Origin of the sequence: Hymenobacter sp. UYP22 (genome assembly GCF_040547285.1) — a bacterium.
In the GTDB taxonomy this organism is placed as follows: domain Bacteria; phylum Bacteroidota; class Bacteroidia; order Cytophagales; family Hymenobacteraceae; genus Hymenobacter.
This window is the reverse complement of sequence record NZ_JBEPPK010000008.1, coordinates 1-57,671: the sequence shown is the minus strand read 5'-3', so window position 1 is coordinate 57,671 and position 57,671 is coordinate 1. Positions and strand designations below refer to the sequence as shown.

Below are 57,671 nucleotides of genomic sequence, written 5' to 3'. Positions count from 1 at the left end.
GCCGGAATGAAGCCCTGGGCTTTCACCGCTTTCAGCCCGAACTCGTCGCGCATGGCGGTGGCTTTAACGGCCTCGTAGGCCAAGTTGGCATCGAAGCCTTTGAAACCCTTCAGGTAGGCATCGGCCACCACGGGCACGGCGCTGTAGCCCACCATGCAGTTGGTTTCGTTGCCCATCAGATGCCACACGGGCAGTTTGCCTTGCTGCTGGTAAATGGCCAGCATGCTGCTCACCATATCATTCACCCGCTCGGGCTGCAGAATGGTGAACAGCGGGTGCGCAGCCCGGTAGGTGTCCCAGAGCGAGAAGGTGGTGAGGTTGGTGAAACCGGGGTTGCGGTGCACCTGCTTGTCGGTGCCCCGGTAGTCGCCGTTGTGGTCGTTAAACACCGAGGGCGCAATCATGGTATGGTAGAGGGCCGTGTAGAAGGTTCTAAGGCGGGTTTCATTGGTCTGCACCTGCACCTTCTGCAGCTCCCGATTCCAGACAGCATCGGCCTGCGCCACCACTTTAGCGAAGTTCCAGTGCGGAATTTCGGCTCGGATATTCGCCAAAGCGCCTTCGGTACTGACGGGAGAAATGCCTACTTTCAGCTTCACCTGCTCCCCGGCCTGGGTGGCGAAGGTGAGCACGCCCTTGATGCGGTTGCCGGTAGCGGCGGGCTTGGTGTTGCCTAGTGTATCGAGCACCTGCACGCTGCTGAAGCTGCGGATGGGCTTGGAAACAATGGCCGCGAAGTACACGCGCTGATCCTCGGCCCAGCCTTTAGAGTTGCGGTAGCCGATGAGCGTGCTATCGTTGAGCTGCTCGATGTGGGTGTCGGTGGCCAAATCCCAGCCGATGCCCTGCTGCAAATCGAACACCAGGTGGGAGGCGTCGGACTTGGGGAAGGTGTACTGGTGGAAGCCCACCCGCTCGGTGGCCGTCAGCTCGGCCCGGATGTCGTAGCGCTTCAGGCGCACGGCGTAGTACCCGGGCCGGGCCTCTTCCTCCTTATGCGAGAAAAACGACAACAGGCCCCGCTCCGGGTTTTTCGCCCGGCCTTCCGTCACGCGCACCGGCCCTGTGGTCGGCATCACCGTCACGTCGCCCAGGTCGCCGATGCCGGTGCCGCTGAGGTGGGTGTGCGCGAAGCCCACAATGGTCGAATCGGAGTAGTGGTAGCCCGAGCACCAGTCCCAGCCCTCGGTTACGTTCACCGGCCCCAGCTGCACCGCCCCAAACGGCACATTCGCCCCCAGAAACACGTGCCCGTGCCCGCCCGTGCCAATGTAGAGGTCGACGTAGCGTGTGAGGCTGGCTTCGGGGGCTTTGGTTGTTGCCGTCGGCGTACTGGCCGGTTGGGTTCGGGTGCAGGCTACTGTGGCGGCTACACCGGCTACGGCCGTGGCGGGAATAAGGGCTGAACGAAGAAAACCGAGCATAAAATGACGTTCTAATAGTATTCAGTAACCCGCCTACTTGACGGCCACGGGCACCAGCTGCTTCACCACGTTCCAGCCTTCCACTGCCACCACCGGCGCGGGCACGTCAGAGGTCGGCGTGTAATCCAGCAGCACGGTTTTCAGCTCGCCCGGCAGCACCGACACGTAATTATCGGAGTAGAACACGGGCAGAATGCGCTTTTGGGTGGCGGGGTTCAGGAGGGCCAGGCGGTTGAAGAAGGCTACCGGCGCGCCGGTCGGGTTGGTCAGCACCACTTCCACCTTGCCCGTTCCTACCGACTTCGCAACCACTTGCGGGGCTGCCTTGGGCATGGTTTTCAGGCCGGAGTATTCGCCCTTGCTATCGGGCAGCCAATAGAGGTTCTGGCTGACGGGCTGCTTGCTGAGATTGAGGAGCTGCAACGACAGGAACATTCCTTTATCCTTCGCTAGCTGCCGCACCACACCGTTAATGGGCAGGTACTTCTTGGACATCGATGGGTTGATTTCCACGATGACCTGGGTGATGCTCGTCTTCTTGCCCGCCATATCGTAGGCATCCACCACCAGCATCAGGTCGCGCTGCGCCTCGAAGCTGTTGTTGGTCAGCATCACCACGCTGTCCACGGGGTTGTACTGCACGTGCACGGGCTCACTGCCGGTGCGCAGGCCGTAGAGGCAGGCGTTGGGGTCGAGGTAGTAGTCGTACATCTGCCCGCGTAAGGCGGTCCAGGGGTTCTGGGTTTTCCAAATGATGCTACCCGTGTACCAGTCCCACATGTGGGCGCTGAAGCCCTCCATCAGGGCCCGGTACTGCTCGTAGTTTACCAGTTGGGCTTTGCGGCCGAAGTCGCGGGCATCGGTGGGCGCGCCGTAGGGCAGCAGGTAGTTTTCGTAGCCGATGTACTTGTGGTAGTCCCACACCGAATCAACTTTCTCTGCGGGCCTGGCCGGGGTGCCCGTAAACTGCGGCGGCACCAGGTTGGCGGCCGGCAAAAACCGCTCCAGCGACTCCAAGTCGCCCACGCCTACCGAGCCCACTTCCGAGTTGAACGGATACGTGCGCTGGCTCCAGAAGCGGCTGATTGGCTGGATGGTGTAGGGTCCGTCGCCGCCCCCACCCAGGGTGTTCATCGACATGCTGTCGGCGTTGGAGTAGGGCACAAACCAGCGAGTGCCATCCAGCTGGGGCAGAATGGAATCCTGCAGGGCCGTGAGGATGTCGCGGGGCGGGGTGATTTCGTTGCCCCCACACCAGATGGCCAGGGAGGCGTGGTTGCGTACCATCTTCACCTGGTCGGCGGCGGAGCGCAGGAACAGGCGGTGGTCTTGGGGATACTGGCGGCGGGCGTACTGGTCGTCCAGCTTCAGCGGGTCTACCCAGCGGCCGTTGGCGTCGCCCGTCATCCAGAAGTCCTGCATCACCAGCAGCCCGTACTGGTCGCAGGCCCGGTAGAACTCGGGCCGCTCCACCAGCGCCCCGCCCCACACCCGAATCAGATTCAGATTCATGTCCCGGTGGAAGCGGATTTCGGCATCATAGCGGGCCTCCGAGAAGCGCAGCATGGCATCAGAAATAATCCAGTTGCCGCCCTTGATGAAGATGCGCTGCCCGTTCACCAGCACCTGCATACTCTGGGTACGGGCGTTCCACTCAGGCCGAATTTCACGCACGCCCACCGTCACCTCCTCCACATCCGACACGGTTTTACTCACCATAAACTGCAGCTGTGAGGAATACAGATGCTGCGCGCCATAGCCGTTCGGCCACCACAGTTTGGGATTAGAAAGCGTGAGCTGGGGCAGGCGTACCAGTTGGGTAGAGCGGGCCGGCACCGTTACTTTCTGCCGCACCGTTTGGCCCTCGATGGTGTACTGCAGCGTACCCGTCACCTTTTTGTCGGTTGGGTTTTCCAGTTCGGCCGTCACGTCGAGCTGAGCTGGCTGCTGGGGGCCGTTGGGTTTGCGCAGGCCCGTTACGCGGGTGATGATGTGCGGATTCTTGAGGTTGACGGGGCCGGTTTTTTCAATCGTCACCTTATCCCAGATGCCCGTATTCCGGTCCCGGATGGGCTGAATCCAGTCCCAGCCGGCCACGTACTGATGGGCCACGTTGCGGGCAATGGTACCGTCGCCGGCCTGGCCGCCGTTGGGGTTGCCCACGGGGGCGGGTGGGTACACCAGCACGGCCAGGCGGTTGCGGCCGTCCCGGGCCAGATGGGGCGTGATGTTGTAGCTCTGGCGCAGAAACATGCCGCGGTGGGTTTGCTGGTTGAGCTTTTGCCCGTTCAGAAACACCTCACAGCTGTAGTTCACGCCCCGCAGGTGCAGCCACACCTGGCCGTTACTTGCGGCCGGCGCTTCCTGAAAATCCTTGACAAACCAGTAGGTGTAATAGTCCGGCCCGGTGCGGTAGATGTCAGGAATGCGCTGGTTGTTCATCCCAAAAAACGGGTCGGGCACCTGCTTGTTGGCCAGCTGGGTGGTGAGCACCGTGCCCGGCACCACGGCCGGCAGCCAGCCCGTGAGCGGGTAGGTAGGTTGCGAGACTTGCGGCCCTTCCGCCTGCACTTTGGCAATGGGTTGGGCCAGCCAGCCCGAATTCAGCTCATAGCGCTGCTGGGCGGCCAGCGGCAAAGCTATTGCCAAAGTCAGCAGCAGCACGAATAGACGTTTCTTCATTCGAAGGTGTTCAGATAATGCAGTATCGACAGTGACCCAATCTTGTCGTAGTCAAAGCCATCATGCAGAGCGCAGCGAAGCATCTCGCGTGCTGATGTAGGTAGTAGCCCCGACGTCAGCACGCGAGATGCTTCGCTGCGCTCTGCATGACGTGCTGATAGCATATGCTCTACACGGTCTAAACTCGTCCGCATACTACTGCACTACAATTTCGTCGGCGAACAGCCAGGTGTCAGGCTTGGCGGCGCCGGGAGCCTGGGCATTTTTGGCCGTTACCCGGACGAACCGGGCCGTCGTCTTTTTCAGATCGGCCCGCACCTCACTAACGGTGGGCTTCACTTGCGCGGTCTGCACCGGAACGGGAGCCGAGTAAACGGTTTTGTAGGTTTTGCCATCCTCCGAAACGGCCACTTCCACGCTGGCGGGCAGCTGAATGCCGGAGCCCACGGCCCGCAGAAAAGTAGTTCTGACGGCGCTGATATCGGTGGCTTGTTGCAAGTCCAGGGTGGCTACCAAATCGTAGCCGTAGAAACCCAGCCACTGGCCGTCGGTGTGGTTGGGGGTGCCCTTCTGACCATCTACCAACGTGAGAGGGCCGATGCCCTTATAGCTTTTGCTGGGCTCGTTGGTCAGGGTGAGTGGGTCGGCAAAGGCTTGGTGCATGAGTAGCTCCCGGGTCGTGACTTTGCTCATCAGCTTGCCCCCTTCGACCGTAGCAGCCTTCACTACGGCTGATTTGGCTAGCGTGAACGGCTGGGTGTACATCGGCGAGCTGGCCGTGGGCGCCGAGCCATCCAGGGTATATACAATTTGCGGGCCGGCGGCGTCCATCTGCAGCGTAACCACGGTGGTGCGCTGGGCGGGGTCGAGGGTGAGCTGCGGGCGCACGTTGAAGGCGCTGCGGGCGTAGTTAGCGCCCCAAGCTTCGTAGCGGCGGTATTGCTGCCGCATGCGCTGCTGGAAATCGGGCCAGTTGCGCAGCCGCGCCGGCGTCCAGAGGGCCTCGGCCAGCGCCGACATCCGCGGAAACGCCATGTACTCCACCTGCTGCTCGGTGGGAATGTACTCCGTCCAGATGTTGGCCTGCCCGCCCAGAATGTACTGCTGCTCGGTGGCCGTCAGCTCCTTGGGCGTGGGCTCAAAGGTGTACACCTTCGACAGCGGCAAATAGCCGCCAAAGGCCAGCGGCTCCAGCTCGGGCAGGCCCTGGTAATGGTCGAAGTAGGAGTGGGAGCCGGGCGTCATTACCACGTTGTGCTTTTGCCGGGCCGCCGTGGTGCCGCCCTCCTGCCCGCGCCACGACATCACCGCCGCGTTGGGGGCCAAGCCGCCTTCCAGAATCTCATCCCAGCCGATGATGCTTTTGCCCTTGGAGTTGACGAATTTCTCCATGCGCTGCACAAAATAGCTCTGCAGCTCGTGCTCGTCCTTCAGCCCTTCCGCCTTCATACGAGCCTGACACTTGGGGCAATTGTGCCAGCGGGTTTTGGGGGCTTCGTCGCCGCCGATGTGGACGATTTTGCCCGGGAACAGCGGCATCACCTCCGTTAGTACATCCTGCAGAAAGGTGAACGTCTGCTCGTTACCGGCGCAGAAAATATCATCAAACACGCCCCACAGCCCCTCCACCTTGAACGGCCCGCCCGTGCACGACAGCTCCGGGTACGCCGCCAGCGCCGCCACGGCGTGGCCGGGCATCTCAATTTCCGGCACCACCGTGATGTACCGCTCCTGAGCGTACCGCACCACTTCCTTGATTTGCTCCTGGGTGTAGAAGCCGCCGTAGCGCACGTTGTCGAACTGGTGGGGCTGGTCGGTGTAGTGGCCGATGAGCGTGCCGTCGCGCCAGCCGCCCACCGAGGTCAGCTTGGGATACTTCTTAATTTCGATGCGCCAACCCTGGTCGTCGGTGAGATGCCAGTGAAAGGTGTTCATCTTGTGCAGGGCCAGATAGTCGATGTACTTCTTCACGAACTCCACCCCGAAGAAATGCCGGCTGACATCCAGGTGCATGCCGCGCCACTGGTAGCGGGGCTTGTCGGCTACCTCCACCGCCGGCAGGTTCAGGGCCGGGGTGCGCTGGGTGGGCAGCAACTGCCGGATGGTCTGCAAACCCCGAAATACGCCCTGGGCATTACTGGCGGCCAACACTACCTGCGTGGGCTGCACGCTGAGCGTGTATCCTTCCGCACCCAGCGTATCCAGAGCCGGCCGCAGCGTTAGCCGGATGCCGCCCGCGCCGGCTTTAGCTGGCGTGGCTATTACCTGGGGCTGCACGCCCGAAGTCCGCTGGATATCCCGGCTCAGCACCTCGCCAATGCGGCGCAGCTCCTCGTTTTTGGGGTCGACGTAGATTCTGGTGGCCGCCGTAACAGCAAAGCTCCCACGGCCTGCCGTGAGGAGCACCGGCTGCGGAATGATGGAGGTGGCGGCTGGGCTTGCGGTTGGTTGCTGGGCGGAAACGGCTCCGGACAGGCCGAGGAATGCGGCCAGAGGCAGCCAGATTTTCTTTCTCACAGGGAAGGCACGGTAGAAGGATGGGAAGGTAGCTCCTGCTTAAGGTGGCACAAGGCCGCGGCACCCAGGACGGCCGCATTATCGAGGGTGGAAGGCGCAATCACCAGCTGCTCCACCACCTTCGGAAAAGGGAATTCCCGCAGTGTTTCCTGCAAGCCACCCCGGAAATACTCGAAGCACTTACTGACGGAGCCACCCAGGAAAACGGCCTGCGGGGCCACCGTGAACAGCATAGTTTTAATCAGGTGGCCCAGGTGCCGGCCGTACTCCGTGAGCACTGCCAACGCGGCCGGGTCGCCTTGGCGGGCTAGGGCGTGCCACTCCGCGCCTGGGCGGCCGGTGTGGAGGGTGAAGAACTTGCCGCTGCAGTATTCTTCGAAGGTTTTATCCCGGTAAGGCAGGCAGCCAAACTCTCCGGCGCTGGACAGCACCCCGGCGTGCACATCGTGGTTGAGGATGAGGCCCGCCCCCACGCCGGTACCCAGCACCAGCCCTACCAGATGGGCAAACGGCTGGCCCTGCCCGTACATTTTCTCGCCCACGGCAAAGGCGTTGGCATCGTTGGTGATGTACACGGGCTTGCCGAAGCGTCCCGCGAGGAACTGCTTGAGCGGTACCTGCTGCCAGGACGGAATATTTTGCACGTTGTAGATGATGCCGTTGGCCTCATCCACCAGCCCCGGCGTACCGATGCCGATACCGGCCACCTCCGCGTCCAGCAGTGCTTCGAGGTGGCTCGCCAGCTCTTCCAGAATCTGCGCCTGCGGGGCCGTAGCGGCTGTTTCAAACCGCTTCTCCTGCACCACCACTCCATTCTGCACCACACCGATGTGCATTTTGGTGCCGCCAATGTCGATGCCGATATACTTGGTGGAAGGCATGTTCGTAGAGTCGGTGTAGTTTCAGTTGGTAAGGCTTTGCGCTTCAAATTACTGATAAGCCCGTGCGCTCAAGCAAACTATTTACAAAAGCGCGGAGAAGCAGGCAAAAAGCACATAGAGTTTACATTCGGCCCATCCGCACTTACTGTATCTGAACGCTATACCATAGCTAAACGCCCCAAATTTATCCGTCATGCAGAGCTGCAGGCGAAGTATCTCGCGTGCTGACGTCCGACTTACCGTTGTAACATCAGCACGCGAGATGCTTCGCCTGCAGCTCTGCATGACGTTCTGGGGCCAGCACCATAGCCTGTTCACCTCTGCTGCGCGGTGGTCGATACGGTAATGGCTTTGGTCACGTTGAATTGCGTTTGCAAGCGAATATCATCCGAAGCCGCGCCCACCATTACCGTGAAAGCGCCGGGCTCCACGGCCCACTCCAGGCGCTGGTTGAGCAGCATTAGGTCCTCAGCTGTTAGCGTAAACTGCACCTCTTTCTGCTCACCAGCTTTCAGGTTGAATCGTTGGAATTTTCGGAGCTGCTGGCCGGGCGTTACCACGGAGCTGACCTCGTCGCGGAGGTAAAGTTGGGCCACTTCGTCGCCGGCGCGGGCGCTGGTATTCCTGACGGTGAAGCGCACCGCTACGCTTACCGCGCCGTTGCTCTCGGTGGTGGTTGCGCGCAGGTCTGAATACGCGAATTGAGAGTAGCTGAGGCCGTAGCCGAAGCTGTAGAGCGGCTTTGCAGCCATTTCCACGTAGTTCTGGCGGGTGGGGCGCGGGGCGTTGTAGTACACCGGCAGCTGGCCCACGTGCCGGGGCACCGAAATGGGCAGGCGGCCGGCCGGGTTGTAGTCGCCAAACAGCACGTCGGCCACGGCATTACCGCCTTCCTGCCCGGGATACCAGGCGTCGAGCACGGCCGGCACGTGGGCCGCCAGCCAGTTCAAGTTCAGCGGCCGGCCTTTGATGAGCACTACTACGACCGGCGTGCCAGTGGCCACCACGGCCTCCAGCAATTCCTGCTGCTTGCCCAGTAGCTCTAGGGTGGCACGGTCGTACCCTTCACCGCTTTCCATGTCGCTGAGGGCCTGGGGGCCGGTGGCTACGGTGGCCGCGCCGGTACTCTGGTACTCGGTTTTGAAGTCGCGGGCACTGGAGCCGCCGAGCACCATTACGGCCACCTGGGCCTGGCGGGCGGCGGCTACGGCCGCGGCAATATCAGCCGTAGCGGTGTCCCGAATGGCGCAGCCCTTCACGTACGTTACCTGCGTTGCCGCCGGTACTTTGCTCCGGATGCCTTCCAGCACCGTCACGATGTTGCTTTCGGGCTGGGGCGCGGTGTAATCACCGAGCTGGTTGTAGAGGTTGTCGGCATTGGGGCCGATGACGGCAATGCGTTGCAGGGACTTGGACAGCGGCAACAGGTTTTGCTCGTTTTTCAGCAGCACCAACGACTCCTGGGCTACCTGCCGGGCCAGCTGCACGTGCGCCGGGTTGTTTACCTGCCGGGCCGCTTGGCGCACATCTACGTACGGATTCTCGAACAGGCCCATGTCAAACTTCAGGCGTAGCACCCGCCCCACGGCTTGGTTCAGCGTTTCGGTTGAAACGAGCTTCTGGTTGATGGCGTCCAGCAGGGCCTTGTCGTAGCCGTAGCCGCTCAGGTCGTCGTCGAGGCCGGCGTTGATAGCCTGGGCCGCCGCCTCGGCCGGAGTGGCGGCCACGTGGTGGCTGGTCATGATGCCGCTGATGCTGCCCAGGTCAGATACGGTGAAGCCCTGGAAGCCCCATTGCCGGCGCAGCACATCCGTCAGCAGGAACTCACTGGCCGAGCACGGCACCCCATCAATGGAATTATAGGAAGTCATAATGGACTGCACCCCGGCTTTCACCGCGGCGTGCACCGGCGGCAGAAAACTCTGGTACAATTCCCGAACTCCCGTGCTGATGCTGCCGCCGTTGTGGCCGCCTTCCGGCACCCCGTAGGCGGCAAAGTGCTTGAGCGTGGAAATGACGTTGCGGCCGCTCTTCAGGCTGGGGCCCTGCATGCCCTGCACCACGGCCACGCCCAGCTGGCTGGTGAGCACCGGGTCCTCACCGTAGGTTTCCTCCACCCGCGACCAGCGCGGCTCCCGGGCCAAGTCCAGTACCGGCCCGTAGCCGATATGCCCACCTTGCACTCGCACTTCGGTGGCAATGGCCGCCGCCATGCGTTGCAGCAGCGCAGGGTTCCAGGTGCTGCCCTGGCCTATGGCCGTGGGGAATACGGTGGTGCCAATAGCCATGTGGCCGTGGGGGCATTCTTCGGCCAGAAACAGCGGGATACCCAGCCGGGTGTGCTCCACGGCATACTTCTGCAAAGCGTTGGTGGCCTGAACTGCCTGGGTGGGGTTCAGGCCGGTGGTCAGGGTTTTACGGGTCCAGGGGTCGGCGCGCAGCGTGGCCCACAGGCCGCCGATGTGGCGTTCATCCACCGCTTTTCGGTAGGCTGCACTGGTACCAACCCGCGTGCCTTGCTTCTGGTACATTTCCCAACCCAGCACCGTGGAAAGCTGGCCCACCTTCTCCTCCACCGTCATGCGCCCGAGCAAATCCTGCACCCGCGCTTCTGTCGGCGCTTTGCTATTCTTGTACAGCGACTGGGCCGGTTGGGCGTGAGCCGCCGTACTGAGAAAGTATAACCCGAGGAGTAAGAGTTTACGCATTCGTAAATAGGGAGTAAGGCTTGCCCAAAAACCGTCATGCTCTGCATGACGTTCTGGCTTGCATCATGTGGGTGCTACATCTCAGAAAGGCACATAGCCGCAGCGCCTACTTTTCGGGCGTGAAGGCAAATGCCAGAGCCGGATATGCCCCGGCTTGTTTGGCCAGCGTTGCGGGCAGTGTTACCCGCACTTTGTCGCCTTGCCGGGTCCAGGTTACAGATTTGCCGATTTGCAGCAGCGTCAGCCGGCTGCCTTTTCTCGGAATGTTGCCCGTCCATTCAATGCTGGCGGGCGTGGGCTTATCCTCGGGCAAACAGGCAATGGCGTAGCGCGTGCCCGTTTTGCTCTGGGTGAAATAAGTGCGGCCATCCTGATAGTGCGCAGTGGGGCGGGTGTTATAGATGGCGGGTCCGTTCACGTCCAACCACTGACCAATTTTCTGGAGGCGGGTTACGGCTTCGTCGGCTAAGGTACCGTCGGGTTTCGGGCCCACGCCCAGCAGCAGGCTGCCGCCTTTGGCCACCACTTCTACCAGGGAGTGAATGATGCGGGTGGGCGACTTGTACTGGTCATTGGGCACGTAGCCCCAGTTGTTGGCCAGCGTCAGGCAACTCTCCCAGGGGTTGTCGATTTTGTGGTCGGGTACGCGCTGCTCGGGCGTCTGGTAGTTTTCGTAGGGGCCGTGCACGGTGCGGTCTACCATGAGCAGGCCGGGCTGGGCCTGGCGGGCCATGGCGGCAATGCGGGGCATGTTTACCTCCTGGCTGAACTCGGGAATGGGCGCACCCCAGGCCCGCACTTCGGCATTCACGGTTTCGCGGGGCCGCACCCAGCCCCCATCCAGCCACAGAATATCCAGGGAGCCGTAGTCGTGCATCAACTCACTGATCTGGTTGTAGGTAAACTGCTGGTACTGCTGCCAGCGCCAGGGGTACTTCCGGATGTCGTAGTTCACGTTGCGGTCGGGCGTGGCGTACTTGGGCCACCAGAAGTTTGGGGAGTGCCAGTCGGGCTTGGAGAAGTAGGCCCCCAGCATGAAACCTTCCTTCCGAAATGCCTCGAACACGTGCTTGGCCACGTTGGCGCGCGGGTTACTCCGGAACGGCCCCTGGGTGATGCTGAAATCCGACTGCTTGGTGTCGAACATGGCAAAACCATCGTGGTGCTTGGTAGTGAACACCAAGTAGCGCATGCCCGCCTGCTTGGCCACGCGGGCCCACTGCTCAGGGTTGAAGTTGGTGGGGTTGAACTGTTGGCTCAGGCCCCAGTACCGCTTTTTGTAGTCCTCGTACGCCACGGTGCTGTCCCGCTCAATCCAGCTTTCCGAGCACAGCTCCCACGACTCAATACTGCCCGGCACGGCGTACAGGCCCCAATGCAGAATCAGCCCGAATTTTTGGTCCTGCCACTTCTCCAGCTTCTGTTGAACCAGCGGGTCGGTGGGCGCTTCGTACTGGCTGGACTGCTGATGCACGCCTTGATTTTGGGCCCGCAAGGGCAGGCCGGTAGCGGCGGTGAGCAGGGCAAGGGTGAGAGTAGCTTTACGGAACTTCATACGCCGTTAAAATAGTGGTACGCCAGCCGTTTGCCGCCAGCAGCTCCCAGACTTCCGCCGGGCGGAGGCCTTATGCACAAAGGATAAGACGGGCAATGACATTGCTTAAGCAGCCTCCAGACGCGCCACCAGTTCCCGTACAATGGTGGCATCGGTTTCCCAGCGCGGCGCGTCAAACTCCGTGCCTTTAGCTGCGGGCGGAGGCGGGAGCAGCCGTTTGGCGCTGGCATGAAACTCCCGGGCCCCGGTGTGCCGCACCAGTTCCTGAAGCGTGGCGGGCGTAACCCCCGAGCCGGGCATGATGCTGATCCGCCCCGCAGCTTGCTGCACCAACGCGGCGAGCTGCTGCTGCCCGTGCGGCGCAGTGGGCTGCCCCCCGGAAGTCAGAAGGCGGTGGCAACCCAGGCTGATGATATCTTCGAGGGCTTGGCGCTGGTCGGGGCAGGCATCAAAGGCACGGTGAAACGTTACCGGCAGAGGCCCCGCCGCTTCCATGAGCATTTGGCAAGCCGCAAAATCTACTCGCCCCGCTGTATCCAACACCCCCAGCACCACACCTGCGCAACCCAAAGCGCGGCACTGCCGGATATCAGCCGCCATAATAGCCAGCTCCTCCGCATCGTACACAAAATTGCCCGGCCGGGGCCGAATCAGCACGAATACGGGGATGGTAAGCTGGGCTAATACCTGCTGAATGGTGCCGTAAGAGGGCGTGATACCGCCCTGCTCCAGGCTCTGGCACAGCTCTATGCGGTGCGCGCCCCCCGCCTGCGCCGCCACGGCCGACTGCACCGAGCCCGCGCAGATTTCCAGGGTCAGGCTCATTTCAGCAGGTACTCGGCCTGGATGAGCTGCTGCTGATTCTGGGCGTCGCAGACGGCGTAGCTGAAGCCTTTTTGCAGGGCAAAGGCGCCGTGTTGGCCCTGGGCACTAATGGCAATAAAGCACACCTGAATATCCTTGGCCTTGTCGCCCTTGATTTTGGCTACTCGCTCAATGGCCGCTTTGCAGGCCGCTTTTGGGCTCATTCCCTGGCGCATCAGCTCCACTACCGTGTGTGCCCCGGCTATGCGAATCACATCTTCGCCCTGGCCCGTAGCGGCAGCAGCGCCCACGGCATTATCCACAAACAAACCGGAGCCAATAAGGGGAGAGTCGCCGAGGCGGCCGCGCATTTTAAAACCCATGCCGCTGGTGGTGCAGCTGCCGCTCAGGCGCCCCTGGGCATCCTGGGCCAGCATGGCAATGGTATCGTGGTTGTTGGCCCCGCCTACCGGGCCCGTACCTTTCTTGCTGCCCGAGTTTTCGATATTGACCACGGGCTTGTACTGGCTGGTTTTGAGCCATTCCTTGTACGCCTTTTCCGCATCGGGGCTAAGCTTTTGGGCCTCCAGCGGGAAGCCCTGGGCCACGGCAAACTGCTGGGCGCCTTCGCCCACCAGCATCACGTGCGGGGTACGCTCCATTATGCGCCGCGCTACACTAATGGGGTGCTTGATGCGCTCTAGGGCCGCCACGCTGCCGCAGTTGAACTGGTCGTCCATGATGCAGGCGTCCAGGGTCACGATGCCTTCCCGGTCGGGGTTGCCACCCAGGCCCACGCAGCAGTTCTGGGAGGCTTCCGTTACCATCACACCGGCCTCCACCGCATCCAGGGCCCGGCCACCTTTGCTGAGTACCTGCCAAGCCCCCTGGTTGGCCGACAAGCCAGTGTCCCAGGTGGAAATTACCAGCGGTTTGCCAGCTACGGGTAGTGGAGGCAGGCTCAGGGCTTCGGCGGAGGGACTGGCGGCCAGCGCAGCCAAGCCAGCGGCTGAGGAGGAAAGAAACTTACGGCGAGTAGGCATGGAGTGAGGAAGTCGAATTGAGCTCCCTCAAAGAAACTGATTTTCAAGTGATGTTCCGCAGCAGTTATGCCGGGTAGCACTAGAGTTATTGCATGAACAATGTACGCACGCTGTAGAGACGCGATACTGCGCAAGCGGGGCGCTAACATACTGCAGGATATGGACACCACGGACGGGCTACCATTGAGCCGAGGAAGCGGAGCCTAACGCCAGCGGATACAACAGTAACCGGAGAGGGAATCTGCTTGCCGCCCCTACGGGTAGGTGGAGTTGTTGATACACCCCTCCCGCTTGGTGGCCCGGCGGCGCTGCGTGCGGTTGTGGCAGCAGTAGTTTGTCTAGGCTGCGTGGACAGTAACGCTTCTTACTACCAACCGGAACGTCATGCAGAACATGTGGCGCCTTAAGCCAGTGACGAAGCATCTCGCATGCTGACGTTGCAAGGGCAAGCATACATCAGCACGCGAGATGCTTCGCCTCTGGCTCTGCAGGACGTGGCGTTATGTAGACTTGCTTACTGTCCACACAGTCTAGCTCAACCAGACGCTCCTTGATGCTTGCTGTTCCGGCTTTCGGGCTTAACCACTGCGCTGGCGTGCCGGCCCGCGTCGGGCCCGAAGTAACCTTGCCTGCCGCGGTTAGTAAAGCTCAGAAAATAAACCGCTACTTTTCCCGCGGTTTTGGGCCGCAGCGCCCGGCTGCTCTATCCCGTGCCTGGCTCCTGGCCCGACCCCGCTGAAACCGAGCTACGAAGCATCAGGGCGCTCCGCTGCCCTGCCCCTTCCCTGCGCGCAAGGTACTCAAGGGCGAAGTCACGTATGCTATGCGCGGGAGTACTGGAGCAGCCTCGGGCTGCGGCGCTGTATTCCTTTCGCTCTGCGGGCTCTGCCCCGCTCTACCTGCTTGCTATGACTGACTTTGCTTTTGCCTACACCCAGGCATCAACCCTACCCCCAGGCCGAAGGCAACACGCTGCCGCTGGCCGCCCATGCAGAAAATGCCCACTCCCAGTGGTGTAACCTGCTTTTGCGGGGCTAGCTGCGTAACCCCTGGCTACCCGCCCGGGGCCTAACTATTCTGGCCAAGGTGGTGGCCGCGCTTCGGACCGCAGATTACTGCCCTGCGCACCTCTTGTGCTGGCTGGTACTGGGCAGTTGCGTTTCGAGGCCTTTCCCTCCTGCAAATTGTGCTGATGTGCGGACCCAGGAGCAGAAGGCTCTGATTGCCTTTCCTGCTCCAACCGCTACCCTAGCCAAATCCGCGGCTGCGTGAGCATACCAGCCTGAGTACCGGTGCGGGTGCACTCTCACCTATTCGCCCAAAAGCCGCTCCAACTCTCTTTTCCCTATCAATCTACCTTTCTTCCGTTCGTTATGCCTCTACTCACCATTCTCGATGAAACCGCCAGCGGCAGCATTTTGCGCCGCCTGGAAATGGAAGTTGCCCAGGAAACCCTCACCGTGCGGGAGCTGATAACCCAGCGCGTGCACGAGGAAGTAACGGCCTATAACGAGCAGCAGAGCGGCACCTTTCAGGGGCTGGTGCAGCCCACCGAGTCGGAGCGCACCCTCAACGGCTTCCATCTGCGCCCCCACCGGCTCATTGATGCCGAAAAGCAGGTGTACCGCGCCCTCGAAGCTTTCCAGCAGAACAGCTTTTTTGTACTGGTAAATGAGCGGCAGGCCGAAAGCCTGGAGGAGCAGGTATGGCTGGGAGACGGGGCCACGGCCAGCTTTGTCAAGCTCACGCCACTGGTGGGCGGCTGAGCCCGCCTGTGTACTGATCTGGTTCCTGACGCAAGCTGTTTTCTGTCCCCATGCCCACACAACGAAAAGAAGAATTCAACCCGGCCATTTTTGAGGATAACAGCCCCGAAGCTGTTGAGATGAAACCCGTACTGCTGGCCCTGCTGCCCCAGTTGCTGGAAAAAGACTACTACACCAAGCTCAACGACTTACCCGCCTACCAGGCTATCCGAGGCCAGAACGTAGCCTACCAGAGCCGGGTGGTACTAGCTCTGACGGCGGCCATTAACCGTGTGGATCGGGAGGAAAACTACCGTGTCCGGTGGAGCCTGGCCGAGGCCCTAACGGCCCTGATGCGCACAACCCTCAGCTTGTCGGAGGCGCAGTACCTGCGGCTGTTTGCTGATTACGGCCTTGATTTCGCCAACCCGGACGAGGTATCCGTAAACTTCTACCCTTTCCCGGTGCTCCTGACGCTAAACCAGGTGGCCAAGATAACCAAGCGCGGGCCTTTGGGAGAGGAAATGCTGACGTTTCTGCGCCAGCTGCGCGACCTCACGGCCGGACAAACCGGCGACCAGCTGAAAGTGCACCTCAAAACCCAGGAAATGTTGGGGCAGGCCACGGGTGAGCACACCCTGCCCACCGTCGTTTTTGCCGAGGGCGATGCGCTGGGCCGGAGCCTCACCCAGTTTGTGGCTGCCCTTGACCGTAGCACCCCGCCTACCGCCGCCTGGCTGGGCTTGCTGCAGCGCTGGCAGAAAGCCACCGGCTCCCAGCCCACCGCCAAACTGCGTCAGGAGCTGGATACCGCAACGGCAGCCATCGGGCCCGATGAGGTGCGCGCGCAGGGCCGCACCTGGCTGCAGCTGCTGATTGACCTTCCGGTGAAGGAGCAGCTGCACACCTACGAATACGCCAGCGGCTCCACCCACACCTATTCCTCCTGGGAGTTTCTCACGGAAGTTAACGCCACCGTGGCCAAGGGCCTGATCTGGACGCTGCAACCCCTGTGCGACGCGGGCCTGCTAGAGCAGCTGACTGCCTTGGCAGCCAAGTGCTTCCGCAAGATTCCGGGGAAAGGCCCACTGGCGGCGGGTCTGGGCAACGCCTGCCTGTTGGCCCTGTCCCAGAACGGCCTGCCCGGCGTGGCAGCCCTGGCCCGGGTGCGCTCCAAAATTCGCCAGACCAACACTCAGGAACTCATTGCCCGCTACATTGCCCAGGAGTCGGCGAAGCTGGGCGTGAGTCCGGCCGAAATTGAGGACATGGCCGTGCCGGATTTTGGGCTGGAAGATGGCCGCCTGCAAGAGGATGTTGCCGACTATACCGCCACGCTTACCCTGCGCGAGGGCAAGGCCGAGGTGCAGTGGCTCAAGGCCGATAAAGCCCTGAAAAGCGCCCCCGCAGCCCTCAAAGCCACCCACCCCGACGAGCTGAAAGAGCTGAAAGCCGCCCAGACCCAGGCCCAGCAAACCTACACCACCCAGCGCGACCGGCTCGACCGTAGCTTCGTGGATCAGCGCCGTATTCCCTGGCCCTGGTTTGAGCAGTATTACTTCCGGCACGGCCTGCTGAGTCTGTTGGCCCGCCCGCTCATCTGGCGCCTGCACCGCCCTGATGGCGCATTTCAGGATGCCATTTTTCAGCAAGATGCCTGGCAGGACGCCCTAGGCCAACCCGTACCCACCCCTACTCCCGACACGAAACTGCAGCTCTGGCACCCCGTGCTGACTTCAGCGGATGAGGTGCTGGCATGGCGGCGGGTGCTGGACACCAGGCAGATACGACAGCCGCTCAAGCAGGCTTTTCGGGAGGTGTATCTACTCACGCCCCCCGAGGAGCGCACCCGCACTTACTCCAACCGCATGGCGGCCCACATTCTCAAGCAGCACCAGTTCAACAGCCTGGCCAAGCTGCGCGGCTGGCGCTACCGCCTGCTGGGGGCTTACGACAAAGGCTACGACTCCGAAACGGCGAGCTTACCCCTGCCCATACATGACCTGACGGCCGAGTTTTGGGTGAGCGAAGTGTACGCCGACGGAGAATGGAACGACACGGGCATTTACAACTACGTGAGCACCGACCAGGTGCGCTTCACCCGGGCCAACGAGCCGGTGCCGCTGCCGGAAGTACCGGCCCTGGTTTTCTCGGAGGTGATGCGCGATGTGGACCTGTTTGTGGGGGTAGCCTCGGTGGGCAACGACCCGCAGTGGCGCGACAACGGCGGGCTGGCCCAGTTCCGTACTTACTGGGAAAGCTACTCCTTTGGTGACTTGAGTGAGGTGGCCAAAACCCGCAAGCTGGCCCTGGAGCGGCTGGTTCCCCGCCTGAAAATTGGTAGGGTGAGCGAAATCAAAGGCAACTTTCTGGTAGTGAAGGGCCACCGCCACGTCTACAAGATCCACCTGGGCTCGGGCAACATCCTCATGGAACCCAACGACCAGTACCTGTGCATTGTGCCAGACCGCTCCAGTAAGCAGCTCGGCTCCACCGACGTGTTTCTGCCCTTCGAGGGCGACGCCGTGCTGTCCATCATCCTGAGCAAGGCGCTGTTGCTGATGGACGACGATGAAATAACCGATGAAACCATTCTGCGGCAGCTATAGCACGGCTCCTGTTTTCGCTATGTCACTACTGCGCCTATGCATGCTGGGCTGGTGGGTGCTGGGGCTGCTCAGTGGCTGCCAGTCGGAGCCAGAGGCGGAGGGCCCGGCTCCAGCTGGCATCACCGCCGACAACTACCTGACGGCCATTCCTGACCCCAAAACCCTGGGAGAGACCTACGTGAGCGACCCGGACCAGGTGTTGCAGCCGGGTACCGTAGCCGCCCTCAACGCCCGCCTCGATAGCCTGGACCGGAGCCGGCGGGCCCACATCGACGTGGTAGTAGTGCGCAGCATTGGCGAGGCCGTGCCCAAAACGGCGGCCACAGCGCTGTTCAACCGCTGGAAAATTGGGGAGCAGGCCACCAACAACGGGCTGCTCATGCTCCTAGTGCTCGATCAGCGCCGGGTGGAGTTTGAAACCGGCTATGGCCTGGAAGCCGACCTGCCCGACATCATCTGTTTTCGCATTCAGCAGCGCTACATGCTGGAGCCTGCCCGCGCCGGCAACTACGACCAGGCCGTGCAGCTTGGCGTCGCGGCCCTTATCCGGCGGCTCAACCCTGCGCCCCCATTGCCCAGGCCGGTGCTGCGCACTGCCCAGGACTCGAGCCGGTATTACGTGGACAGCCTGCAGCATGCCCTTAAAGCACAACACGGGTTGCTCGATACCCACGACCCGCTGGATACGGCCTCGCCCGGGGAGAATTTGGCCGACAGCCACTCCGCGCTGGAATCATCCACTCCAATTGGTATCCTGGTAGTAGCTTTTCTGACGCTGATTCTTTACCTGGTGCTGTGGTACTGCACCACCCGGGGGCTGCCCGGCCGTGGCTGGCTGATAGTAGTGCCCTTTGCACTGGTTGCGGGCCTGTTGGTGCTGGCGTTCAACTATGGCGTAGCGGATTCCACGTGGGCTTTTCTGCTGCTGGCTTACAGCCTGCCTCTGCTGTATCTGCACGGCTACTTTGGCTGGCAATATCACCGGGCCCCAAGTAGCGTACCACCCCTGGAGCGCCCCCAGGCCTACAAGCAGCGGCAGGTGGCCCACCGGGGACTCGCCTTCACGGCTTATCTGTTTCCGCTGGGGCTGATGCTGTATTGGCCGTGGTACCGCCGCCATTTGGCTACGCTTCGCACAGCGCCCTTCGCCTGCCCCACGTGCGGCCAGCCCATGCAGCTGCTTAAAGGCAAGGCAGAAAAAAGCCACCTACTTCCCGGCCACCAAGTCGAAGAAGCCATCCGGACGATTGATTATGACGTGTGGGAATGCGCCAACGGGCATACAATCTCTCTGGCCTACCCCAACCCCGACAGCGAAGTCCGGGAGTGCCCGGCCTGCAAGCACCGCACCCTCAAGCCGGGGCGGCTGCGGGTAGAACAGGCGGCTACTACCAAAGCAGCAGGCTGGGGCTGGCAGATAGAAACGTGTCATTTCTGCAAGCACGAAGAGAAAACCAGGGAAGTAATTCCGCGCCTCCCCGACCCATCCACCCGCACTTCCTCCAGCTCCTCCTACTCTGGCAGCAGTAGCTCGAGTAGCAGCAGCTCCAGCAGTAGCAGCAGTGGGGGCTCCTCGGGTGGTGGCGGGGCGGGCAGCAGCTGGTAAGCCAGGGCGTAGCCCAGGCCGCCACAAACCTCGCCTCGATGTCGCCTACGCTGCCGCTCCCAACCAGTTACGCTTCCCACGGCACAGCAGCCTCAACTAGGCGGCTCCAACCCCAGACCGGTACTTGAACGGCTTGGATTTACCTGTACAGCCACACGCCAACTGTGGCCTAACTAGGGGTGCCGCTAGCGGAAGAAGCAAGAACAGCACGGAGGGAATCTTACCCCCCTCCCGTGGGACCAGCTCAAAAACAGCCGTGTTCTAGGGTCTGTAGATAGTAACTCCAAAAGGCATTTTGATGCTATACAGACCGTCCTGCTGAGCGCAGCCGAAGCATCTCTACCGCTCTAGTAGAACAACCGCAACGAAGCAATAGAGATGCTTCGACCAGCTCAGCAGGATGGCCTTTCTGCTTACTGTCCACACAGCCTAGGGCAGCGCCACCCTGCCAACACCTAATACAGTGGCTTCAGCCGGGATTTTCTGTGCCCACACTCGTGCTACTTTTACTACTACCTACGTCCGGGTTTCTCCGCGTGAATGGGGGAAAACCCGGACGTAATAGCAGGTATGCACTACTACCTTTTGAGCCGGTATTCTGCCCCTGCCCGTATCTGCTAGCCTAATTATTTACCCTGAATCTTTACCGGCTGCTTGCTGACGCTGGCTCCGGCCTATGCACGCCGAACCGGAACTAGCGCCCCATCTGTCCCGCGCCTACCACAGCGCTACGTCGGCCGCTTTCCGTCCTCAGTTCAAGATGCCGGGCAGCGGGCCGAAAAGTAGTAAGCACCCACTTGGTCAAAGTCCGGCAAGAGCTCTAAATAGCGTCCAACCCAGGCAAGCCAAGCAGACCAGCGGTGCGCCGAGCCACACTGGTAACACTAGCCACATCCGGGCCGGTGATAGTCAGGTGGCCCATTTTACGACCTACGCGCGCCTGCAACTTACCATATAGATGTAGGTGTGTTCCGGGCAAGCTCAGCACGGAGCACCAGTCCGGCTCCCGCGCTAAACCGTCGGCGTCGAACCACACGTCGCCCAGCAGGTTAAGCATGATGGCTGGGGAGTGTTGGCGCGGTTGCGACAAGGGCAAGCCCGCCATGGCATGTACCTGCAGGTCAAACTGCGAGGCATCACAGGCATCCAGGGTGTAGTGGCCGCTGTTGTGCGGGCGCGGAGCCATTTCATTGACCACCAGGCCACCGTGCTCGGTGCCATCTTCCACCACAAAAAACTCGACGCACAGCACCCCCACGTAGCCCAGGTGATGCGCAATAGAAGTGGCCGCGTCGCGGGCCCTATCGGCTAAAGCTGACGGCATGTTGCCTTCGTACGCGTGGGTTACGGCCAAAATACCCTCCACGTGCACGTTGCGTTGCGGATCGAAGCTGACAATTTGCCCATCCCAGCCACGCGCTACCAGCACCGAGCACTCGGCCGTGAGCGGCAGCATCTTTTCCAGCACGCAGGCCACGCCGCCCAACTCCACCCAGGCCGCACCCAGCTCGGTGGCGGTCTTCACGCGGACCTGGCCCTTCCCGTCGTAGCCCATACGCGCGGTTTTCAGGATGCCGGGCAGCAAGTCCGTCCGTTCGTCCTGCACCGCCTGCAGTTGGGCCAGCGTTTCAATCTCCGCGTAGGGCGCACAATTCACCCCCGACATATCAGCACAGGCCGCGAAGTGGGCTTTTTCCTCGATGCGGTTTTGGGTAATGCCCACTACGGCTGCACTGGGTGCCACGGCCCGGGTTTGCGCCAGCAGGTGCAGGGCTTGGGCCGGCACGTTTTCAAACTCGGTGGTAATGGCCTGGCACAGCTGAGCTAGTTGCGCCAGCCCAGCCGGGTCGTCGTAGCTGGTCCGGATGTGATGGTGGCTCACTAATCCAGCTGGGCTTTGCGCGTCGGGCTCCAGCACGGCGGTGAAGTACCCTAAACGCTGAGCAGCGTGCACAAACATGCGGCCCAGCTGGCCACCTCCCACTACGCCTAGCGTGGCCCGTTGGCCCGCGGTGTCCACACTGCCCGGCAAAACCGGGGTCATGGTTATGCTGTTAGTTCCCTCGCTCATACCGGCAGTTCCATTGCGCGAGCGGCCTCGGTTTGGGCGGCGCGGAACGCCTGGAGCTTGTTCGCCAGCTCGGGGTTGTGCAGGGCCAGCAGGCTGACGGCGAATAGAGCGGCATTGGCCGCCCCGGCCGTGCCAATGGCGAACGTAGCAACGGGTATTCCTTTGGGCATCTGCACGATGCTGTGCAGGGAGTCCACGCCCTGCAAATGGCGGCTGGCTACCGGTACGCCCAGCACGGGCACCGTCGTTTTGGCGGCCAGCATCCCCGGCAAGTGGGCGGCCCCACCCGCGCCGGCAATGATGGCCTGCAAACCACACGGTCCAGCCTGCTCAGCGTAGGCAAACAAGTCGTCGGGCATGCGGTGGGCCGATACCACGCGCGCTTCGTGAGCCACGCCAAAGTCCGCGAGTATCTGTACGGCGTGCTGCATGGTGTCCCAGTCGCTGCTGGAGCCCATTACTACCCCAACCAGGGGTTTATCGGAAGCGGAAATACTCATTGAAAGTCAGTTAGTCGTCATGCTGAGCGTAGCCGAAGCATCTCTACCGCTTCGTTGGGCGGTTAACGAAGTTCGTTCTAGTAGGCCTAGATATTATCGACATGTATCCAAGTAGCCGTTGCTTGAAAAACAACTCCTTGTGGCTGGGTGGTGAATGTTACCTGAAAGCGTGCTCCGTTGTAAATGATATTCAAGTCGCCAATGCCATTTCCGCTAGGAATAGCGCAACGGATTAAATCGGTTTGAATCAAGTTTAAGCTCATTTGCACTGTATTACATTTTCGCTGTACCCATTTGATCGGGGCGTTAATAGGAAAATCCTTCAAGTCGAAATGAAGCTTACACTGTAGGTCACCGCCACAAACAATAGCTACCTCAGACAACTGTATCTGCTCCAAGGGTGGAGGTTCAGTCGGATAGATACTCGTTATGATTTTAGGATTCAAAACGTGCTCAATCCACATTGAGGCAGTGTCCATTGAATTCAGTATTTGTAGCCGCGCAAACGAAGCGGTAGAGATGCTTCGACTTTGCTCAGCATGACGCTCTTTTTGCGCTCATGTTCAACAAACTACTAGCGTTCCAGCAAAACTTCCGTGCCCAGCACCACCAGGTCCACCCGGCCTTTCAGCGTCTGGTCGATGAAGGGGGTATTCTGGGATTTGGATTTCATGAAGTCCCGCGTGAAGGTTGTTTCCGCTTCGGTATCGAACAAAACGCAGTTGGCTGGCTGACCGATTTCGATGGTGGGTACCGGCAGGTCCATGAGGCGGCGGGGCTCGGCGGAGTAGCGCTTCACTACCAGGTCCCAGCCAAATTTACCGGGCTCGATAAAGAAGTGATAGAGTGATACCAGAGCTGTATCCAGGCCGGTGATACCGTTGGGGGCACTGATGAAGTCCTGAGCTTTTTCAAAGGGTGTGTGCGGCGCGTGGTCGGTGGCAATGAGGTCGAATACCCCTTCAATGAGCCCTTCGAGCAACGCATCACAATCAGCTTGCGTGCGCAGTGGCGGGTTCATTTTGTAGTTGGTGTCGTAGTCGCCGATGTGCTCATCGGTGAACAGCAGGTGGTGCGGGGCTACTTCTGCCGTCACCTTCACATCACCGCGGGATTTCCACCAGCGGATGGTTTCCATGCCGAGCTTGCTCGATACGTGCTGGATGTGCACGTGCGCGCCCGCCGCCCGGGCCAGCCGGATGTCCCGGTCAATGATGATTTCCTCGGCGCAGGCCGGTGAGCCCTTGATGCCGAGCCGGTAGCTCATCACCCCCTCGTTGAGGGCGCGCGGCCCGGCTAATTCTGGCACCTCGCAGTGGCTGGCAAAAAACATCCCAAACTCGGTGGCGTACTGCATGGCTCGCAGCAGCACCGCCGGGTCGCTGGTGGTGTCGCCGTCGTCGGTAAGCATCTTCACGCCCAGCCCGCGCATGCCTTCTATTTCGGCCAGTTCTTTACCCTCGCGGTTCTTGGTGACGCAGCCGGAGGTATACACCGGAATGCGGGACCGGTGCCGCGCGTTTTCGAGCACCGCATCCACCGTCGAGGCCGAGTCGAGGGCGGGGCGGGTGTTGGGCATCATCACCACGCCGGTGACGCCGCCGTTAATGGCCGCCTCGCTCCCCGTCGTAATGGTCTCCTTATTCTCAAACCCCGGCGCGCGAAAATGAACGTGAGCATCAAACATGCCCGGCATAAGAATCCGACCACGCGCGTCAATGACGCGGGCCCCCTCGGGAGCGGTCAGGCTTTTGCCGATGTCCTGAATTTTTCCTTCGACAATCAGCACATCACTTTCGAGCAGTACGGGTGAATTTTCGGAGGCAATGCGGGCGTTTTTGAGAAGAAGCATGGATGGAGAAGTACCGGAAACTGGCAAAGGGTGGGAAGGTATTCTGGCTGGCAAAGATGAAAATACGGGGCTAAACGCCGCCGCTGTATCCGGTATTTAGGGCATAACTACCGTCGAGTTGGTGCGCTGCCGCGCGGCATAGGTTGATTCCTGCTTCGGAAACTCCCCGCCGGGCGTGAGCCAGTCGAGCACGGCCATGCGGATGGAAATGCCGTTTTCGACTTGGTTGGTAATCAGGCTTCGCTCGTAGTCCATCACGGCGTCGCAGAGCTCCACCCCGCGGTTCACGGGGCCGGGGTGCATGATGTAGAGGCCCCGGTCGCGGATTTCGGCCAGCCTCGCAGTGGTGATGCCGTAAACCCGGTGGTATTCCCGGACGCTGGGGAAAAACTGCACATCCTGGCGCTCCATCTGCACCCGGAGCAGATACACTACATCGGGCGCCCAGGCCATAGCCGCCTCATAATCGGTGAAGCGGCGGATGCTGTCCGGCACATATTTCGGCACTAGGGAGCCCGGGCCCAGGTACGCCACCTCAACGCCCAACTTTTGCAGCAGGGTACTGGTGGAGCGGGCCACGCGGGAGTGCAGGATATCCCCGATGATGAGGACTTTCTTGCCCCGAGGGTCGGGAAATTTCTCCCGGATGGTGAAGGCATCCAGCAGCGCCTGGGTGGGGTGCTCGTGCGCCCCGTCGCCGGCGTTGATGACCGAGGCCGTCGTTTGGCGGGCAATCATGCCGGGCAGACCAGGGTGGCTGTGGCGCACTACAATGTAGTCGGTACGCATGGCCTGAAGCGTCTCAATTGTCTCGCGCACCGATTCGCCCTTGGTGATGGAGGAGTGAGCAACGTCGAAATTTGTGACCTCCGCCGAGAGGCGCTTTGCGGCTACCTCGAAGGAAGAATGCGTCCGGGTGCTGGCTTCATAGAACAGCATGAGCACCGACTTGCCCTCAAGGGCGGGGATTTTCTTCACCGAGTGGGTGAACAGCTTTTTAAACGACGTGGATTGGTCGAGCAGGAACTCGATTTCCTCACGGTGAAGGGATGCAATGTCGAGCAGGTCTTTACGTGCCATACCGATGGTGAGGAAAAATGAGGACAACTAGCTAAAACGGAGAATTTGAATTCTTACAGCCCCCTCCGACGACGGAGAAACCACCTGCTGGTGCGGACTAGGGCGCTGAGGCAGCCCCAGCTCGGGGAGGGCACGTGCGCCTATAAAACACGGGGAGGTGCCTGTAGCACTTGAGCTATAAGCCGACTGCGAATCGGTAGCCAACGAACTCAACGGGCATAAAAAAACCGTTTCGGCTTCCGAAACGGTGGTGGGGCAATACCCGGAAAAAACAACAGAAATATGAGAAGCAAAATCAGCAAAACCGATGGCGGCGAAGACCTTCCGGTCTACTCGCGGTTCCTTGCCGAGCAGGGTTCCACGCTTCATCAACAAGTTTTTTGGTTGAAGCATGCTGCAAAACTACGGCATTGTTAGGCCCGGTACCGCATCGTTGACCTTATTTTTTTCGCGCCGCTTTTCTCAACTTTCATTTCGGACGCGACGGGCCAGACAAGACAGCTTTCGGTTACGGGGGCTCGTACCAGAGCGAGCAGAATGGCAAAATCCCGCACGGATTAACGGCGCCATCCAGCCAGCACTATCAAAATACAAGCTGTGAATCGGTGATTGGATAACGAGCGCAAGTGCTTTACTTGTTCATTGCATATTTGACTACCCGAGTCAGCACGAGTCAGGTAATGGGCGGTGGCGCAGGAAGTTATACTTGAAGCCGGCTAGGGCAATTTAGTAAGCTTATTCAGAAACCTGAATTCAGCACAGGCGCTTGTGATGAGAAACCCGTATTTCTCCCCTCAATATAGAGTGACGGTGAGCTACCGCTGAGCAGGCTGTACAAGCAACTATCGTTAGCAAGTGTATCAGCTTGCTAATTTTTTTATCAACCAGGAAAGATTATTCTGAAATTTTCTGGCATATTGGCCTCACTATTCAACTACTTCTAATGAGACTCCAATTATACTTAACTGCATCCCAAGCCGTTCCTTTTGATCACCTCGCGGCCCTTAAAGGAGCCTTCCACCGCTGGTTGGGCCACAATGAAGAGTTGCACGACGGCCTCTCTCTTTACTCCCTGAGCTGGCTGCGGGGCGGCCGGGCCGGGCGCGGCGGCCTCTGGTACCGCGAAGGGGCTTACTGGAGCATCTCCGCCCACGACCCACAGCTGATTCACACCCTCGTCGGCGGCGTCATCCGGGAGCCAGACCTGGGCCTCGGCCTCACCGTGCGCGACGCCCGCCTCACTCAGCCACCTCAGTTTCAGGATGGGGAGCAGTGGTTCCGTGTACTCAGCCCGGTGTTCGTGAAATACCTGGCTCCTGAAGCAAAACTTGGTGATACCGCTGACCACCTGCTCTACGACAATCCTCGCGCCGACGAACTGCTGACCGCTACGCTCCAGCGCAAGCTGCGCCAGGCGGGCCTGAGCGACGCGGGCGTTTCCGTCCGCTTCGACCGGGCCTATGCTGGGGCGAAGACAAAATTATTCCGCTACAAGCAGGTGCAGTGCCGCGCCAGCCAGTGCCCCGTCATTGTGACGGGCACCGCCGAGCAAATTCGGTTTGCCTGGTGCGTAGGCGTCGGGCACTCGACGGGGCTAGGCTGCGGGGCGTTGGAGTAAAAAAAGCAAAACGGCCACAGAATATTTCTGTGGCCGCTGGCGTGCTGGTCCTATTAATTAATCCTCTGTTTAAGATTTTCAATTCCTGCACTGCCCTTTGCAAAGGTAAGGCGCGGTATGACTTTGTATTTGGAGCTTGCTTTGAATACGCCAAAGTACATACATTGCTAATGTAATCTAGGTGATAATTAAACGTCTATATAAGACGGCGTAGATAATATGAAAGAAGCGATAAATAATGCATCAGTAGTTATGGCTGCTCCGTCCGGTGACCCTTTCGCTGACGTGGGTGCGGCTGTGTTACGAAAGCTGCTGGCGCAAAACCCTAACTGGAAACCAAAGGATGCGTTGAAGCACGCAACCGATGTATATGTACATGGCTGGCATAGCAAGCTGCACGCTTTCTTTCTGAATTCCGGCATCACCAATCCAGCTAACAAGGGCAAGGAGATAGAGCGGACGCTGGAATATTACGAGCCGATGCTGGAAGAAGCGGCAGCCTGCATAAAAGGTTGGTGCCGCGTTTCGGGCCAATATGAAGCTCTTTTTCCGGCCGGGCGCGAAAACCAGATTCTGGCGGGCTCCGGCACCTTCCTGAATTTCAACCATGGCTTGGAGCAAGGCCTGCGGCTTGGGGGCAACACGCTGCTGCAGATGTATTTTGCCCCACTGGGCTGTATTGAGGTGGGCGGCAACCCCGCGTTGGTGCATAGCAGTCAACCGACTATTACGGCCCTGTTGGCGGCCAAAAACTTGACCGCAAATCTGCGGCCGGCTGGGGCCGAGTTGAAACCCGGCTTAGCTAAATCCAGCCGCAGCAACGCCGCAAATACCTTATTCGGGTACGTAGACGATATTCTGCTGGAAGTAAAGAAAGCTGGCCACCTGGAATTGAAAGGCCCTGCGCCAGCCCTGACGCTGTACAACTTCACCAACTTCGGTGCAAAGCCGGATGTGGTATTACACCACCTGTCAGCGGCGGTATTCGAGTTCTATCAGCAGGTAATGAGTGCCTTTAAAGAGCCCTGGACGTGGTTTGTGCGGGCGCATTACCGCAACAGCAAGTTCAAAGGAGCCCGCGCCCGCCCGGATACTACTGCCCTACTGGTGCTGGGCAAGCCTAACGAGGCTCCGGCCGTAGTGGAGCCGGCTGTGTACCAAGCATGGTACAATGAAGTTTACCAAAATCTTATAAAAGGATACAGTCTCATACATCTCATTGAGCAATGGTCAAGGAAAAACTATTTACCCTTCGAATTAACTGCTTTCTACTGTCAACTTCTTCGGCATATGGACCTCAAAACTCTTGATCTGATTGCGCACGTCGCCCGTCATATAGTCGCTGAAGCTGATGACTCAGCAATTAATAAAACTATTAGGCGCATCAGTACGACTAGAGCTGCTAGTGAGATGCGCCTGATTCTGGTGGGCTTGCAGCGACGCAACTATGAAACCAACCAAGATGCCCCCGAGCCTCTGTTGCGGCTGGAAGACTATGTGCGCTACCTTTTCCCCGACGGCACGAGTTGGCGCGAAATCCGCGACTTGCTGCTGATTTCACTATACGAGCAGCTCCACCTCAGCAACCGACACGTGGAGTTAGAGGAAGGCCTGGAAGAAGTGGGCGTGGGAACTGATGAAACTGACGAATTCGAAACCGACCAAGAATAATCTATTTTCTTATCCATGAAAAACCTTAAAACGCAGGGCTTTGTGTTACTCGACACCGACGTGGCCGCGCTGAATAACTCGGGTAAAGATTCCCAGAGTAACTACGATAACGCCGTAGCCACCAAGAAAATCACGAAGGGCCGTAGTACCCACGTGTACGTATCGGGGCAGGCGTGGCGGTATTGGTGGCGGCAAACGCTGCAGAAAGACCACAGTTGGGATATGTCGCCGGTAGAGCGCACTAAAGATGTGGCCTTCACGGAAGCCAATCCGCTGAAATACGCCGACGACGACGTATTCGGCTATATGCGGGCTACGAAGGAGGAAAAGACCGATGAGGATGGCAACATTCTGATGAAGAAGGGCAAGCCCGAAATGCAGGACGCTACCGTTACTCGGGTTTCGCCCCTCAAGAACTCGGCGCTGATTTCGGTGGGCTCCGTGCAGACAGCGCACTCCTGGTCGGTCATGTCGCGCCTGGATGGTAACCCCGTGCCTTACGTAAAGGAAGAATATGGTACAGTGCTGAAAGGCATGTTTTCCATCGACTTGCAGCAGGTAGGCACATTTGCCACCTACAACCGCACGGGCTTCAAAAATCTGACGGCCGGCTTGCAGCAAAAGGCTTTGCAGGAAGGCAGCGAACTGGTACCCGATGAGAGCATGCGCAACCCCAAAGGCGAAGCGCAGCAGCTGGTACGCCTCCCCCGCCCCACGCGGCTTAGCCGCGTGCAGGACACACTCCGGGCCCTGAAAACGCTGACGGGCGGAGCCATGCAAACCAATAATTACACCGACGTAACGCCCAAATTCCTTGTGCTGGCTACGCTACAAAGCGGCAATCATCCGTTCGGGCACATTGTGCGCAGCGGTGGGTTGTTCGGCGGCGAAGTCACGTTCGACAAGGAAGCCCTGGGCGAGGCCTTGCGCGACTACGCTAACCAGATTCAGGGCACTGTATACATCGGGCGGCGCCGGGGCTTTATGGAAGAGGAATTTGCCGACCTCACCGAGTGGGCCAAAGATTTTCCGCAAGTCCGGCTGGGCTCGGTGGTAGAAGCAATTGAGGGCTATTGCCAAGAGCTGGAGCAATGGATGCCGTAGTGCAAGGCCCCCGAACGGCTTACCGCGTGCAGCTTAGCAGTTGGACGTGCAGCTTCCGCTACCCCAACCTCATCAGCGGCTTTCAGCCCACGCTGCACGTACCGCCGCTGAGTACCGTGCTGGGGTTACTAAACGCCGCCGCCGGCCGCTACCTCCCGCACAACGAACTGGAAATTGGCTACGTGTTCGATTTCGCCGGGCAGGCCGTGGACGTGGAAACTATCTGGATGGTAGCCGGGGCCAAGCGCAAAAACGCGCAGAAGGAAGATGTTGTGGTAGCCTCCAACAATGTCAAGTCAAACCCGGTACGCCGGGAGTTCCTTTTTGAAGGTCGCCTGACGCTGTATTTGTTCGATGAGATATTAGTTAACTATTTCCGGCAGCCGGCCTACCAACTGCTGCTGGGCCGCTCCGGCGACCTGGCCACGGTGGACGATATCCGGCAGGTAACTCTGCAGCCGGTAGTGGGCGAAGCGCAATTACGCGGGCAGGTGGTACCACTGCACCCGCACTATCTGCCTGGGCAGATTCAGGCCCTGCCGCAGTATTTCACCGATACGCTACCTCGGCAAAACTTGGGCACGCAGGCCTATTCCGTGCTGAGCCCTATGGAAGCGGCAGTGAAGGCTGCTATACCGGCCTGGTATGATGCCGAAGCCCGCAAAGCCGCCACTGAGCAACGCCACCGCCAGATAGGGAGCCGGGCCGAAGCGTCCGATATTTACCTACACACGCTTCAGTTTGCTTCTGTGTATGCCACAGGCCGGTAGCATTCTGGCCAAATCGGCGCAGGGCGGCGAGGATGCTATTTCCTTACCGCAGCATATCATGGATGTATTGCTAGTGCGGCAGATGCTGCACCAGCAATTTCCTAAAGCAGCCGCAGTAGCCGGCGACTGGTTCTGGCAGGACTTGTGGTGGAGTCTGCTGCTGCATGACGTAGGTAAAGTGCATCGGGAGTTTCAAAAGCTGCTGGCCGGCCAGTCGCACCAATGGGACCACCAGCGGCACGAGTTATTCTCGCTGCCGTTGGTGGCAGCTCTGGCTCCAGAAGCTAGTCGGCAGCGCATTCTGTGGGCCGTGGCCGGGCACCACCGGGACTTTGAGCGGTTGTATAGCTTCTTGGAGGAGCGGTACCGGCCCCTCAGCCCCATCCTGCTCCGCACCCGTACTCAGCGCACTTTTGCCGCTGATTTCACGCATGTTTCGCTTTCGGATATTCGCGGCGTACTGGGCATCTGGAATGTGGCCGTACCCAAGACGTTGCCGCCACCCAAAAATCCGCAAGCCGTGGTAAACCTGCCGGCCGAGGGATTCCATGTGGGCGACGAAGCCGGCCTAGGGCTCACGTTGCTGGCCGGCGCGTTTCAGCATTGCGACCATCTGGGCTCGGCGCGTATCCAGCAACTATTGACACTGAACACGGCCCGGTTCAAGGCGTTCGATGAGAAGATGCAGAAATGGACGCTGCACCAGCACCAGCAGGATGCGGCCCAGACCGGAGGTAGCGCGCTACTGACAGCCCCGACCGGCGCGGGCAAAACCGAAACGGCGCTACTTTGGCTCCGCCGCCAAGTTCAAACTACCGACCTGGGGGCCTCTCGCCTGTTCTATGTGCTGCCGAACCGGGCCTCTATCAATGCCATGCACCACCGGCTGCAGCAGAATTTAGGTGAAGAAACCACGGCGGTACTGCATGGCAAGGTGAGCGACTTTCTGTACCGCACGGCTACCCAGTTGGAAGACAGCCCAGGCAAGCGGTATGCCCATATGAAGAAGCTGCGTGAGCAGTTCCGCACCCTGGCCCGACCTGTCAAAACCATAACGCCGTTTCAGGCCATCAAGCATTTATACGGGCTAAAAGGCTTTGAGAAGGGTTGGTTTGAGTGGGTAGGCGCGTGCTTTGTCTTCGATGAAATCCATGCCTACGAGCCCAAGGTATTTGCCGAAATTATACTACTCATTCGGGTGCTCACGCAGCGGCTGCACGCCCGTGTACTGGTGATGACGGCCACGCTGCCTACGCATTTGCGCCGCGAACTGGAAGATGCTCTTGGCTCGCATACCTCGCTTCAGGCCGCCGCCAGCCTCTATCCGGCTTTCAACCGCCACCGTGTAGCCGTACTACCTGGCCGGCTAGCCGACAACCTTGACTTGATAGCGAAGCAGCTGCAGAGTTTGAATCTGGTGGACAAGCCCTGCCGGGTGCTGGTGGTAGCTAATACGGTAGCCGAAGCTCAGGATGCGTTCGAGAAGTTACGGGGGCTGGTCCCAGACTACGCACCCGGCCGGGCGGGCGCTATTCTGTTGCACGGCCGCTTCGCTACTACAGACCGCTGGCAGAAAGAGCAGGCCTTACAGGATTCGGAGAACATTCAGTTATTGGTAGGTACGCAGGCTGTTGAAGTCAGCCTAGATATTGATTTCGATGTCATCTACTCTGAGCCGGCCCCATTGGACGCCTTGATTCAACGGTTTGGCCGGGTAAACCGGCGGCGCACTAAAGGCCTAGCCGACTGCTTTGTTTTCGCGACTGCCAACGAAACGGACAAGTTCATCTACCCCGACCCGGAGGTAGTGAGCCGTACGCTGGAGAAGCTCCGCGAGGCGGAAGCAGCGGGCGGTACGCTGGAAGAAAACGCGCTGGCCAGCTATCTGGAACACGTGTATCCCGGCTGGGAGCCCAAGGAGAAGGCATTATACGACCATCATTTACACCTACTGGAGAACAACCTGCGTCATATTCTGCAGCCATTTTCCGCTGACCGCAACCGGGAAGAGGACTTTTACAAGCAGTTTGACGGCGTACCTGTAGTGCCGCAACGGCTGGAAGGAGAATATCTGCGGTTGATAGCAGAAGCAAATTTCATTGAGGCAGAAGCCCTAGCCGTGAGCATCCGGGGCGGGAGGTTTGTCGGTGAGAAAAGCCGTGGATTCATTGAGCAACGTACCGCTGTTGTTGGTCATTTCAGGTCAGAAGAAGATATCAAAAGTGATGTATCTAGCCTCACGACTGTGCCTTTCTACGTTATCAACCGGCCGTATAGCGCAGACCTGGGTCTGCAATTCCTGAAGGAAGAATTCCGGGATGATTTTGAGGAAACCAGCACCTATGATGCCTCTTCTTCTATAGTCGACTAACCCATGCGCACCATCACCGCTACCCACGTCAAATACTACCACGTCTGCCACCGCAAGCTGTGGCTGTTTGACCGGGACTTGTGGATGGAGCACACCTCGGAGGCGGTGGCGGGCGGTGAGCTGCTGCACCAGACGGCGTATCCCCAACGAGCCGAGCGGTACCGGGAAATCAGCATCGGGGGCAGCAAGATTGACTTTTACGACCCGCACCGACGCGTGGTGCACGAAATCAAGACCTCGCAGAAGCTGGAAGAGTCGCACATTGCCCAGCTCAAATACTACCTCTGGCTGCTGGAAGAAGCCGGCGTGGAAGGCCCCACGGCCATTCTGGAGTACCCCAAGCTGCGCCAGACGCTGGCCGTCACGCTCACGGAGGCCGACCGCGCCGCTATTCAGCAGTGGCTGGCGGGCATCCGGCATCTGCAAGCCGATGAAACGGCCTGCCCTCCCACCATTAACAAGCCGTTCTGCCGGCAGTGCAGCTACTACGAGTTCTGCTACGTGGGCGAATGAGGAATCTTCGACCAGTGAGGGCCGCCGTGAAGCTTGGTTATCCACCTAAACCCGTGATTCTATGCGCAAGACCTACTATCTGTTTAATCCCGGCCGGCTGAGCCGCAAGGACAACACGCTACAATACACGGCCTACGACGAGCAGGGGCTGCCGGGGCAGGTTAAGTACCTACCGGTGGAGGATGTGGCCGATTTGTACGTGTTTGGGTCGCTGGATGCCAACTCTTCGCTCTACAATTTCCTGGGCAAGCAGGGCATTTCGGTACATTTCTTCGATTACTACGAGCACTATACTGGCTCGTTCATGGCCAAGGAATACCTGCTGGCTGGCAAGCTCCAGGTGCAGCAAACCCAGCATTACACTTCCAAAGCCAAGCGCATTGCCCTGGCCCGCAAGTTTGTGGAAGGCTCAGCCTTCAACCTGCTCAAGAACCTGCGCTACTACCAGGGCCGGGGCCGCGACGTAGCGCCCCATATTGACCAGATTGAAGGCTACGTGGCGGCCTTGTCCTTTGCCACGGCCGTACCGGAGCTGATGGGCCTGGAGGGCAACATTCGCCAGACCTATTACGGGGCTTTTGACCGGCTGGTGCCGGCCGATTACGCTTTTGGCACGCGTACCACCCAGCCCCCGCAGAACGAGTTGAACGCCCTGATGTCGTTTGGCAACATGCTCTGCTACTCGGCCTGCCTCTCGCAGATTTATCATACCCAACTCAACCCCACCATCTCGTTTCTGCACGAGCCCGGCACCCGCCGCTTCTCCCTGGCCCTGGACCTGGCCGAAATCTTCAAACCCCTGCTGGTGGACCGGCTCATCTTCCGCGTGCTCAACAAAAAGGAAATCCGCCCCAGCGACTTCGTGCAGGACTTGGGCCGGTGCGTACTCAAGGAGTCGGCCCGCAAGACGGTGGTGCGCGTATTTGAGGAGCGCCTGAAGGAAACGATTCAGCACCGCAGCCTCAAGCGTAACGTCAGCTACCAGCACCTGATCAAGCTGGAGTGTTACAAACTCACCAAGCACCTGATGCAGATGGAGGAGTACAAACCGTTTAAAGCGTGGTGGTAAGATGTACGTATTGCTGGTATATGACATTCGGGAGAAGCGGGTGGGCAAAATGCTCAAGCTCTGCCGCCGCTACCTGAACTGGATTCAGAATTCGGTGTTTGAAGGCGAGATATCCGAAGTAAAGCTGAAGGAGCTGCTAGCCAAGGCCCACGATTTTCTGGACACGGACGAGGACAGTGTGCTTATTTTCAAGAGTCGCAGCCAACAGTGGCTGGAAAAGCAGGTCGTTGGCCAGGAGCGCAACCGCCTGGACACGTTTCTATGAATACAACAGGTCGTCGGTGAGGCAGTTTAGCCTATTGCTCCTACGTGTTTCACGCTCACTGGCAAGCTAACTACCTGATTTCTACAGGTCGTCGCTGACCGGGCAAAATCTTATCATCACCGTGCGACGACTTTACACTACTATTTCACAAGCAAAATTCTATCTTTAGAACTCAATAAAGGCCTTTTCGCCGCGGCCTTCAATCGGACTGTGTGGAATTGAAATCGAGTTGGTGGGCTTCGTAAAGGCCGGCGAACTGCTGCCTTCAATCGGACTGTGTGGAATTGAAATTTTACCTCGGAGCGGGGCGTTTCCAGGGTTTCCTGCCCTTCAATCGGACTGTGTGGAATTGAAATATGTGGTGGTGCATTTTGGTTACGATGCCCAAATCCCTTCAATCGGACTGTGTGGAATTGAAATTTCTAGCCTTCGAGGAAAGGAGGAAAGATGCAAAAACCTTCAATCGGACTGTGTGGAATTGAAATATGAAGGCCGCGGCCCCGCCTTGGTGAGTCAGATGACCTTCAATCGGACTGTGTGGAATTGAAATTAGTTGCGAGAGAATAACCGTGCGGTTAACCTCCGCCCTTCAATCGGACTGTGTGGAATTGAAATTTGGTGAGCGTAACGGTGAGCCCCATGGCCGTGGCCCTTCAATCGGACTGTGTGGAATTGAAATTGTGGAAGTGGCGTCGGTATTTAGAAACAGGGATATCCTTCAATCGGACTGTGTGGAATTGAAATAGACTGGCCGGCTAGGCAAGCATTCGTATTTGAACTCCTTCAATCGGACTGTGTGGAATTGAAATAATAACCAGATACCTACCCCGCTGGCGGTGGCTGGTACCTTCAATCGGACTGTGTGGAATTGAAATATAGATCAACCGGATTGGCGGCAGCAATCCAGATATCCTTCAATCGGACTGTGTGGAATTGAAATCTGGTAAATCCTTTGAGCAAGTGCTGCGGGATATTCCTTCAATCGGACTGTGTGGAATTGAAATCACGGTAAACGTGAACGGGGTAGAAATGATCTGGCCCTTCAATCGGACTGTGTGGAATTGAAATTTGTTTGGCACCGGTGTGGGCACAGCGTTCGACTCAGCCTTCAATCGGACTGTGTGGAATTGAAATTGGCAATGGCCTGCTGCTGCTGCGCGTCCACCGCCAGCCTTCAATCGGACTGTGTGGAATTGAAATGTGGAAATCGGGAATTTCTACGCTGATGGCCTGGTGCCTTCAATCGGACTGTGTGGAATTGAAATGACGGCACCGTTACGATGCCAGCTGGGCAGCAGACCCCTTCAATCGGACTGTGTGGAATTGAAATTGAAAAGTGAGATTCCAACCGCTGACCAATTCACCCCCTTCAATCGGACTGTGTGGAATTGAAATTTGATGCTATCGGCTACAACTTGCAGGATGAACACCCCTTCAATCGGACTGTGTGGAATTGAAATGTTGATGCCCCGGCGCACGGCCTGGTAATGCCGGCCGGCCTTCAATCGGACTGTGTGGAATTGAAATACAACGCCCTGGCCTCTACCCAAACGCAGGCCACTACCTTCAATCGGACTGTGTGGAATTGAAATTTGTTTTTCTCAAGCACGCCGATGATCTTCTGTAGGACCTTCAATCGGACTGTGTGGAATTGAAATGGGAAGAAGCCCCCTACGGGGCGCTGCTGACGGAAAACCTTCAATCGGACTGTGTGGAATTGAAATGATAACGCCGCCTACACGCAGGTGGGCGGGGTGACACCTTCAATCGGACTGTGTGGAATTGAAATTAGTGGGCTCCACTGTCCTGCAACCCATCCGGCTGCCTTCAATCGGACTGTGTGGAATTGAAATAACGCCTCCTCCTACACGCTCTACTCCAACAACCAGCCTTCAATCGGACTGTGTGGAATTGAAATAATTTCCGGGTATTGCTGGTCCCTACACCCGTTCTACCTTCAATCGGACTGTGTGGAATTGAAATAGGGCGAGGTCTGGGACAACACCACGGTCGTCGGCAGCCTTCAATCGGACTGTGTGGAATTGAAATGGCGAATTGGTGAACCTACTACGGGAGCAAGCCTCTCCCTTCAATCGGACTGTGTGGAATTGAAATATGGCTTGCTGGGCAGTCGCGTGATTGCCGGCAATAACCCTTCAATCGGACTGTGTGGAATTGAAATCTTGGCTACTGGCGTGTACCCGCCGGCCACCCTGTCCCTTCAATCGGACTGTGTGGAATTGAAATTGGCCAGAGTCGGCCAGGTGCCGGCCGGGTCTTGGTCCTTCAATCGGACTGTGTGGAATTGAAATCGCTTTCCCCTTGCTACTACCCTACTGGTAGGACTACCTTCAATCGGACTGTGTGGAATTGAAATAATGGATGCAGGCCCAGAATACCAGGCTGGTAACGGCCTTCAATCGGACTGTGTGGAATTGAAATGAGCACTCTTTAGGCTGGCTCATTTGGCGTCAGATCCTTCAATCGGACTGTGTGGAATTGAAATGAGTTTTGCCAGAGGATTCGGATGGTCCAGCACCAGCCTTCAATCGGACTGTGTGGAATTGAAATTAAGCCCAACAACTACCGTGTGGTCGAAGGACTTAGCCTTCAATCGGACTGTGTGGAATTGAAATAATAGTTTCGACAATCCATTTGTGTTGATAATTGGCCTTCAATCGGACTGTGTGGAATTGAAATCAATGAGGGCGCATAGGGTAGCCCAGATGTATTCCGCCTTCAATCGGACTGTGTGGAATTGAAATGAGTAAAGCCCAATTCGTGCAGTGCCATACCAGAGACCTTCAATCGGACTGTGTGGAATTGAAATACTCCCTTGTACAGGCGGTTGATAAGGCTGCGCATCCCTTCAATCGGACTGTGTGGAATTGAAATTTGGGGGTGGTGCGTTGCCTGAGCGTGGCCTAGACGTCCTTCAATCGGACTGTGTGGAATTGAAATAGTACTTCACCAGCCCGCCCGCGACGGAGTGGGACGACCTTCAATCGGACTGTGTGGAATTGAAATCCTAGACGCAGAAGTGGATTCGCTGCAACTTCATGACCCTTCAATCGGACTGTGTGGAATTGAAATTGGCCAAGCTATTCGGGATTAAGGAAATCACCGCCCCCTTCAATCGGACTGTGTGGAATTGAAATCTGGCTATGCCCCTATTTCCTTGCGCCTGACCCTGCCTTCAATCGGACTGTGTGGAATTGAAATTACTTGATGTGCGTCTGGGTGTTATCGGGCGGATTCCTTCAATCGGACTGTGTGGAATTGAAATGCAAACAGGATGGATTTCAGGGTGTCAGACATAGTACCTTCAATCGGACTGTGTGGAATTGAAATGTTACAACCAACTGGCAGCCCCTGGCTGGTATTGACCCTTCAATCGGACTGTGTGGAATTGAAATACTCCTGCCAGCCTTGGCCTGTACCCTAATAAGGTTCCTTCAATCGGACTGTGTGGAATTGAAATATGCGCACGGCCGTTGCCCCGGTGAAGTTGGTCCCGGCCTTCAATCGGACTGTGTGGAATTGAAATAAACCGCCCTGGGTGGTTCCTCGCAAGTTGAGCCAACCTTCAATCGGACTGTGTGGAATTGAAATGAGTGGCAACCAACGTGGCGAACCACGAGAAGCGGTCCTTCAATCGGACTGTGTGGAATTGAAATGACTTGCTGCTATCGGAAGTCACGGTGCGTACGGGTCCTTCAATCGGACTGTGTGGAATTGAAATGGCACTGGGGCGGGCCTCGGCGGGAAACAGCTTCCACCTTCAATCGGACTGTGTGGAATTGAAATCACTTACAACATTTAGCAAAATATGGGAATCGTTTCCCTTCAATCGGACTGTGTGGAATTGAAATTTGATTTTTTCTCTGGCCTCCTTTACCAGTTGTTCTCCTTCAATCGGACTGTGTGGAATTGAAATCAGCTAGGTCGGCCCAGATTTGCGCCAGGTCCGTTCCTTCAATCGGACTGTGTGGAATTGAAATGGGTAACCCCGCCTTTGGTCGGGTTGGGGTCGTACCCCTTCAATCGGACTGTGTGGAATTGAAATTACAGATAGAAGTCGCCAGCCGCCAGCAAAGGCTTACCTTCAATCGGACTGTGTGGAATTGAAATTGGTGTTGTTCCATGCTTTGCCCTCGGCTTCGAACCTTCAACGGACTGTGTGGAATTGAAATAAGTGGCCAGAACTGCGCTGTTGCAGCTCCCAGGCCAGCCTTCAATCGGACTGTGTGGAATTGAAATTGTAGTTCTGATACGCCCCGCCGCTCACCGAGTACTCCTTCAATCGGACTGTGTGGAATTGAAATTACGTGTCGGCGTCGGGGTCCTGGCAGGTGCCGGGACCTTCAATCGGACTGTGTGGAATTGAAATGCAGGAGCAGACAGTAGCCAGCATTCAGGCCACCACCCTTCAATCGGACTGTGTGGAATTGAAATTGGTAAACGGCGGTATGATGGCCATTCAGCTCGGCGCCTTCAATCGGACTGTGTGGAATTGAAATTCGTGCCCCCGCTGGCTATCCCAGCGAACCGGCAGGCCTTCAATCGGACTGTGTGGAATTGAAATAACTGGTAGCCGCCAATGATACCGTGGTTGAGGCTGAACCTTCAATCGGACTGTGTGGAATTGAAATAAGCTTATTCGTCTACGGCCGATACGGGCGTGTACCCTTCAATCGGACTGTGTGGAATTGAAATGTCAGGTGCTTAAACAGCTCTACTGCTGGTATATCCCTTCAATCGGACTGTGTGGAATTGAAATTGGTGGACTTTCACAAACCCAGCGTTCATGCGTTCAACCTTCAATCGGACTGTGTGGAATTGAAATACTGCGGCTTGCCAACGGGCGGGCGTAGTTCCGTAACCTTCAATCGGACTGTGTGGAATTGAAATATGCCTGCGCCGCCCGCCTGGCTCAATTCATCGGGGGCCTTCAATCGGACTGTGTGGAATTGAAATGGGCTACGCGGATGTTGGCCCAGGCAATGCCGCCTACCTTCAATCGGACTGTGTGGAATTGAAATGCTGCTTGCATCAGTAGATTGAACACCACCACGGCGCCTTCAATCGGACTGTGTGGAATTGAAATGCACTACCGGCACGGCGGCTACCGGGGCAACCGGCCCCTTCAATCGGACTGTGTGGAATTGAAATACGCCAAACTTCCTTTGCTGGAACGCTATGGAAAACCCTTCAATCGGACTGTGTGGAATTGAAATACGGTATTGCCACACTCCATACCCTACACCCCCTACCCTTCAATCGGACTGTGTGGAATTGAAATACGGTCTTCACGTTGCGCTCCGAAAACAGGAGCCCGCCCTTCAATCGGACTGTGTGGAATTGAAATAATGGAGCCGGCATCCTGTCCGTAACGGCTTCCTCCCCTTCAATCGGACTGTGTGGAATTGAAATGTGAGAACGATGCGGTACTGATCAACCTGTTCGTAAACCTTCAATCGGACTGTGTGGAATTGAAATTGGAATGCGTCCACGGTGCGCGGCGTCATCCGTCAGGCCTTCAATCGGACTGTGTGGAATTGAAATTAGTGGGCTCCACTGTCCTGCAACCCATCCGGCTGGCCTTCAATCGGACTGTGTGGAATTGAAATTTCCAATTCGGCTTCAATGGCGCGTAGTTCCTGCCGCCTTCAATCGGACTGTGTGGAATTGAAATGTTAAGAAGATGATCAGAATACAGAGCAGGGCAAACACCTTCAATCGGACTGTGTGGAATTGAAATGATGGACTCGTCCAACTCAAGCGGGCACCGCTGGAGGCCTTCAATCGGACTGTGTGGAATTGAAATAAAATGTAGCTATTGATGCCCCCGTTGGCTTTGCTCCTTCAATCGGACTGTGTGGAATTGAAATTGGTCGGTGACTGTGGGCAGGTTGTATTTACTACTCCCCTTCAATCGGACTGTGTGGAATTGAAATTACTGGTCGAACACCTGCGGCTCTCGCATTACATTCCCTTCAATCGGACTGTGTGGAATTGAAATCGGTATCGGTGGGGACGATGGCCCCTCAATTTTTACCTTCAATCGGACTGTGTGGAATTGAAATGGCCAAATCCACGTAGGCTAGTCCTGAATAACACTGCCTTCAATCGGACTGTGTGGAATTGAAATCGGTGAACTCCTTTAGTATCCCAGCCACGGCGGCTCCTTCAATCGGACTGTGTGGAATTGAAATTAGGAGGGCAGGCAAAACCATGAGACACTACCTACCCTTCAATCGGACTGTGTGGAATTGAAATACCTACGCAATGAGCTACTCGGAACAGCCGGCCCCCTCCTTCAATCGGACTGTGTGGAATTGAAATAATTTCCGGGTATTGCTGGCCCCTACACCCGTTCTACCTTCAATCGGACTGTGTGGAATTGAAATGGGCTTTGTTATTTTCGGATTCGGTACCATCCGGGGCCTTCAATCGGACTGTGTGGAATTGAAATTGGTGAGGGCGCTTTCCAGGGCAGTCATAGCAGGAGCCTTCAATCGGACTGTGTGGAATTGAAATGCGAGATTCAGCTGGTAGGCTGGAAAAACGGACTGAACCTTCAATCGGACTGTGTGGAATTGAAATACCAAATGGTTTGTGGGGGCCGTGCAAAGATGTCCGCCTTCAATCGGACTGTGTGGAATTGAAATGCGGCTACCACGTGCACCAGCAGCGCGGGCCAGGCCCCTTCAATCGGACTGTGTGGAATTGAAATAGTTGCCTAATTCCACCAACAGCCATTCGTACACGTCCTTCAATCGGACTGTGTGGAATTGAAATAGCAGGCCACCATTTACCAGTCGCTGGCGTGGTTCTCCTTCAATCGGACTGTGTGGAATTGAAATTCAGCAATACCGTGGCCTTCACCGGCCCGGTCGTCCCTTCAATCGGACTGTGTGGAATTGAAATTAGTGGTGTCGGACTGGTAGTTGAACTCAAATACCGCCTTCAATCGGACTGTGTGGAATTGAAATTGGTGGTGCGCTACACCTACGGCGGCACCCGGGGGGCCTTCAATCGGACTGTGTGGAATTGAAATAGTTGCCTAATTCCACCAACAGCCATTCGTACACGTCCTTCAATCGGACTGTGTGGAATTGAAATAGCAGGCCACCATTTACCAGTCGCTGGCGTGGTTCTGCCTTCAATCGGACTGTGTGGAATTGAAATTGAGTAATACCGTGGCCTTCACCGGCCCGGTCGTCCCTTCAATCGGACTGTGTGGAATTGAAATTGTATCTGCTGCTGACCTGGTGCAAATCTCCGACCCCTTCAATCGGACTGTGTGGAATTGAAATGGGGGTAGCTGCTGAATGGACAGCCGGCCAGCGGGCCCTTCAATCGGACTGTGTGGAATTGAAATTGCTGACGCTGCCACCCGCGCCTGCACCAGCGGCGGCCTTCAATCGGACTGTGTGGAATTGAAATCATGAAGATGTCGGCAATGCCGAAGCGGCGGCACACCTTCAATCGGACTGTGTGGAATTGAAATAGGAGGAAGAGCTTGATGCCGGACTCGAAGAGCTTGGCCTTCAATCGGACTGTGTGGAATTGAAATTGAAGTAAAGAACCCCCGCGCCTGCCTGGCAAGCCTCCTTCAATCGGACTGTGTGGAATTGAAATTAGGGTGGCTGCGGGTTCTGCTTCAGCGCCTCAATGCCTTCAATCGGACTGTGTGGAATTGAAATGGGCTCCCACGGCTACCCGAGCCTACCGGGTAAGCACCTTCAATCGGACTGTGTGGAATTGAAATAAATTCCGTCCGATTCCTCCCTCTACAAGTCGGCTGCCTTCAATCGGACTGTGTGGAATTGAAATTTGTTCAAGTTTGACGCGGTTCCCGGCACCACCAGCCCTTCAATTGGACTGGGTGGAATTGAAATTTACCATCGTGGAAGTAAGCCCGGCGTGTGGTGGCAGCTTCAATCCGACTGTGTGAAATTGAAATGTTGTAGTCTGCGTGGTGGCAGAAGCTCATCTTTATTCTAGTGCTGGCTATAGTGGCTGGCATCATTACAAGCGGGCGCACAGGTCGCCTAGTTTGTGGCTGCCCGTGCTGGCTATAGTGGCTGGCATCATTACCCGCTGCACAACTAGCAGCTGTTAGTATCTTTTCACTAATGAAAGAACTGTGTATTGCGCGTCTGGCAGCAAAGTACCCTGGCTGCCGAACGTCCGAGACACGTTTATTTCCAGAATGTTAGCAAAAGTGTTGGCAACAAATAAAAACCCCGCTTTACGCTACTGTAAAGCGGGGTTTGGTGGGCCCAGCTGGAATCGAACCAGCGACCTACTGATTATGAGTCAGTTGCTCTAACCGATTGAGCTATAGGCCCTTGGCTTCACCAACTACACAGCAGTTGGTTTCAGCTGTGCAAACTTCGACTTTTGTGGGCGAATTTGCAATTACACCAAGCAGGAAAAGCATTGCATTCCTGCCTGGGCTTAGCCACCGCACTTATGTCGCATCGTCTGCCCAACCTCCTCTTCGACTTTGGGGGTGTTATCATCAACATTGATTACAGCCTAACCGTGGAAGCCATGCGCCGGCACGGCTGCGCTATTCCGTTCGCCCAGGCCGCCCAGGCGGAGCTGTTCGACCAGGTGGAAACCGGCCAGCTCAGCCCGGAGCAGTTTCGGGTGGGGCTGCGGCAGCACTATGGCCTCACGGCCACTGATGCGGAACTGGATGCGGCCTGGAACGCCATGCTGCTGGATGTGCCGGCTGAGCGCCTAGCCCTCATTGCCGATTTACGGGCGCAGGGCTACCAGACTGCCTTGTTATCGAACACCAACCAGATTCATATTGAGGAAATAAACCGACGGCTGCAGGAGCAGTATGGCTTGGAGCACGGCATTGCTGACTGCCTGGACCGGGTGTTTTACTCCCAACAAGTGGGACTGCGTAAACCGGGCGAGGAAATTTTCCGCCACGCGTTGCGGGAGATGAACTGGAAGGCCGAAGAAACGTTGTTTATCGAAGACAGCCCCCAACACATTGCCACGGCCCAGCGCCTGGGGCTGCACACGCTTTTTCTGACTCCGCCGCTTACGCTGCAAGACGCTTTGCCCGCTGCCCTCCGTGCCTTCCCCAACCGAGAATCCACCGCTCCTTCCGTTGCCTGAAGCTGCGGGCCCCGATTTAACCCCGGCTGCCGCCGCCCGGGATGCCCAAGCGGCCTTCCGACGCTATGAGCGGCTGCCCTGGCCCCGTCCTCTGCGCTACGCCCTGCACTTGGCGTTGTTTCTCCTCACCACCCTGACGACGACGCTGGCTGGGGTACAGTTGATGGCAAATCAGTTTCTGGTTTCCGCTTGGTTACCGTTTCAGGTGCTGCTACTGCCGGGGGCGCAGGCCTGGGCGACGTTGCAAACCGGCCTGTGGTACTCCGTGCCATTTCTGGGGGTACTTACGGTGCATGAGTTCGGGCACTACTTCACGGCCCGCTACTACCGCATTCGGGCTACACTACCCTTTTTCATTCCGCTACCCATCGGCATTGGCACCTTTGGGGCCGTTATCCGCATCAAGGACCGAATCTTCTCCAGGCAGGAATTTTTTGATGTGGGCCTGGCCGGGCCGCTGGCTGGGTTTATAGTGGCCGTGGGCGTGTTGACGTACGGCCTCACGCACTTGCCGCCGTTGGAGTACTTGTATGGGTTTCATCCTGAGTACCGCCCCTTTGGCTCTAACTACGCCCAGCACGTGTACCGGGCTTTGCCGGAAGGAAGTAGTTTGGTGCTGGCTCAGCCGCTGCTATTCAAAGGCATGGCAGCTTGGCTGGCCGACCCGGCCCGGATGCCGCACCCGAATGAGTTGGTGCATTACCCGGTGCTGGTAGCGGGCGTACTGGCGCTGTTTTTTACGGCCCTGAACCTGCTGCCGATTGGGCAGTTGGATGGCGGCCACATCGTGTATGGGCTGCTGGGGCCACGCCGGGCGGCGCGGGTATCGGTGGTGTTATTTATAGCCTTCATTTTCTACGCGGGGCTGGGCCTGTTCACGCTGCAATCGGAGCTTGATATGTGGCTGTACGGGGCTATTCCTTATGGCTTGTACTTATGGGTGGTGTTTCGGCGAGCGGTATCCACGGCCCGGCGGGCGCTGCTGCTGGCGGCCGCCGTGTGGTTGGGGCAGATAGTGCTGGCCTCGGCGGTGCCGGGGCTCCTGGGTATGCCGGGCTGGCTGCTGTTTGGGCTGCTGCTGGCCCGGGTTACCGGTATTTTTCATCCGGTAGCCCCCCGGGAGCAGCCACTATCCAAGGGGCGCCGCCTGCTGGGCTGGCTGATGCTGCTTATTTTTGTACTCTGCTTCACGCCCTCCCCTATTTTACTTTCCTGATGATTTCCGCTGGTTTGTGGAGCTACTCCGCCACTGGCATTTGTGCATGACGGTTCCTCAATTCTCCCAACATCATTTTTTGCGGGGTTCTACGCGGCTGGTTCTCGGCCCCAACGGCCTCTATGTTAGCCAGGGGCCGCGCCGCGGAGCCGCCCGGCTGGAAACTGAAATTCCTTACGAAGAACTGCTGCCGGTAACCCTGGAGCACCAAAAGCCCGATCCTGTGCGCATTCCGCCGGCGGGCCTGTGGGTGGCCGTGTGGCTGCTGCTGCAGGGGCTTAGCCGGTTCCTGAATAGCAAATCGACCTTCCCAACTGAACTGTGGGTGGCTTGTTGCGGCTTCTTGCTGGGTTTAGCCTTGGTTATGCTGGTGCGCCGTTACCGAGGCCGCCGCGTGGTGCTCACCACCAACCGTATCCACCTCGCTTTCCACGACTCCTCCCGTCACCGCGCCGCCCTCGACACGTTTGTGGATGCCATGCAGTTGCGCGCTCACGCCTACCTGCGCGAGGAATACGCCACCGTGAACCCGCTCGAGCACATTGAGCTGCAGCTACACCGCCTGCACTGGCTCCGCCAGCTCAAGGTACTCTCGGAGCAGGAGTATCGCACCCTGAGCACTCGCCTTACCGGCCGCCTTTCCCAGGACTCCATCAAGCTTATGGGTCAGGATTTGGAAACGCCTTATCTGAACTAGAGTTTAGAACTTAGAGTCAAAAAAGAGAGGGGAGACTATCGTGCTGGCAACGCGCCACTGAACGATAATCTCCCCTCTCTTTTCTTGGAAGCGGTTGCACAAGTATTGTAGAGACGCGACACTTCGCGTCTTCTCGTCGGGCAAATGCAACGATGCCGTTCAACACGGAGACGCGAAGTGTCGCGTCTCTACAGCATGTGTACACCGTTCACGAAACTACTTCTTGGCTCTAAGCTCTTGGTTTTATCTTCTCAGCTCTAACCCAACGCTGCTACGCCGGGCAGCTCCTTGCCTTCCATGTACTCCAGCAAAGCGCCGCCCCCGGTGCTGATGTAGCTTACCTGCTCCGAGAAGCCGAGCTGGTTTACCGCCGCGGCCGAGTCGCCGCCGCCGATGAGGCTGAAGGCACCCTGCTGGGTGGCATCGGCAATGGCCTGGGCTACGGCTTCGGTGCCCTTGGCGAAGTTGCTCATTTCGAATACGCCCATCGGGCCGTTCCAGAGGATGGTTTTGGAGTTGCGCACCACCTCGCTGAACGCCTTGATGGACTCGGGCCCAAGGTCGAGGCCCATCCAGCCTTCCGGAATCTGGTTATTGGGGGCTACTTTGGTTTCGGCGTCGTTGGCGAATTTATCAGCAATGAGGCTGTCGGTGGGCAGCACCAGATTTACGCCCTTGGCTTTGGCTTTCTCGATGAGCTCCAGCGCTAGGTCCATCTTATCGGCTTCCAGCAGGGAATTGCCGATTTGGCCGCCCTGGGCTTTGGCGAAGGTGTAGGCCATACCGCCGCCGATGAGCAGGTTATCTACTTTATCGAGTAGCTTCTCAATGATGAGGATTTTGTCGGAAATCTTGGCTCCGCCCATGATGGCGGTGAAGGGGCGCTCGGCCTGCTCCAGCACCTTTTTAGCGTTGTCCAGCTCGCCCTGCAGCAGGTAGCCGCCCACGCGGTCCTCGGGGGCGAAGGAATTGGCAATAACGGCGGTGGAGGCATGTTTGCGGTGGGCCGCGCCGAAAGCATCGTTCACGTACACGTCGCCGAGCTTGGCCAGCTTGGCGGCAAATTCGGCGTTGCCTTTTTCTTCCTCGGCGTAGAAGCGCACGTTTTCGACCAGCAGAATCTGGCCGGGCTGCAGGGCCTGGGCTTTTGCTTCGGCTTGCAGGGCGTCGTCGGCGAACTGTACTTCCTGGCCGTACTCCTGGCTCAGGCGGGCCACTAGGTGCTTGAGCGAGTACTTATCCTCGGGGCCACCTTTGGGCCGGCCCAAGTGGGACAGCAGCACCACGGAGCCGCCATCCTGCAGAATTTTCTTGATAGTGGGCGTGGCGGCCCGAATGCGGGTATCGTCGGTAATGGCGAAGCTTTTGTCGAGCGGCACGTTGAAATCGACGCGCACCACGGCGCGCTTGCCGGCGAAGTTGTACTGATCAAGAGTTTTCATGGAACAGGAAATGGGTTTGGCTGGGGCGAAGATAGGAAATGGGGAACGAGGTAACAGGTGACCAGCAGAACGTCATTCCGAGCGGAGCCGGAGGCGCAGTCGAGGACTCTCGCGTGCTGACGTTGTTACCACTGTACCACCAGCACGCGAGATGCTTCGGCTTCGCCTCTGCATAACAATACGCTCACACATCAGCACGCGAGATTCCTCGGCTGCGCTCGGAATGACGTTCTACCTGTTACTTCATGCCTTCAACTCCCTCCATCACTCCATTCCCTCATTACCTATCTTTGCTGTTGATATGAAAATTGGCATCTTCTTCGGTGGCCCGTCGCGCGAGCGGGAAATCAGCTTCGCGGGCGGCCGCACCGTGTACGACAATCTGGATAAGTCCCTGTTTGAGGCCGTGCCCGTGTTTGTGGACAGCCGGGGCAACTTTATTCTGCTGAACTGGGAATACATCTACAAGGGCACCATCCGGGACTTCTACCCGCCCGTGTCGGCGCTGCCGCGCACGGAACTGCCGGTGCAGATGTACTTTGAAAGCCTGGGCGACCTGAGCCTGGAGGACCAGGACCGCATCATTTCGGAAGTGGGCCGCCGCGTAGAGCCTCAGGAGTTGGCCGGTCTGATTGATTTCGCCTTCCTGGCCCTGCACGGCCCGGCCGGCGAGGACGGGGCCATTCAGGGCTTGCTGGAGTGGTACGGCATTCCATATTCGGGCTCCGGCATTCTGCCCTCGGCATTCGGTATTGATAAAATTGCCCAGAAGAAGCTGCTCAAAGCCCTGGACCGCCCCACGCCCGACTTCCGCCTGATTACAGCCGAAGAATGGGACGCCGCTGACCCGCAAGCTACTCTCGACTACCTGGTGCGCGAACTGGGTTTGCCGCTGGTGTTCAAGGCCCCGCGCCAGGGCAGCAGCATCGGCATCAGCATCCTGCGCGAAGCCGACGTAGCCAAGTTTGCCACCGCCGTGGAGCGCAGCCTGTTTCGCAAAACCGTAACCCAAACGGAGTGGCAGGCGCTGTCGGACACGCAGAAAACCGTGTGGCTGCAGCAGCTAGTGGACATCCGGGACGGAATTGGCCTGCCGGTTGTTTTAGCTGATAGCTCAGAGCTGTTAGCTGTTGGCTCTTCGTTAAACGGGGCTAATAGCCAACAGCCAACAGCTAACAGCCAGAATATTATTTACCAGCCCGAGCAGCTCCTGAACACGCTGAACGAGCGGCTGCAAACCGCCGAGGCCGTGCGCCTGACCAGCGTGGAGGGCGAAACGCAGGTGTTGGTAGAGAGCTTCGTGCAGGGCCGGGAGTTTTCCTGCATTGTGGTGGAGGATGCCGACGGTCAGCCCCTGGCGCTACCGCCCACGGAGATTGTGAAGGGCGAGGAAATGTTCGACTACCGCTCGAAATACCTGCCCGGCCTGTCTCGCAAAGTCACGCCCATTGATTTGCCGGAAGCGGATATTCAGCGCATCCGGGAGGCCTGCGAGGAAATGTTCCGCACGTTCGGCTTCCAGGTGTACGCCCGCCTGGATGGGTTTATTGGCCCCGATTGCAAGCTCTTCCTCAACGACCCGAACACGACGTCGGGGATGCTGCCGGCTTCGTTCTTCTTCCACCAGGCCGCCGAAATTGGTCTGAACCCGAGCCAGTTTCTCACCTTCCTGATCCGCACGTCGCTGGCGGCGCGGCGGCGCGGCGGGTTACGGCCGGTGAAGCTGGCGGGTTTGCTCGCGCAGCTGGATGCCGCCGTGGCGGCCCGGGCTTCGGAGGAGCGCACCCGCACCAAGGTGGCCGTAATTATGGGCGGTTACTCCTCGGAGCGGCATATTTCGGTGGAAAGCGGCCGGAACATCTTTGAGAAGCTCAGCTCCTCGGTGAAGTACGAGCCGGTACCGGTGTTCCTGACCGGCAACAGCCAGGAGTTCCGCCTCTACGTGCTGCCCATCAACGTGATGCTCAAGGACAACGCCGACGACATCCGAGAGAAGGTGGAGCACATGGAAGCCGGCCACGGCCTGCACCCCATTCTGGAGCGCATCCGCCGCGAGGCCCAGGGCATCACCAGCACCTACGCCGGTCAGCCCACGGCCCAGCCCCGGCGCGTGTCGTTTGAGGAGCTGGCAGGCATGGTGGATGAGGTGTTCATTGCCCTGCACGGTCGCCCCGGCGAGGATGGCGCCCTGCAGCGGGAGTTGGAAAAATACGGGCTGCCCTACAACGGCTCGGGCGTGGAAAGCTCCAGCATCACCATCAACAAGTTCGAAACCAATAAGCGCCTGCGCCAGGCCGGTTTGCGTGTGGCTGAGCACCGTATGGCCAACCGCCTGGAGTGGGACGCCGACGCGGAAAGCTTCTACCGCAGCCTCGAAACCCAGTTTCCCTACCCCTTCATTGCCAAGCCCGCCGACGACGGCTGCTCCTCGGCCGTGAAGAAAATCAAGAATCGGGCGGAGCTGGAGGCCTTTACCCGCCTGATTTTCCGCAATCAGGAAGACCTCATGCCCGCCGATGCCACTACGCTCAGCCTGGGCTTCAAGGAAGAATTCCCGCAGAAGGAAGCCTTCCTGGTAGAAACCCTGATTGACCGGGACGGAGCCGCCCACTTCCTGGAAGTAACCGGCGGCCTGCTCACCCATTGGGACGACAACGGCCAGCTGGAAATCGAGGTATTCGAGGCTTCCGAAGCTCTGGCCACCGGGGAAGTGCTGAGTCTGGAGGAGAAGTTCCTGGCCGGCGAAGGGCAGAACATCACCCCGGCCCGCTACGCCGCCGAGCCCACGGAGCGGCAGCGCGTATCGGAGGAGGTGAAGAAGGAGCTGCGCCGGGTGGCCGAAATCCTGAATATCCAGGGCTACGCCCGCATCGACGCGTTTGTGCGGGTGCGCCAAAACGGGGCCGTGGAGGTCATCATCATCGAGGTGAACTCCCTGCCCGGCATGACGCCCGCCACCTGCATCTTCCACCAAACGGCCCTGGCCGGCTACACGCCCTACGACTTCATCGACCGGATTCTGGAGTTTGGCAAGCAGCGCACGGAGAAGGCCCAAGCGTAACTAAATTCGTCATTCCGAGTGAAGCGAGGAATCTGGGTTATGGCATTGAACGCCCCACTCGGATGCCTCGCTCTGCTCGCAATGACAGTTCTCATTAAAACTACTTCGGCAGGCCTCCGCCCTCCCATTCTAATTTCTAGCTTTGTCGGCTACTTGTAGCTTTTACCTCCTAGCTTCTCCCTAATGTCCTTTTTTCGCTCCGATACGCCGGCCGACCTGCTCAAGCACGTGCTCATCATTGTGGTGGCTACGGCAGCCTTGGTGTTCGGTTTTTTTTATGTGTACCTGCCCATCACCACCAACCACGGCGAAACTATTGTGGTACCGAAAGTTACGGGCATGAATCAGGCGGCGCTGGAAGACTACCTGGATGAGCGGGACCTGGCCTATTTCGTGGATGACAGCACCTACAACGCCCGGATTCCGGCGGGTACGGTACTTACCCAGGAGCCTAAAGCCGGGGAGCGGGTGAAGGAAGGCCGCAAGATTTACGTGTCGGTTTCCATGAAAAACCCGCCCGTTATCAAAATGCCCAAGCTGACCGACGGCTCGGTGAAAAACGCCCAGATGATTCTGAAAAGCTACGACCTGGTGGTGGGCCAGCTGAAATTTGTGCCCAACATTCAGAAGGATGCGGTGCTGAAACAGCTGGTAAACGGCAAGGAAATAGCCCCCGGCGCCTCCATTACTAAAGGCACCCGTGTAGACCTGGAAGTGGGCGACGGCCTGGGCAACCAGGAATTCCCGGTGCCCAACCTGGTAAACATGCCCGCCGACGAGGCCACTACCCTGCTGGTGGGCCAGGGCCTGCAGGTGGGCGAAATCTTCTACCAGGAGCCTGAGGATGGGCAGACGGAAGGCACCGTGGTAAAGCAGCGCCCCGCCTCGGCCCCGGGCACTACCATTCGGATGGGTCAGCTAGTGGATTTGTGGGTGGCAGGCCGGGAACCGGTAAAAGCCGTCAACTAATTTCCGGGCAAAATAGAAGCAGCAAAAGGTTCGTTGACGTACAACGAACCTTTTGTGGTTTTCGGGCGTGGAGTATAACCGCTCAGCCTGCCTCCCTCAGCATTTTTTCACGTTCTGTATATGACCTTTTCCTTACGCTCTTTCTTTAGTTCGGCCGCGTTGCTCAGCTTGGCTGTGGTGGAAGCCCAGGCCCAGGTAGTGCAGCCGCTAGGGGCCGAGCCGCCCCATGCTATTATCCATCGGCCCAACGCTGCTCAACGGCCAACGGCCCTGACACTGCCATTTTTTGATGATTTTTCCCGGCAGAAAGAGGGTGCTCCCGATGGCTTGCGTTGGGAAACAACTGGCGGGGCTCTGGTAAACAACCGGTTTCCGCGCCGGCCCATCAGCCGGGGTGTGGCTACGCTGGATGGGTTGGATGCGCTGGGTAACCCCCGGGGTGGAATTTCTCAATTTGGCGACGCCGACGCACTGACATCTCTGCCTATTGACCTAAGCGGCCAGACGGTGACTAACAACCTGTTTCTGAGCTTTTTTTGGCAGGCGGGTACCGTGGGAGGGCCACCCTCTACCAACAACACGCGGCCCATTGCCCTATACGTCGACTTCAAGGACGCCGCCGACCAGTGGCAGCAGGTGTGGCAGTTGCGCAGCCCCGGCGACACCACCAACTTCCGCTTCAAAGCGCTGCCCATCAACCAGGCCGATTTCCTGCACGCCAACTTCCAGTTCCGCATCCGGGTAAGCGGCTACCTGTACAACGCCCGCGACGCTTGGAGCGTGGACTACGTGCGCCTGGACCGCAACCGCACCGCTACCGACTCAGCCTACCGTGATATTGCGCTCAGCAAGCCCCTGCCCAGCGCGCTGAAGCGGTTTGCGGCCATGCCCATCACGCAGTTCAACCAAAACCCAACTCAGGAACTTGCTGACCGCACGGCTACCAGCATTAACAATCTGGACGCCGGGCCTGCTCCCACACCTATTTCCTGGGAAGGCTACCTGGATGTGCTCGGCGGCGGCGGTAGCAGTTTAATAGCGGAGGGTAACCGCTCCCTGGATGCGGGTTTGCGCCAGCAGCCTATTGTGGGCAACCCACGCCGGGCCACGGTACCAACTACTCCGGCTGCTAAGCAGCTCCGGCAGCGCGTGTACCTCATCAGCAACGAAACCAGCCCGCTCACGCTGTCCAATGACACTATCAGCCGCATAACCGATTTGGCCGATTACTATGCCTACGATGATGGTACGGCCGAAGCTACCATAAGCCTGCCGCCCGCCTCCACCGGGCCCGCTAGCTACCACGCCCTCCGCTTCGACCTCAACCGCCCCGACCAGATTCGAGCCATCCAGCTGGCACCCTTGCTGCTGACGGCTGGTGGCCGGACGATTACCATCAACATCTGGGACGACAACGGCAACGGGCAGCCGGCGGCTACTCCCAAGGCCAGTAAGAGCTATACCATTCCAACCACGCTGCCCGCCGGCCAAACCTTCATTACAATTCCGTTTGATAGCCCGGTGCCCGTCACTACCCGTTTCTATGCGGGGTACGGGCAGGCCTCTACCCCCCAGTTTGTTCAGTTTCAGGTGGACCTGAACAACGCACCACCCGCTAACACCTTCTTCCGCAATGAGTTTGGAGCTTGGAGTCCGGCGTCTACTGCTACCACAGGTGGCTATATTCCTGCCGGCTCCCTGCTGCTGCGGCCGGTTACTACTGGCGTCATCACTGCTGCCGTAGCGCCCGCCGAGGTAGCCGCGCAGTATCAGCTTTATCCCAACCCGACCACCAACGGGCAAGTGCAGGTGCAGGGCCGTTACGCCCGCGCGGCCGTACTGGATGCTCTGGGCCGCGTGGTATGGGAGCAAACGCCCGCTCAAGCGGGCGAGGCTACGCTACACCTGCCCTTGTCCGCCGGGCTGTATTTTGTACGCCTGACCCTGGCCAATGGGCAAACAGTGACCAAGCGGCTAGCCCTGGCTCAACCTTAGCCACGGCAGTTTGTTGGTTTCTTGCTAACCTTGCACCCTGGGCCGTAGTCGGCCATTTTGCTACCCCTCAACCTGAACTTGCCCATATGAACGACATCACCTCCGCCGAGTTGAAAGAGCGCCAGGCCAATGGCTCTGCCCCCATCATCATCGACGTGCGCGAAACCTGGGAAAACGAGGAAAGCCGCATTGATGGCAGCCGCAACATTCCGCTGGGCGAGCTGCCTGGTAAGCTGGACGAGTTGGAAGACCTCAAGCACCAGGAAGTAGTAGTGCATTGTAAGGGCGGAGGCCGCTCCGCTTCCGCTAAGGCCTTCCTGACCCAGCATGGTTTCGACCACGTCCGGAACCTGATTGGCGGCATGCAGGGCTACCAACAGGCGTAGCCTACCCACCTACACCAACGAAGAAGCCGTGCCGCTACCAGCAGCACGGCTTTTTTATTTCGAAGCTGTTTAGGAAATCTAAGAATCAACAAAACGTCCTGCAGAGCCGGAGGCGAAGCATCTCGCGTGCTGATGTTGCCAAACTGTCCAGACGTCAGCACGCGAGATACTTCACCTCCGGCTCTGCGTGACGTTTCACTAATTTCTAAACACCTCCTCTAACCACTTGATCAGTAGCACGTAACCACATACTCTTCGTAAAACAATAAAATTAAATTGCACACAATTGAATTTTATTAAACCAAATAACATTCCTTTGTCCATATGAAAGCGTCATCTGCTTCTGCATCGTCTGTGAATCCGCTCCAGCAGCTGGAGAATCAGCTGTGCTTTCCTCTGTACGCGGCTTCGCGCATGCTTACCAAAGCCTATCAGCCCTTATTACAGGAATTTGACCTCACGTACCCCCAGTACCTGGTGCTGCTGCTGCTGTGGGAGCACCAGGAGCGCACGGTAAAGGAGTTGGGGGAACATCTGCTGCTGGATTCCGGCACACTCACGCCCTTGCTCAAGCGCATGGAGCAGCGCCAGCTCATCAGTCGCCGCCGTGACCCGCGCGACGAGCGGTCCGTTATTATTGGGTTGCTGCCGGCCGGGGAAGCTTTACGGCAGCCTACCTGCCGTATTCCCGAGCAGCTGTTTGAGAAAATGGGTTTCCCCTTGATGGAGTTTGAAGCCCTGCGCGACCAGCTCAATAACTTGCTTACCCGGCTGAGGTAATTCAGCCTTTCTGTTTCAGTTTCATTCTTTCTTCTCCCTTCACATGAAAATCGAGAAAGTATTTACGGCTCAGGCCAAAGCCAAAGGTGGCCGCGACGGTGCTATCAGCTCCAACAACGACGTACTGAACCTCACGCTGAGCACCCCCAAAGAGATGGGTGGCCCCGGCAAAGCCGGCGCTACCAACCCCGAGCAACTGTTTGCCGCTGGCTACGCCGCCTGCTTTGAAGGAGCGCTGGGCGTAGCTGCCCGCCAGGCTGGCGTGAAGCTGCAGGATGTAACCGTAGAAGCTCTCATCGGCTTCGGTAAGGCGGAAGATGGCGGCTACGGCATCTCGGCTGACCTGCACGTAAACATTCCCGGTGTAGAGCAGGGCCAGGCTGAGCAGCTGGTGGAGGCTGCCCACGGCATCTGCCCCTACTCGCGCGCTACCAAAGGCAACATTGAGGTGAACCTCACTACTACCACCAACAACGCCTAGCTGGTAACACCTTTCGTTGGGGGCTGCATACGGGTTGCCGCGGTACGCTGCGCAACCCGTATGCAGCCCCCAATCCTTTTTACGGCTGAGTTGTTACACATCATTCGGCCGCGGCGTGCACTCTGCCCGTGGCCGGAATCCGCTCATTTTTCCTTTTCCTTTCCCCCCCTTCCATGCAAACCAACACCATTCTGCTGGCCAGTCGGCCCCAGGGCGAGCCTACGGCGGCCCAGTTTCAGTTTGAAACCCGTGAGCTGCCTGCGCCCACAGCCGGCGAAGTACTGCTCAAAACCCGCTACGTGAGCGTGGACCCCTACATGCGGGGCCGCATGAGCGCCGCCAAATCGTACGTAGCCCCGTTTGAAGTGGGCCAGCCCATTGCCGGCGGCGTAGTGGCGGAGGTGGTGGAAAGCCAGGCCGAGAACCTGCCGGTGGGCAGCATTGTGGTGGGCAACCTGCCCTGGCAGGAGTACAGCGTAGCCCCGGCCGCCAGCCTCAACCACGTGCCCGCCGACCAGGCCCCCATCAGCTATTTCCTGGGGTTACTGGGCATGCCCGGCCTCACGGCTTACTTTGGGCTGCTTGATATCTGCCAGCCCAAGCCGGGCGAAACGGTGGTGGTATCGGGTGCGGCCGGTGCGGTGGGCATGGTAGTGGGCCAGCTCGCCAAAATTGTGGGCGCCCGCGTGATTGGTACGGCCGGCTCCGATGAGAAAGTGGCTTACCTCAAGCAACTGGGCTTCGATGAGGCTATCAACTACAAAACCGCCGACATTCCGGCGGCCCTGGCCGCCGCCGCACCCAACGGCGTGGACTGCTACTTCGACAACGTGGGCGGGGCCATTACCGATGCCGTGTACGACCTGCTCAACAAGCACGCCCGCATTGCCCTCTGCGGCCAGATTTCCACGTACAACAACACCGAAGCGCCCGTGGGCCCGCGTCCCGAGAGCAAGCTACTCAAAACCAGCACCAAGCTGCAGGGCTTCATTGTGAGCGACTACTTGCCCCAGTGGCCCGAGGGCGTGAGGCAGCTAACGGAATGGTACGGCCAGGGCAAGCTGCAGTTCGAGGAAACCATTACCGAAGGTTTCGAGCAGATTCCAGCTGCCTTCCTGGGCCTGTTCAAGGGTGATAACACCGGCAAGGCCATTGTGAAAGTCGCCTAACCCAACCAGTTGCCGTATGTCAACCACCGCTGAAATCATCTGCGTAGCCGCCGAGTGGCGCACCCGCCCCGAGCACGCCGACACCGTGCGCCACCTTATGCAGGAAGCCGCCGCCGCCGTACGCGCCCACGAGCCGGGCAACCTACTCTACGTGGCCCATCAGGACCCCAAGGACCCGACGCACTTCCTGTTTTATGAACAGTATGCCAACCAGGCCGCGCTGGATGCCCACGTGGCCTCGGCGCACTACAAAGACCTAGTAGCAGGCCAGATTGTACCGCTGCTCACCGAGCGAAACGTCAAGCTTTACAAGCTGCTGGCTTAGCCGGCAGCGTACAGGCCGTCATGCAGAGCGCAGCGAAGCATCTCGCGTGCTGACGTTGCAATGCCATTCAGACATCAGCACGCGAGATGCTTCGCTGCGCTCTGCATGACGGGTGCTTTGGCCTGTATGGCGCAAACGTTTTCCCATCCGCAAACCCTGCTGGATAGTTTTCCTTTCTTTTTCCCCTCTAAACTTTCTTTCCGATGAAAATTCTGATGGTGCTCACCTCGCACGACCAACTGGGCAATACCGGCCACAAAACCGGTTTCTGGCTGGAAGAATTTGCCGCGCCGTATTACGTGTTCAAGGATGCCGGCGCCGAGCTGACCCTGGCCTCGCCCAACGGCGGTCAGCCTCCCCTCGACCCCAAGAGCGACGACCCCAGTGCCCAGACTGACGCTACCAAACGCTTCAAAGCCGACCCCGCCGCCCAGCAGGCCCTGGCCAACACCGTGAAGCTTGACTCCGTATCGGCCGCTGACTACGATGCGGTGTTCTACCCCGGCGGCCACGGCCCGCTGTGGGATTTGGCCGAGGACAAGAAGTCGATTGAGTTGATTGAAACCCTGTACGCCGCCGGCAAGCCCGTGGCGGCCGTGTGCCACGCCCCCGGCGTGCTGCGCCACGTGAAGACTTCCAACGGTGAGCCGCTGGTGAAGGGCAAGTCGGTAACCGGCTTCACCAACACCGAGGAAGAAGCCGTGCAGCTGACCGACGTGGTGCCTTTCCTGGTGGAAGATATGCTAAAAGAAAACGGCGGCGACTACTCCAAAGGCGCCGACTGGGCCCCCTACATCACCCAGACCGGCAACCTGATTACGGGGCAGAACCCGGCTTCCTCGGAGCCGGCTGCCGAGGCCCTGCTAAAAATGCTGAAGAAGTAGTTTTCAGCTCCCTGAACTGAAAGGCTCCGGTAGCTCCCTAACAGGAGTTGCCGGAGCTTTTCTATGCCCGGTTTGGGAGAAAAATCGGCGGTGGAAAGCGGCTGTAGTAGTTGTTCCGGTCCGGCGGGCGCAGCACGTCGGGCCGGTTGAAGCCCGCTGACCTCCGAACGATGACGACACAACGGCCGCACGCAACAACCGGCCCGACGGCGTGCCGCCGCCGAACTAGCATCCGGTTTGAAAAACACGCTGAATCCCGGCAATTTTTTATATTTCTGCACTCACCCCGTTCTACCTCCCGCGTTATGAGTAAGATTCTGGAAGAAATTGACCAGGCCCTGGCCACCTTCGACTCCAGCCACGGCCGCCCCGTTGCCATTGAGTTAGGTAAGCGAAAATACACGCAGTTGATCCTGGACGTGGCCCACCTGCACGCCGACGGCGGCTCTCTGACGCATAACACCGGCCGCCCCCTCGCCTATCGGGGCCTCGAAATCCTGCGTGACGACGCCAACCGGGACCGAGTGCGGGTGATTTGAGAGAAGAAGTATAGAAGTTAGGAGCTAGGAGTTTGACCGTCATTCCGAGCGGAGTGGGGGGGGGGGGGGGGGGGGGGGGGGGGGGGTTGTTTGAAGGAAAACAAAAAGCAGCCAAACAAAAC

At 58.4% G+C, this 57,671-nt stretch carries 39 protein-coding genes, 1 tRNA gene and 1 CRISPR repeat array (1 of these 41 running past the window's edge); of the genes, 24 read left to right on the top strand and 16 right to left on the bottom strand.

Annotated features, from left to right (window positions below; all coding sequences use genetic code 11):
- The 8 genes from ABIB60_RS14010 to ABIB60_RS13975 form a co-directional block, all read right to left on the bottom strand.
- Nucleotides 1–1,424: the 5' portion of a GH92 family glycosyl hydrolase gene (locus ABIB60_RS14010; RefSeq protein ID WP_354580704.1), read on the bottom strand. The gene continues 883 nt to the left of window position 1, outside the view; only the first 1,424 of its 2,307 coding nucleotides appear in the window; it begins with the start codon at nt 1,422–1,424; the stop codon falls past the left edge of the window.
- 33 nt (nt 1,425–1,457) lie between these two features.
- Nucleotides 1,458–4,106: a glycoside hydrolase family 2 protein gene (locus ABIB60_RS14005; protein WP_354580702.1), complete on the bottom strand. Its 2,649-nt coding sequence runs from the start codon at nt 4,104–4,106 to the stop codon at nt 1,458–1,460.
- A 195-nt stretch (nt 4,107–4,301) separates the two neighbouring features.
- Complete coding sequence (locus ABIB60_RS14000) at nt 4,302–6,623, bottom strand: glycoside hydrolase family 20 protein (RefSeq protein ID WP_354580700.1); 2,322 nt, start codon at nt 6,621–6,623, stop codon at nt 4,302–4,304.
- Nucleotides 6,620–7,504: an ROK family protein gene (locus ABIB60_RS13995; protein ID WP_354580699.1), complete on the bottom strand. Its 885-nt coding sequence runs from the start codon at nt 7,502–7,504 to the stop codon at nt 6,620–6,622. The genes ABIB60_RS14000 and ABIB60_RS13995 overlap by 4 nt, the downstream gene beginning before the upstream one ends.
- Before the next feature lie 314 nt (nt 7,505–7,818).
- Nucleotides 7,819–10,212, bottom strand: coding sequence for a glycoside hydrolase family 3 N-terminal domain-containing protein (locus ABIB60_RS13990; RefSeq protein ID WP_354580698.1), 2,394 nt, complete (start codon nt 10,210–10,212; stop codon nt 7,819–7,821).
- Between the two features lie 106 nt (nt 10,213–10,318).
- Nucleotides 10,319–11,767 (bottom strand): alpha-L-fucosidase, encoded by a 1,449-nt coding sequence (locus ABIB60_RS13985; RefSeq protein ID WP_354580697.1) that lies wholly within the window; start codon nt 11,765–11,767, stop codon nt 10,319–10,321.
- 105 nt (nt 11,768–11,872) lie between these two features.
- Nucleotides 11,873–12,592, bottom strand: a complete 720-nt coding sequence (locus tag ABIB60_RS13980) for a copper homeostasis protein CutC (RefSeq protein ID WP_354580696.1) — start codon at nt 12,590–12,592, stop codon at nt 11,873–11,875.
- Nucleotides 12,589–13,614 carry a glycosylasparaginase gene (locus ABIB60_RS13975; RefSeq protein ID WP_354580694.1) on the bottom strand — a complete coding sequence of 342 codons (1,026 nt, stop codon included), beginning with the start codon at nt 13,612–13,614 and terminating at the stop codon, nt 12,589–12,591. The genes ABIB60_RS13980 and ABIB60_RS13975 overlap by 4 nt, the downstream gene beginning before the upstream one ends.
- Before the next feature lie 1,373 nt (nt 13,615–14,987).
- Between ABIB60_RS13975 and ABIB60_RS13970 the strand changes: the two genes are divergently transcribed.
- Genes ABIB60_RS13970 through ABIB60_RS13960 form a run of 3 tightly spaced genes read left to right on the top strand, consistent with a single transcriptional unit; the run spans nt 14,988 to nt 19,574 of the window.
- Nucleotides 14,988–15,380: a hypothetical protein gene (locus tag ABIB60_RS13970; RefSeq protein ID WP_354580693.1), complete on the top strand. Its 393-nt coding sequence runs from the start codon at nt 14,988–14,990 to the stop codon at nt 15,378–15,380.
- Nucleotides 15,381–15,430: 50 nt separating this feature from the next.
- Complete coding sequence (locus ABIB60_RS13965; RefSeq protein WP_354580692.1) at nt 15,431–17,968, top strand: DUF4132 domain-containing protein; 2,538 nt, start codon at nt 15,431–15,433, stop codon at nt 17,966–17,968.
- 19 nt (nt 17,969–17,987) lie between these two features.
- Nucleotides 17,988–19,574, top strand: coding sequence for a TPM domain-containing protein (locus ABIB60_RS13960; RefSeq protein WP_354580691.1), 1,587 nt, complete (start codon nt 17,988–17,990; stop codon nt 19,572–19,574).
- An 820-nt stretch (nt 19,575–20,394) separates the two neighbouring features.
- Here ABIB60_RS13960 and ABIB60_RS13955 read toward each other — a convergent pair.
- The 6 genes from ABIB60_RS13955 to ABIB60_RS13930 form a co-directional block, all read right to left on the bottom strand.
- Nucleotides 20,395–21,645 (bottom strand): 5-(carboxyamino)imidazole ribonucleotide synthase, encoded by a 1,251-nt coding sequence (locus tag ABIB60_RS13955; RefSeq protein ID WP_354580689.1) that lies wholly within the window; start codon nt 21,643–21,645, stop codon nt 20,395–20,397.
- On the bottom strand, nt 21,642–22,145 hold the full coding sequence (gene purE, locus ABIB60_RS13950) for a 5-(carboxyamino)imidazole ribonucleotide mutase (RefSeq protein WP_354580688.1): 504 nt from the start codon (nt 22,143–22,145) through the stop codon (nt 21,642–21,644). The genes ABIB60_RS13955 and purE overlap by 4 nt, the downstream gene beginning before the upstream one ends.
- A gap of 86 nt (nt 22,146–22,231) precedes the next feature.
- Nucleotides 22,232–22,609, bottom strand: coding sequence for an Imm50 family immunity protein (locus tag ABIB60_RS13945; protein ID WP_354580846.1), 378 nt, complete (start codon nt 22,607–22,609; stop codon nt 22,232–22,234).
- 110 nt (nt 22,610–22,719) lie between these two features.
- Entirely contained in the window at nt 22,720–23,997 is a 1,278-nt protein-coding gene (locus tag ABIB60_RS13940; RefSeq protein WP_354580686.1) for a dihydroorotase, read from the bottom strand.
- A gap of 96 nt (nt 23,998–24,093) precedes the next feature.
- On the bottom strand, nt 24,094–25,077 hold the full coding sequence (locus ABIB60_RS13935) for an aspartate carbamoyltransferase catalytic subunit (RefSeq protein ID WP_354580685.1): 984 nt from the start codon (nt 25,075–25,077) through the stop codon (nt 24,094–24,096).
- 27 nt (nt 25,078–25,104) lie between these two features.
- A complete protein-coding gene (locus tag ABIB60_RS13930; RefSeq protein ID WP_354580684.1) occupies nt 25,105–25,470 on the bottom strand; it encodes a hypothetical protein in 366 nt (121 codons plus the stop codon).
- A gap of 550 nt (nt 25,471–26,020) precedes the next feature.
- Here ABIB60_RS13930 and ABIB60_RS13925 point away from each other — a divergent pair.
- The 8 genes from ABIB60_RS13925 to cas2 all read left to right on the top strand — a co-directional run bounded on the left by ABIB60_RS13925 (nt 26,021) and on the right by cas2 (nt 34,458).
- Nucleotides 26,021–26,695, top strand: a complete 675-nt coding sequence (locus ABIB60_RS13925; RefSeq protein ID WP_354580682.1) for a CRISPR-associated endoribonuclease Cas6 — start codon at nt 26,021–26,023, stop codon at nt 26,693–26,695.
- Between the two features lie 252 nt (nt 26,696–26,947).
- On the top strand, nt 26,948–28,366 hold the full coding sequence (gene cas8a1 / locus ABIB60_RS13920) for a type I-B CRISPR-associated protein Cas8b1/Cst1 (RefSeq protein WP_354580681.1): 1,419 nt from the start codon (nt 26,948–26,950) through the stop codon (nt 28,364–28,366).
- Between the two features lie 15 nt (nt 28,367–28,381).
- Nucleotides 28,382–29,470: a type I-B CRISPR-associated protein Cas7/Cst2/DevR gene (gene cas7i, locus ABIB60_RS13915; protein ID WP_354580680.1), complete on the top strand. Its 1,089-nt coding sequence runs from the start codon at nt 28,382–28,384 to the stop codon at nt 29,468–29,470.
- On the top strand, nt 29,458–30,240 hold the full coding sequence (cas5b, locus tag ABIB60_RS13910) for a type I-B CRISPR-associated protein Cas5b (protein ID WP_354580679.1): 783 nt from the start codon (nt 29,458–29,460) through the stop codon (nt 30,238–30,240). The genes cas7i and cas5b overlap by 13 nt, the downstream gene beginning before the upstream one ends.
- The gene (cas3, locus tag ABIB60_RS13905; RefSeq protein WP_354580678.1) at nt 30,224–32,611 is read left to right on the top strand and encodes a CRISPR-associated helicase Cas3'; all 2,388 of its coding nucleotides are present in this window, start codon (nt 30,224–30,226) and stop codon (nt 32,609–32,611) included. Before cas5b ends, cas3 begins: the two co-directional genes overlap by 17 nt.
- Before the next feature lie 3 nt (nt 32,612–32,614).
- On the top strand, nt 32,615–33,124 hold the full coding sequence (gene cas4, locus ABIB60_RS13900; RefSeq protein ID WP_354580677.1) for a CRISPR-associated protein Cas4: 510 nt from the start codon (nt 32,615–32,617) through the stop codon (nt 33,122–33,124).
- Nucleotides 33,125–33,185: 61 nt separating this feature from the next.
- The gene (cas1b, locus tag ABIB60_RS13895) at nt 33,186–34,193 is read left to right on the top strand and encodes a type I-B CRISPR-associated endonuclease Cas1b (protein WP_354580676.1); all 1,008 of its coding nucleotides are present in this window, start codon (nt 33,186–33,188) and stop codon (nt 34,191–34,193) included.
- 1 nt (nt 34,194) lies between these two features.
- Nucleotides 34,195–34,458 (top strand): CRISPR-associated endonuclease Cas2, encoded by a 264-nt coding sequence (cas2, locus tag ABIB60_RS13890; RefSeq protein ID WP_220612785.1) that lies wholly within the window; start codon nt 34,195–34,197, stop codon nt 34,456–34,458.
- Nucleotides 34,459–34,654: 196 nt separating this feature from the next.
- A CRISPR array of direct repeats spans nt 34,655–42,427; the repeat unit is 29 nt; unit sequence CCTTCAATCGGACTGTGTGGAATTGAAAT.
- A gap of 311 nt (nt 42,428–42,738) precedes the next feature.
- Here the strand turns inward: cas2 and ABIB60_RS13885 are convergent.
- A tRNA-Ile gene (locus ABIB60_RS13885) sits at nt 42,739–42,815 on the bottom strand.
- Between the two features lie 124 nt (nt 42,816–42,939).
- Here ABIB60_RS13885 and ABIB60_RS13880 point away from each other — a divergent pair.
- The 3 genes from ABIB60_RS13880 to ABIB60_RS13870 are packed head-to-tail and all read left to right on the top strand — an operon-like array spanning nt 42,940 to nt 45,518.
- Nucleotides 42,940–43,605: an HAD family hydrolase gene (locus tag ABIB60_RS13880; RefSeq protein ID WP_354580675.1), complete on the top strand. Its 666-nt coding sequence runs from the start codon at nt 42,940–42,942 to the stop codon at nt 43,603–43,605.
- Nucleotides 43,598–44,821 (top strand): site-2 protease family protein, encoded by a 1,224-nt coding sequence (locus ABIB60_RS13875; RefSeq protein WP_354580673.1) that lies wholly within the window; start codon nt 43,598–43,600, stop codon nt 44,819–44,821. Before ABIB60_RS13880 ends, ABIB60_RS13875 begins: the two co-directional genes overlap by 8 nt.
- 46 nt (nt 44,822–44,867) lie before the next feature.
- On the top strand, nt 44,868–45,518 hold the full coding sequence (locus ABIB60_RS13870) for a hypothetical protein (RefSeq protein ID WP_354580672.1): 651 nt from the start codon (nt 44,868–44,870) through the stop codon (nt 45,516–45,518).
- A 257-nt stretch (nt 45,519–45,775) separates the two neighbouring features.
- On the opposite strand, the gene ABIB60_RS13865 is transcribed toward ABIB60_RS13870, so the two are convergent.
- Entirely contained in the window at nt 45,776–46,960 is a 1,185-nt protein-coding gene (locus ABIB60_RS13865) for a phosphoglycerate kinase (protein ID WP_354580671.1), read from the bottom strand.
- A gap of 301 nt (nt 46,961–47,261) precedes the next feature.
- Here ABIB60_RS13865 and ABIB60_RS13860 point away from each other — a divergent pair, with 301 nt between their 5' ends.
- The 10 genes from ABIB60_RS13860 (at nt 47,262) to ABIB60_RS13815 (ending at nt 57,549) form a co-directional block, all read left to right on the top strand.
- On the top strand, nt 47,262–50,021 hold the full coding sequence (locus ABIB60_RS13860) for a D-alanine--D-alanine ligase family protein (RefSeq protein ID WP_354580670.1): 2,760 nt from the start codon (nt 47,262–47,264) through the stop codon (nt 50,019–50,021).
- Between the two features lie 183 nt (nt 50,022–50,204).
- Nucleotides 50,205–50,990 carry a PASTA domain-containing protein gene (locus ABIB60_RS13855; RefSeq protein WP_354580669.1) on the top strand — a complete coding sequence of 262 codons (786 nt, stop codon included), beginning with the start codon at nt 50,205–50,207 and terminating at the stop codon, nt 50,988–50,990.
- Between the two features lie 120 nt (nt 50,991–51,110).
- Entirely contained in the window at nt 51,111–52,985 is a 1,875-nt protein-coding gene (locus ABIB60_RS13850) for a T9SS type A sorting domain-containing protein (protein ID WP_354580668.1), read from the top strand.
- An 86-nt stretch (nt 52,986–53,071) separates the two neighbouring features.
- Nucleotides 53,072–53,371: a rhodanese-like domain-containing protein gene (locus tag ABIB60_RS13845; protein WP_315999723.1), complete on the top strand. Its 300-nt coding sequence runs from the start codon at nt 53,072–53,074 to the stop codon at nt 53,369–53,371.
- Between the two features lie 324 nt (nt 53,372–53,695).
- A complete protein-coding gene (locus ABIB60_RS13840) occupies nt 53,696–54,151 on the top strand; it encodes a MarR family winged helix-turn-helix transcriptional regulator (RefSeq protein WP_354580667.1) in 456 nt (151 codons plus the stop codon).
- Between the two features lie 43 nt (nt 54,152–54,194).
- Nucleotides 54,195–54,632, top strand: a complete 438-nt coding sequence (locus tag ABIB60_RS13835; RefSeq protein WP_354580666.1) for an organic hydroperoxide resistance protein — start codon at nt 54,195–54,197, stop codon at nt 54,630–54,632.
- A 173-nt stretch (nt 54,633–54,805) separates the two neighbouring features.
- Nucleotides 54,806–55,801 (top strand): NADP-dependent oxidoreductase, encoded by a 996-nt coding sequence (locus ABIB60_RS13830; RefSeq protein WP_354580665.1) that lies wholly within the window; start codon nt 54,806–54,808, stop codon nt 55,799–55,801.
- A 16-nt stretch (nt 55,802–55,817) separates the two neighbouring features.
- Nucleotides 55,818–56,126 (top strand): putative quinol monooxygenase, encoded by a 309-nt coding sequence (locus ABIB60_RS13825; RefSeq protein ID WP_354580664.1) that lies wholly within the window; start codon nt 55,818–55,820, stop codon nt 56,124–56,126.
- A gap of 203 nt (nt 56,127–56,329) precedes the next feature.
- Complete coding sequence (locus ABIB60_RS13820; RefSeq protein WP_354580663.1) at nt 56,330–57,010, top strand: type 1 glutamine amidotransferase domain-containing protein; 681 nt, start codon at nt 56,330–56,332, stop codon at nt 57,008–57,010.
- Nucleotides 57,011–57,315: 305 nt separating this feature from the next.
- The gene (locus ABIB60_RS13815; RefSeq protein WP_354580662.1) at nt 57,316–57,549 is read left to right on the top strand and encodes a hypothetical protein; all 234 of its coding nucleotides are present in this window, start codon (nt 57,316–57,318) and stop codon (nt 57,547–57,549) included.
- The last annotated feature ends 122 nt before the right edge of the window (nt 57,550–57,671 follow it).

Excerpts from the sequence above, each read along its gene's own strand:
- ABIB60_RS14005 (WP_354580702.1), bottom strand. The coding sequence starts at position 4,106 with ATGAAGAAACGTCTATTCGTGCTGCTGCTGACTTTGGCAATAGCTTTG.
- ABIB60_RS13995 (WP_354580699.1), bottom strand. The coding sequence starts at position 7,504 with ATGCCTTCCACCAAGTATATCGGCATCGACATTGGCGGCACCAAAATG.
- ABIB60_RS13990 (WP_354580698.1), bottom strand. The coding sequence starts at position 10,212 with ATGCGTAAACTCTTACTCCTCGGGTTATACTTTCTCAGTACGGCGGCT.
- ABIB60_RS13985 (WP_354580697.1), bottom strand. The coding sequence starts at position 11,767 with ATGAAGTTCCGTAAAGCTACTCTCACCCTTGCCCTGCTCACCGCCGCT.
- ABIB60_RS13980 (WP_354580696.1), bottom strand. The coding sequence starts at position 12,592 with ATGAGCCTGACCCTGGAAATCTGCGCGGGCTCGGTGCAGTCGGCCGTG.
- ABIB60_RS13975 (WP_354580694.1), bottom strand. The coding sequence starts at position 13,614 with ATGCCTACTCGCCGTAAGTTTCTTTCCTCCTCAGCCGCTGGCTTGGCT.
- ABIB60_RS13970 (WP_354580693.1), top strand. The coding sequence starts at position 14,988 with ATGCCTCTACTCACCATTCTCGATGAAACCGCCAGCGGCAGCATTTTG.
- ABIB60_RS13965 (WP_354580692.1), top strand. The coding sequence starts at position 15,431 with ATGCCCACACAACGAAAAGAAGAATTCAACCCGGCCATTTTTGAGGAT.
- ABIB60_RS13960 (WP_354580691.1), top strand. The coding sequence starts at position 17,988 with ATGTCACTACTGCGCCTATGCATGCTGGGCTGGTGGGTGCTGGGGCTG.
- ABIB60_RS13955 (WP_354580689.1), bottom strand. The coding sequence starts at position 21,645 with ATGAGCGAGGGAACTAACAGCATAACCATGACCCCGGTTTTGCCGGGC.
- purE (WP_354580688.1), bottom strand. The coding sequence starts at position 22,145 with ATGAGTATTTCCGCTTCCGATAAACCCCTGGTTGGGGTAGTAATGGGC.
- ABIB60_RS13945 (WP_354580846.1), bottom strand. The coding sequence starts at position 22,609 with ATGTGGATTGAGCACGTTTTGAATCCTAAAATCATAACGAGTATCTAT.
- ABIB60_RS13940 (WP_354580686.1), bottom strand. The coding sequence starts at position 23,997 with ATGCTTCTTCTCAAAAACGCCCGCATTGCCTCCGAAAATTCACCCGTA.
- ABIB60_RS13935 (WP_354580685.1), bottom strand. The coding sequence starts at position 25,077 with ATGGCACGTAAAGACCTGCTCGACATTGCATCCCTTCACCGTGAGGAA.
- ABIB60_RS13930 (WP_354580684.1), bottom strand. The coding sequence starts at position 25,470 with ATGCTTCAACCAAAAAACTTGTTGATGAAGCGTGGAACCCTGCTCGGC.
- ABIB60_RS13925 (WP_354580682.1), top strand. The coding sequence starts at position 26,021 with ATGAGACTCCAATTATACTTAACTGCATCCCAAGCCGTTCCTTTTGAT.
- cas8a1 (WP_354580681.1), top strand. The coding sequence starts at position 26,948 with ATGGCTGCTCCGTCCGGTGACCCTTTCGCTGACGTGGGTGCGGCTGTG.
- cas7i (WP_354580680.1), top strand. The coding sequence starts at position 28,382 with ATGAAAAACCTTAAAACGCAGGGCTTTGTGTTACTCGACACCGACGTG.
- cas5b (WP_354580679.1), top strand. The coding sequence starts at position 29,458 with ATGGATGCCGTAGTGCAAGGCCCCCGAACGGCTTACCGCGTGCAGCTT.
- cas3 (WP_354580678.1), top strand. The coding sequence starts at position 30,224 with ATGCCACAGGCCGGTAGCATTCTGGCCAAATCGGCGCAGGGCGGCGAG.
- cas4 (WP_354580677.1), top strand. The coding sequence starts at position 32,615 with ATGCGCACCATCACCGCTACCCACGTCAAATACTACCACGTCTGCCAC.
- cas1b (WP_354580676.1), top strand. The coding sequence starts at position 33,186 with ATGCGCAAGACCTACTATCTGTTTAATCCCGGCCGGCTGAGCCGCAAG.
- cas2 (WP_220612785.1), top strand. The coding sequence starts at position 34,195 with ATGTACGTATTGCTGGTATATGACATTCGGGAGAAGCGGGTGGGCAAA.
- ABIB60_RS13880 (WP_354580675.1), top strand. The coding sequence starts at position 42,940 with ATGTCGCATCGTCTGCCCAACCTCCTCTTCGACTTTGGGGGTGTTATC.
- ABIB60_RS13870 (WP_354580672.1), top strand. The coding sequence starts at position 44,868 with ATGACGGTTCCTCAATTCTCCCAACATCATTTTTTGCGGGGTTCTACG.
- ABIB60_RS13865 (WP_354580671.1), bottom strand. The coding sequence starts at position 46,960 with ATGAAAACTCTTGATCAGTACAACTTCGCCGGCAAGCGCGCCGTGGTG.
- ABIB60_RS13860 (WP_354580670.1), top strand. The coding sequence starts at position 47,262 with ATGAAAATTGGCATCTTCTTCGGTGGCCCGTCGCGCGAGCGGGAAATC.
- ABIB60_RS13855 (WP_354580669.1), top strand. The coding sequence starts at position 50,205 with ATGTCCTTTTTTCGCTCCGATACGCCGGCCGACCTGCTCAAGCACGTG.
- ABIB60_RS13850 (WP_354580668.1), top strand. The coding sequence starts at position 51,111 with ATGACCTTTTCCTTACGCTCTTTCTTTAGTTCGGCCGCGTTGCTCAGC.
- ABIB60_RS13845 (WP_315999723.1), top strand. The coding sequence starts at position 53,072 with ATGAACGACATCACCTCCGCCGAGTTGAAAGAGCGCCAGGCCAATGGC.
- ABIB60_RS13840 (WP_354580667.1), top strand. The coding sequence starts at position 53,696 with ATGAAAGCGTCATCTGCTTCTGCATCGTCTGTGAATCCGCTCCAGCAG.
- ABIB60_RS13835 (WP_354580666.1), top strand. The coding sequence starts at position 54,195 with ATGAAAATCGAGAAAGTATTTACGGCTCAGGCCAAAGCCAAAGGTGGC.
- ABIB60_RS13830 (WP_354580665.1), top strand. The coding sequence starts at position 54,806 with ATGCAAACCAACACCATTCTGCTGGCCAGTCGGCCCCAGGGCGAGCCT.
- ABIB60_RS13825 (WP_354580664.1), top strand. The coding sequence starts at position 55,818 with ATGTCAACCACCGCTGAAATCATCTGCGTAGCCGCCGAGTGGCGCACC.
- ABIB60_RS13820 (WP_354580663.1), top strand. The coding sequence starts at position 56,330 with ATGAAAATTCTGATGGTGCTCACCTCGCACGACCAACTGGGCAATACC.
- ABIB60_RS13815 (WP_354580662.1), top strand. The coding sequence starts at position 57,316 with ATGAGTAAGATTCTGGAAGAAATTGACCAGGCCCTGGCCACCTTCGAC.